The following is a 41,719-nucleotide window of genomic DNA, read 5'->3' on the forward strand; positions in this document are numbered from 1 at the left end:
GGCGGGAGTGGACGGACGCGCTCAAGCACCGGATCGGGCTGATCGAGCTGGAGGACATCGCGGCGGTCCGGGAGTGGGCGGTGGAATCCGGCCTGGCCGATCCCGAGAAGCTCGTCCTGGCGGGCGGCTCGTGGGGCGGGTATCTGACCCTGCTGGGGCTCGGCACCCAGCCGGACGCCTGGGCGGTGGGGCTGGCCGCGGTGCCGGTCGCCGACTATGTGACGGCGTACCACGACGAGATGGAGGCGCTCAAGGCGATGGACCGCACGCTCCTGGGCGGCACCCCGGAGGAGGTCCCGGACCGCTGGACGGCGTCGTCGCCGCTGACCTATGTCGACGCGGTGCGCGCGCCGGTCTATATCTCGGCGGGCGTGAACGACCCGCGCTGCCCGATCCGCCAGGTGGAGAACTATGTGGACCGCCTGGCGGCCCGCGGCGCGGTGCACGAGGTGTACCGGTATGACGCGGGGCATGGCTCGCTGGTGGTGGAGGAGAGGATCAAGCAGGTCAGACTGGAGCTGGACTTCGCGACGAGACATCTGAAGTAGGGGGCGTCGGGGCCGGGGCCCGGGCGGTCGGGCTCCGGAACCCGGACCAGGCGCCGGGGCCCGGACGGTCGGGACTCCATGCCCCCGGGCCCGGCAGCCCGGACCCGGGGGCATGCGCCGCCGCAGGGGTCCGTACCGTGGAGGGGTGTACCGGTTTCTGGTGACTCCGCGCTGGTGGGGAATCAATGCGTTCGTCATGCTGGCGATCCCCTTCTGCATCTTCATGGGGACCTGGCAGCTCGGCCGGTTCGAGGACCGCGTCGCCACCCACGAGGCCGCCCAGGAGCGGCCGGACCCCGGGAAGCAGGAAGCGGTGGCGCTGCGGACGCTGCTGCCCGTCGATCAGGAGACCTCCGGCCGGCTGGCCACGGCGACCGGGCGGTACGGGGAGCAGTTCCTGGTGCCGGACCGGGAGCTGGACGGCAGGAACGGCTCGTACGTCCTGACCATGCTGCGTACGGACGACGGCGAGGCACTGCCCGTGGTACGCGGGTGGCTGGCCGAGGGCGGGAAGGCGCCCGCGCCGCCGGGCGGCGAGGTCCGGGTGACCGGGGCGCTCCAGGCCTCCGAGTCCACCGGGTCCGACGGAGTACGGGCGGGCGGGGGGCTGCCGCCGGGGCAGCTCGCCATGATCAGCGCGGCCTCGCTGGTCAATGTCGTGCCGTACGAGGTGTACGACGCGTGGATCACCGTCAGCCGGGCGTCGGACGGGCTGCTGCCGGTGCCCGCGACCGCGCCGCAGAACACGGGGCTGGATCTCAAGGCGTTCCAGAACCTCGGTTACACCGGTGAGTGGTTCGTCTTCGCGGGCTTTGTGCTGTTCATGTGGTTCCGGCTGTTCCGGCGCGACGCGGAGGCGGTCAAGGACCGGGCGCTGGGTCTGGAGACCGCGGCGTAACGAAGACCGCCGTCGCGAGGACCGCCATTGCGTGGGGTGCCGTCGCGAGCGCTGCCGTCACCAGAGATGCCGTCGCGAGCGCTGCCGGGGCCCGGGGCGGCCCGGCCCCCGCCCGGTCGCCGCGCGCCCGACTGCCGCGCGGCTACTGCGCGTCGAGGACGCCCGTACGGTAGATCGTGCCCGCGCAGGCGTTCGGGATGGTGGTCTGGGCGACCGGGGCGCCGGGTTCGGGGGTGTGCAGGACGGAGACGCTGCCGTCCATGGTGCCGCCTTCGGAGAGGAGCTGGGACTCGGTGTTCGTACCCGTGCCGGTTCCCGCGTCCGTGCCGGTGCCGCCGCCGGTGCCACCGGTCGTGCCCGCGCCCGCCGAGGTGTCGCCGCCCGAGGGTGAGGGGTCGGGAGAGGCGCCGGTGGCGGGACAGGTCTCGGCCGGAACCCAGGCGAACTTCACCTCGTAGGCGCTGTTCGGCGCCAGCAGCATCGTCGATGTCTCCTGGGACGGGTCGGGCAGCCCGCTCGCCGCGTCGCCCGCGGTGTGCGCGACCACGGTGATCTTGCTCGCGTCAGCCGCGCCCCCGGTCTGGAAGGCGACGGTGCCGCGGCCGGTGACCGCGCAGTCGCTGCCGGAGACATTGGTGACGCGGAACGTGCCGTACACCGTGCCCCCGGCGTCGGGCGCGCCGGCTTCGGCGGTGGTGACCCCGAGCTGGTCGGCGGAGCAGGCGGGCGAGGACGAGGAGTGGGTGTCGCCGGGGTTGGCCTTATCGCCGGAGCCGCCCTCGTTCGTACCGCCCGAGGCGGGGTTCTGGGGCTTGTCGACCTTGTCGGGAGCCTCCTTGGCGGGGGACACCTTGTCGGAGGGCTGGTCGGAGTCCTTCCAGCCGCCGCCGGAGTCCTTGCTCGCGTTCGTACCGCCCTGGGCCTGTTCGCCGTGGCCGGCGTTGATGGAGTGCTCGTCGGCGGTGCCGGCGGAGTTCGCGACATGGACGAAGGCCGGGACCGCCGTGCCGAACAGCAGCGCCGCGGCGGCCATGCCGACGACGGCCTGACGCTTCCTGGCCCGCCGGGCCGGTACGGCCTTGCGCAGATGATCGAGGGCGCCTTCGGAGGGCCGCAGGTCGTCGACGGCGGTGTGGAGCAGGCGGCGCAGGGCCAGTTCGTCCGCTTCGGAACCCCCGGACGCGCCGGAACCCTCGGCACCCGCGAGGCCGTCGGAACCCTCGACGCCGTCGAGGCCGCCGAGGCGGTTCAAACCACCGAGACCGCTGAGGCCGCTGAGGCCGCCGCTCCGGACACTGCTCCGGTCGCTGTTCCGTTCCCCACCGAGGCCATCGCTCGGGCCGCCGCTGAGACCATCGCTCGGGTCACCGGTCCGGTCCCCGCCGAGGCCGGCACTCCGCTCGCCCGTCAGGTCACCGGCGTCTCCGCCGGCGTCACCGCCCGGCTCGCGGCTGCCCGTACCCCCCGTGCCCGTACCCGTACCAGCGGCCTCACGGCCGTCGTCCGCACCGCCGCCAGCCTCGACACCGCCAACACCACTCGTAGCACCGCCGCCGTCTTCGCGACCGCGACCGCTGCCGTTCCCGCGGCCGTCGCCGCTTTCACCACTGCTGCCGGCACCCGTATGACCGAGGCCGCTCAGCTCGTTATCCGGCCCGTTGTTCACAATTCCGTTTCCAGTCAGGTCGTTCAACGGCGCGTCCGGCCCGGTCGAGTCATGCTCATGGCCGAAGCCGCGCCGGTCCTTCCGCCCACTCATGCCGTGGCCTCCATGGCGACGCGCAGCGCCTTGATCCCGCGCGAGCCGTACGCCTTCACCGAGCCCAGGGATATGCCCAGGGTCTCGGCGACCTGCGCCTCGGTCATGTCCGCGAAGTACCGCAGAACCAGCACCTCGCGCTGCCGCCGCTGCAACCCGCGCATCGCCTTGATCAGCGCGTCCCGCTCAAGCTGTTCGTACGCCCCCTCCTCCGCGCTCGCCATGTCCGGCATCGGCTTGGAGAGCAGCTTCAGACCGAGGATGCGCCGGCGCAGCGCGGACCGCGAGAGATTCACCACGGTCTGGCGCAGATACGCCAGCGTCTTCTCCGGCTCCCGTACGCGATTGCGCGCCGAGTGCACCCGGATGAAGGCCTCCTGGACGACATCCTCGCAGGATGCGGTGTCGTCCAGCAGCAGGGCGGCGAGTCCGAGCAGCGACCGGTAGTGGGCGCGATAGGTCTCGGTGAGGTGATCGACGGTGGTACCGGCTGCCATCGTGCCGTCAGCGTCCTCGCGCTGGGACGGCAGTCCGGCCGGGCGCGCGGCGGGCATGGGGGCGATCACCGGCATACCGCCGGGCGCGCGGGGCCGCCGGAGCGGCCGTACTGCCGCGCCGCGAACCGGGGCGATCGCCGTGATGTCGAGAACCTCTGCCACGCCTGTTGGACACGCTTCCCCCCGTCAGGGTTGTACGCGCACGTCACCCCATTTGACGCTGTACCAAATGCCGTCATGCGTACCCGATCTCCCCCTATGCCCCAATTTCTCGCAGCACCGCGAAGGGGCGACCGCAGAGACGCTTCCCGGCCGGTCGGCGGTTGCGGCGCACACGCAAAAAACCGGACGGGCATCGTCGGACAAGACAGCGTCCCCGCTCAAGCGGCCCTGGCAGATCCATCTGACCAGGCACTTGACCACAGGACGTTCACAGATCCTACAAAGTTTTAGGGTTCAACGGCTTCTGGTTTTCGTCGACTTTTGAGCCACACCTGAGGTTACGGCCGGTTAAGGCGGTGGGTCACGCCGGGGGCCGTACGGCGCGGGTCACGGGCGCGGCAGCTCCCGCGCGATGCCTTCGGCGATCTGAGCCGTGTTCAGGGCGGCGCCCTTGCGCAGGTTGTCGCCGCAGACGAAGAGTTCCAGCGCCCTGGGGTCGTCCAGCGACCTCCGTACGCGCCCCACCCAGGTCGGGTCGGTCCCCACCACATCAGCCGGGGTCGGGAAGTCGCCGGCGCCCGGGTTGTCGAACAGCACCACGCCCGGCGAGGTCGCCAGGATCTCGTGCGCCCGGCCGACCGTGATCTCCTGCTCGAAGCGGGCGTGCACGGCGAGGGAGTGCGCGGTGATCACCGGGACATGGACACAGGTCGCGGTCACCCGCAGATCCGGCAGGTCCAGGATCTTCCTGGTCTCGTCGCGTATCGCCAGTTCGTCGGAGGACCAGCCGCCCGCCTCGGGCGCGCCGGACCAGGGGACGACATTGAGCGCGAGCGGCGCGGGGAAGGGTCCTGTGGTGTCGCCCACGGCGCGGCGCACATCGCCGGGGTGCGTGCCCAGTTCCGTACCGGCGACGAGGGAGAGCTGGTCGCGCAGGGCGCTGATGCCGTCCTGGCCGAAGGCGCTGACCGCCTGGTACGAGGAGACCACCAGCTCGCGGACCCCGAACTCGGCGTGCAGCGCGCCCACCGCGACGATCATCGACAGCGTCGTACAGGCGGGGCTCGCGACGATGCCGCGGGGGCGGAACCGTACGGCGTGGGGGTTCAGCTCCGGTACGACCAGCGGCACATCGGGGTCGAGCCGGAAGGCGGCCGAACTGTCCACGACGACCGCGCCCTTGGCCGCGGCGACGGGTGCCCAGCGGGCGGACACCTCGTCCGGTACGAGGAACAGCGCGACGTCGACGCCGTCGAGCGCCTCCTCGGAGAGCCCGACGACCTTGGTCGCCTCGCCGCGTACGAAGAGTTCACGGCCCTCCGAGCGCGGCGAGGCGATCAGCCGGATGTCGCCCCAGACGTCGGCGTGCTGCGACAGGATCTGGAGCATGACGGCGCCGACAGCCCCGGTCGCACCCACGACCGCGAGCGCCGGCCGCCCGTTCATCGCGCGGCGCTCCCCTGCGGAACCGGGGTGCCGGCGCCCCCGTACGACCGGCCGCCGCGCGGCGGGTCGCCGTACGACCGGATCCCGTTCGGCCGGAGTGTGTACGGGCGCTCGCCGCGCAGGGGGTTCATCGGCCGGTGCCTCCGTAGACCACGGCCTCGTCGGAGTCGCTGTCGAGGCCGAAGGCGGTGTGCACGGCCCGGACGGCCTCCGTCACATCGTCCGCGCGGGTCACCACGGAGATACGGATCTCGGAGGTCGAGATCAGCTCGATGTTGACGCCCGCGTCCGACAGCGCCTCGAAGAAACCGGCCGTGACGCCCGGGTTGGTCTTCATGCCGGCGCCGACGAGCGAGATCTTGGCGATCTGGTCGTCGTACCGCAGCGACTCGAAGCCGATCGTCGACTTCGTCTTCTCCAGCGCGTCGATCGCCTTGCGGCCCTCGGTCTTCGGGAGCGTGAAGGAGATGTCGGTCAGACCGGTCGCCGCGGCGGAGACGTTCTGGACGACCATGTCGATATTGATCTCGTTGTCCGCGATCGCGCGGAAGATCGTCGCCGCCTCGCCGGGCTTGTCGGGGACGCCGACGACCGTGATCTTCGCCTCGGAGGTGTCATGGGCGACACCGGAGATGATGGCCTGCTCCACCGTGCGGTCCCCTTGTGGCTCGTTGCTGACCCATGTGCCCTGGAGCCCCGAGAACGAGGACCGGACATGGATCGGGATGTTGTAACGGCGTGCGTACTCGACGCACCGGTGCAGCAGCACCTTGGAGCCGGAGCTGGCCAGCTCCAGCATGTCCTCGAAGGAGATCCACTCGATCTTCCGGGCCTTCGTGACGACCCGGGGGTCGGCGGTGAAGACACCGTCCACATCGGTGTAGATCTCGCACACCCCGGCGTCCAGCGCGGCGGCGAGCGCCACGGCGGTGGTGTCGGAACCGCCGCGCCCCAGGGTGGTGATGTCCTTCTTGTCCTGGGACACGCCCTGGAACCCGGCGACGATGGCGATATTGCCCTCGTCCAGCGCCGTACGGATCCGGCCCGGCGTGACATCGATGATGCGCGCTTTGTTGTGGACCGAGTCGGTGATGACTCCGGCCTGGCTGCCGGTGAACGACTGGGCCTCATGGCCCAGGTTTTTGATCGCCATCGCCAGCAGGGCCATGGAGATCCGCTCTCCGGCGGTCAGCAGCATGTCGAACTCACGCCCGGCAGGGATCGGGGACACCTGCCCTGCGAGATCGATCAACTCGTCCGTCGTGTCGCCCATCGCCGATACCACGACGACCACTTGATGGCCGTTCTTCTTGGCATCGACGATGCGCTTGGCGACCCGCTTGATGCCTTCGGCATCGGCTACGGAGGAGCCTCCGTACTTCTGCACGACAAGGCCCACGTGCGCTCCTCGCTCGGTCCGTCGCTACTGTCGGCTCAGTTTAACGAGCAGCCGCGTGACGACTCGGACATATCACATCGTGAGACGTCCAGCTCACTCAGTGATCACCAACCACCACCGGCCATCCGGCCCGGGGCCACTCGCTGAGGATGCATGCCCGGCCTGCCGGAAGGCACGCGGGAACGTGTGCCGCATCACACCGGGAAGACGCACGCACGCCGCGCTCGCATCCGGCCCGCCAGAAGGGCTCGCAGGAAGGTCTGCGTCAAGAAGAACTGAGTAGAGAAGCGGAGTGAACCGTGATCCACTCGGTGACACCCTTAGCAAGTGATGGATTCACGGCAGCAAGAGTTTCACGGCAACTGGGCCACTTCTCAACAATTCCCTGAACTGTCTGAGCAGCGATTTCGGGCAGTCCGGCCCCGGTAGGTCCGAAACGGCGGCTCAATCGGGACTCAAGCAGCGCGAAAGACGAGACCCTGATTTTCTCGAACCGCCGGGTCCCACAAAATTTGAGTCCCAGATCCTCCTGACCGTCTCCGGGTTCACGGTACTGAGCAGTGGAAACAAAGTCATACGCCGGCGAGAGAGTGGGCACGCGTCCGTCCGGGTAGATGAGAGACCAATTCTTCAGATGAGCATCCCCATTGCCAATGACGACGAAAAGTGCCAACCGGCGGGCACACTCCTGGAGGGCGGAGACATCGCGCCCACGATAGGAAATCGCGGCAACAGTCTCGAAGCTTCCCTGGTACTTCTCATGTGGATATTTTTCGCGGACCTGCGCGAAGTCCTCGATATGCACGGAACTGCGTCGGTAATCCTGGACCCGGTCAAATCGACGGACGGCATAGGCCCACTCTTCAGCATTGGGCCACATACGGGACGGCACGTCCGGGATTTCGTCCCGATGCAGCAGGCGCACTTCAGGTACGTTGATTCCGACCTCACGAGCCAGCGACATCATGGCGAACTCATTGTGCGGAACATTCGGAAAGCGGTAGTCAGGGAATTTAACCAACCAGTCACCGTGCTCACCGGCAGCGGGAACCGCGAGTCGGTCGCCCCTCGCCAGCATGGAAAATTTCAGTGCCACACCGGCGAGTGAAAATCGCCAGGGAGAGGAATCCAACTCGTCGCGCACCCCTCCGTTTTCGGAAGGCCTGGAACCGGTTCCTGGCCAGTCCCAGTTCTCGTCCGGCCCATCTGCGGCAACAACCTGCACGGCGCCCGGCAGGTCGTGACCGACTTGCGCGAGAAGTTCCATCTCCCGCTCGGTCGATACATGACGGTCCTCCGCAATCCATGTGCGCAGAGGTCCCTCGGGCAAGAGATTGGAGAACCATTTCGGCAGCCGCAACGCCGCGGTATAGGGGTGACCAAGCGATTCTTCGAAACGAAGCCCGAGAACAGGCCGCCGGGAGTCCTCAAGGTAGCTCTCGTTGAACAGAAACCGAGTGTAGTCACCCCTTTGGCTCAAAGTACCGACCCGGCGACCATGAAGGAGGACAGCGTAGTAATTATCAGGCAGTGCCATCCGATGGTTCCTCCAACTCGTCCAGATCATTGTCCAGATCAAGGGAACTCAGCGCCGGAGTATCCTCGTAGTCCCACTCGGCCATGCGTGCCAGAAATGAGTGAAGTTCTTGGATGACACGTTCCTGCCGCATCGAGAGAAACGCATTCTTGTCGCCTGCGGAAAGACAATCAGCCATGGCTGGCGACATGCAATGCGACTCTATTACCTCCGTCCAGGAACTCTCACTCAACTCTATGGGCTGCTGCGAAAGATGGCCCTGAAGATCATCCAGCGGCTCGTCCGCCTTGGGGACGAAGAGCCGGTTCGCAGCCAAGAGCTGCTGCCTGGACGACAATCCACTTCGGAAGATTCGGCGCACAGAAAGAGCGGCGGTCGGCTGGTCAGCCAGAAAGTCCCCGAGATCCTGGAGTTCGTACGGCTTACCGGTCAGCGGAGATCGAGGCCGAAGAGCCCACCAGGAGCACAGTACAATTTTTCCCGTCGCCTCATTGGTACGGAATCTGTCCGGTGAGGGCACGGCTTTGGCGGCATCGCTCATAGAAGCCATGAGCCGCTTGATCGAGCCATTTTCGTCACCAGGCTGGATCTTGATGGTCAGCGCTTTGCTCATCTGTGTGAAACTTCCCTTGAAGACTGCTGGGCCGGATACCGAAACACGCCAGTAAAGGCGTCGCAGAAGCTGGATATTCCGCTTGTCGGGATCAGGGAAGTGAGCGAAGAAGCGCGTAAATACGATCAGAAGGGCCCGGTACGAGAGCAGTGTGAGGTGGGGCACTCCAGCCGAGTTCTGAAAGAATTCAATTGTGCGAATGAGAGCGGCTTCACTCTCCTTGAACGCGGTCTCCTGGTCTTCTCCAGGGAACTCCGCGTGCGGACGGTGGCTACTGTCGAATTCGTTATGGAACTCTCGGGTGATACTCGGCCCCCGGCGGGCCAGGATGGATCGCAGGACAGTATCGTCATCGAGCGTGCCGAAGCCTGTCCGGGATGCGACTCGTTGGGCAATTCTGTTGATGGACAGACGTCCGTCGGTTTTCTCGGACGACCCCGGAAAGAGCGCCGAGAAAATTTCGGCCCGACTCAAACGTTTGCCAAAATTGTTCACACGGTCAAAAATGTCCCTAAGTACGGCCTCGTCGTCCTGTTTTACGAGATAGGCAGGAATTTTGTACTGCCGAAGCCTCTTTGCCACCCGGCGTGCTTCAGCAAAATAGTCGGACGCACCCTTCCCCGCGCCCGCGAACCATCCGAGCAGCGCCTCAAGATCGAAGAGCAGATGAAGCGGCACCAGATGCGGCTCGGGAATTTTTGGCGCAGTAATAAATTCACTTTTGGCCAGATTGTAATAAATATTGAAGGGCGCATGACGATGCCCCTCCGGATGAAGTGAATTCGCAAGACTCGTGATGCGCTGCTGGCCGTCCACCACCCAGAGTGTTCTGTCGGATTCCTCGGCCGAAATTTCGAGCGAGCCGAGAGTTACAAGTTCCGCCGGAGAATGGCGGACCCACAACAGAAGACTTCCGATGGGATACCCGCGGATAATACTGTCGAACAGGTGGATTACATCCTGCGAGCCCCATCGGAAATCACGCTGAAAATGCGGCACACGGATCTGCCCCGACCAAGCTTCTTCAAGGAGGTCGTCAAGCTCATACGTGGTCCCGCTGGGCTGAGTGTCGAGTCCCGCTTTGGTCATGTGCGCGCCCTCCGATGCGTTTGTCCCAGACTCGCAGACCCCGGCCTCCACCGGCAAACCAGTTCAAGACGCCGAACAGCACTTCTCCCAGAAAGCAGGCCGCCCCAAAGACGCCAGAGCGACGCCGGCCTCCTCGCCCCTGGCCGACACCTCAGCCTTCTGGTGCAGTTCCGCCCTGGCACCCACAATCAGAACTCATAAAGGGCGGGAGGTGCGGCGAGGCGGGCGGGGAAAGCGGGGCCTGTGTGGACAGGTGAGTCAGCGGGAAGTCGGGAGGCCTAGAGGGGCGGCGATTTCCGCTGCCATTACTTTGCCAGCCTCCTCCGCGAGCGCGTCCTCGCTCAGGTCCTGGTCCGTGTCCAGGCCGTCGAGGGCCGGGAGGGGCTGGTCGAGGCGGACGTGGGCGACCAGGGACTGGAGGGCGCGGAGGGTGGCGGAGGCGGTGGAGCCCCAGCTTGAGAAGTACGAGAACTGCCACCACCACAGTGCCTCGGTCGTACGGCCCGCGCGGTAGTGGGCCATGCCGTGGCGCAGGTCGGTGACGACTCCGGCGATGTCGTCGGAGATACGGGCCGCCACGGGCGCCTTGCGCGGCTCGTACGGGTCGAAGACCTCCGAGTACACATCGATCGGCTCAAGGATCACGGCGAAGCGCTCGCGCAGCTCGTCGACGTCCGGTTCCGGGCCGAGATCGGGCTCGTACCGTTCCTCGGGGAGGATGTCCTCGTGTGCCCCGAGCCGGCCGCCGGCCAGCATGAGCTGGGAGAACTCCAGCAGCAGGAACGGTACGGCGCTGTCCGGCTCATCGCCCTTCGCCACTTCCGTGACGGCCACGATGAAGCTCTCGATCTGGTCGGCGATCTGGACCGCGAAGTCGTCCGGATCCTGATGGGCGGCGTGCAGCGTTGCGTCAGACATCGAGAAGTCGTCTCCCCTCGAAGGCACGCCCGAGCGTGACCTCGTCGGCATATTCCAGGTCGCCCCCCACGGGCAGACCACTGGCCAGGCGTGTGACCTTCAGGCCCATGGGCTTGATCATGCGAGCGAGGTACGTGGCCGTGGCCTCGCCCTCCAGGTTGGGGTCGGTCGCCAGGATCAGTTCGGTGACCGCACCGTCGGCGAGACGGGTCAGCAGTTCGCGGATCCGCAGATCGTCGGGGCCGACCCCCTCGATGGGGCTGATCGCGCCGCCGAGCACGTGGTACGTACCGCGGAACTCGCGGGTGCGCTCGATCGCGACGACGTCCTTCGGCTCCTCGACCACACAGATGACCGCCGGATCGCGGCGCGTGTCACGGCAGATCCCGCAGCGCTCCTCCTGCGCGACATTGCCGCACACGGCGCAGAACCGGACCTTGTCCTTGACCTCAAGGAGCGCGTGGGCGAGGCGGCGGACATCGGTCGGCTCGGACTGGAGGATGTGGAAGGCGATCCGCTGCGCGCTCTTGGGACCGACGCCGGGCAGCCTGCCCAGTTCGTCGATGAGGTCCTGAACCACGCCTTCGTACAACGGATTGCCTTTCCTGATGCTGTGATCCTGCTGTGGTGAGTACGTACGTATCCGAGTGCCGCGTGCCGGGACTCGCCCCGTACGTACGCTAGTTGGTGACGGGGGCTCCTTAGAAGGGCAGTCCCGGCATACCTCCGAGGCCCTGCGCCAGCGGGCCCAGCTTCTGCTGCTGAAGCTGCTGCGCGTTCTCGTTCGCCGCGTGTACGGCCGCGATCACGAGGTCCGCGAGCGTCTCGCCCAGCTCCTGCAAGGAGGACGCGGACTCGGGGTCGACGGCCTTGGGGTCGATCACCAGCCCCCGCAGTTCGCCCGAGCCGTTGACGGTCGCCTTGACGAGGCCACCGCCCGCCTGGCCGTCGACCTCGGTCGCCGCCAGCTCCTCCTGTGCCCGTGCGAGGTCCTGCTGCATCTTCTGGGCCTGCTGGAGCAGCTCGTGCATATTGGGCTGACCACCACCGGGAATCACAGTCACTCCTGGCATTCGACGACGTTTTTCTCCGTAAGGCGAGCCTACGTGGTCACCGGGCGGCCCGCTCCACCCCACCGGAACGAACTCTTTCGAGTGAGAGCCTCACAGCTTCTCCACCTGTTCAAGGCCCACACGTGGGAGTAAATGCCGGGATTTCCGGCACGCGGCCCACCATTCGGCGGTAGGAATGCATGCACGAAACCGCCCGACGTGTCGCCCGCCCGCCCGTCGATCCGCCGACCGCCCCGACCACGCACAGCCATGCACCGTCACAGCAGACCGCAGAGGAGTGCCCAGGTGAGCCAGCCGGAGATGCAGCCCGGAGGCCCTGCCCGGGAGGAGGAGACCTCGTCCGACGCAGGTGCCGGAGCCGGTGATGCCGGAGCCGGGGGTGGCGCGGGCGGTGGGAGCGCCGACGGTGGGGGTGCCGGAGGTGGTGCCGTACCGCACGGCGGCGAGGCGGACGGCGATCTGACCGGCGGCCCCTTCCCGCTCGGCGACTGGGGCGAGCCCGCGGAGCGGCTCGACGAGCTGTACCGCTGGGTCGAGACCGGGGCGCTGCGCACCGTCGACTGGTATCTGACCACCCGGCTGCGGAAACGGCGCGCCGCCCGTGTCCTGCGGACCGCGACCGCGCTCGGCGGGACCGCGGGCGCCGCCCTGCCGCTGCTGGATCTGACCGGGGCGCTGGAGGGCGCGGCGGGCTGGGGCTATCTCTCGCTGCTGCTCGGCGCCGCGTCGCTGGCCTGCGACCGGTATTTCGGGCTGACGTCCGGGTGGATGCGGGCGGTCGCGACCGCGCAGGGGGTGCAGCGCCGCTTGCAGACGCTCCAGTTCGACTGGGCGTCGGAGTGTGTACGGGAGGTCCTCGGGCCGACGGAGGGCACGGCGAGCGAGGCGGCGGAACGGTGTCTGACGGTGCTGCGGCGGTTCACCGAGGATGTAACGGAGCTGGTACGGGCGGAGACGGCGGACTGGATGATCGAGTTCCGCGCGGGCCCGGCGCCGCTGGTGATGCAGTCGATGCCGATGGGCGGGGCGCGGGGCGAGGGCTCCGTACCGCCGCACCCGGGGCGGTTCCCGCTTCCCCCGGGCACCCGGCCGAACATGCCGAGGCAACGGCCCCCGGAGCCGCGGTGACGGCGGGGCGGGGGCGGCGGGCGCAGGGCGCGGTGACGGTGGACGCGGGGGGCGGGGCCGGGGCCGGCGTGTGGGTTCCGCCGGCCCCGGCCCTGCCCGGATCAGCTGAAGATGATCATTGAGCCCTGGCCCAGGCTTCTGGTGGCCGCCGCGTGCAGCCCCAGCCAGACATGGCGCTCCCGGGCGAACGGACTGTCGTCGTACGGGATCGAGGTCGCCGGTTCCTCCAAGGACGTGGGGCGCTCCGGCGGGGCGGGGGCGGCCGGGGGGTTGGCCGGGTCGATACCGATCGCCGGGGCGACGATCTCCAGCTCCCGCAGCAGCCCTTGCGTGGAGCCCAACGGGCCGCCGCCCGCGAGGAGTTCGTCGTTCGACAGGGGCGCGTCGTAGTCCACGGGGACATACGCGCCCGCGTGGTCGTAGTGCCAGACGAGATGCGACTGCTGGGCCGTCGACTCGAACATCTCCAGCAACTGCTCGTAGTCCCCGCCCAGTTCGCCGACCGGCGTCACCGCGAGGCCGCAGAGCTGGAGCAGGTAGGCGCGGCGCAGGAAGTGCAGCGCGTCGTAGTCGAAGCCGGCGACCGGGGCGACATCGCCCGACAGGCCCGGCATATAGGCGAAGACGGGGACGGACGGCAGCCCGGCGTCGCCGAGCGCCTTGTCGTATACGGCGATCTCTTCGGCGAAGGGATTGTCGGGGCTGTGGCACAGCACATCGACGAGGGGGACCAACCACAGGTCACAGGCCAAGGGAGGCTCGCTCTCCAACGGGTCGTACGCGTGCGCGCGATGGTCGGGACAGCGTAATGCGGCGGGCACGTTCAGCGAAGGGTCCCCGTCGGGGCGCGGGTGCGCGACCAGGTGGTTGACGCGCCGTCAGGTGGCTTCGGGGAGGCCGGTGCCGGGCGCCCCGGCGCCCTGGTGTCCGGTGCTCGTCATCCCGTACGGACAGCTCCGGCCGCCGCACTCGTGGTCCCGGTCGGTGGCAGGTCCCAGATCCAGACGCCGCCGATCCGCTTTCCCGGGCGTCCGAACAGCTTCTCCAGCATTTCGTACAGCGCCGCGTCATTGGCCTGGGGCGCGAGCACCACCACGCCAGCCCGCCAGAAGGCGAGGTCGAAGCGGGCCTGCGCCCGCCAGTTGGCGCCGATGACCGGGGCCTGGCCGCTGTAGCGGACATCGCGGAAGAGGTTCGAGGTGTAGCGGGCGGGGGCGCCGTAGATGCCGATGCGTTCCTCGCCCCAGGGCCCGTTGAAGTAGCCGCCGGGTACGGAGAATCCGAGGCCGGTCGCGGACTGCCAGTGCAGCGCCTCCGCGCTGCCGGGATCGGGCAGCGGCACGGGTACGACGGTCTCGCCCTTCGTGACGTACGCGCGGTACATCCCGTCGGCGATGAACGGCGGGACGTCCGGGCGGTCGCGTACCGGCAGCGCGGTCGGCAGGATCGGGACCAGCGCGGCGGCCACCGCGGCGAGCCCGATGAGCCGGTGCCTGCGCCAGCGCGCGGCGGCGGCCGCGGACGCGGACGCGGGGCTCGCGGACATGGGGTCCAGGTCCGGGGGCGGGGAGGCGGGGCTTGGCGACGCGGGTGCCGTCAGCCGGGCCGTCGCCAGCGCCAGCAGCGCGCCGAGCGCCGGGGCGCAGATCATCGCGACCCGCGACTCGATGACCGACTCGAAGAGCGGCTGGTGGGCGAGGACCCGCCAGGGGCCCGGCAGTACGACATCCGTGAAAGGGATCCGGACCTTCGGCCCCAGCGAGAGCAGCGCCGCCGCGACCGCCGTGAACGCCAGCGCCCTGACCGCGGCGAGCCGCCACAGCCACACCACGATCCCGAAGGCGAGGGCGATCAACGGCCAGCCGTAGAAGGCGTTCTGCTCGGTACGGTTCATCGCGAGCGCGTCGGCGGTCGTCTCGTCGCCGAGCAGCGCGCGGCCGGAGAACTCCAGGAAGGCGAGCGGGCTGTTGCCCGCGTTGTCGCCGTGCAGAACGCTGTGGTAGCTCTGCGGGCCGAAGAACTGCCAGTACAGCGGGAACGCGAGCAGGGGCAGACAGACCTGTAGGGCGTAGCCGAGCCCGGTGAGCAGGGGGCGCAGGGCCGCGCGCGCGACATCACGCCGTACCACCGCGTACGCCAGCGCGAAGAGCAGCATGCCCATCGCGGCGAGCAGCAGCGGTTCCTCGCCGAGGAAGATCTGGTACGTGACGAAGAGGCCGAGCAGCAGGCCGTCCCGCATGACGCGACGCGCCTCGTCCTCTTCACGCGCGTTGCGGGCTTCGCAGAGCCGGAGCGCCCGGTCGATGATCACCGGGATCATGAAGAGGACAAGGAAGTTGGGGTGCGCGTTGGCGTGCGACATCATCGGGGGCGCGAACGCCGCGAGCCCCGCGCCGAGCGCCGCCGCGCGCCGGTCGCTCACGAGCCGGCGCGCGAACAGCCAGTACCAGGAGTAGGCCGTGCCCGCCAGCCCGAGGGTGAGCACGAGCGCCCAGGTGACGGTCGGGCCGAGCGCGAGCGTGACGGGGGTGAGGGGGACGGAGAGCCCGAGCATGGCGGTGTTCGCCATCAGGTTCACGCCGTCGGGGACGTTCTGGAGCGTGGTGAACAGCGGGTTCCGCAGATGTACGACGTTGTCGGCGGTGACCCGGAAGAACCACTCCCACTGGTTCTGGTCCGACCCGGCGTCGGCGAGATAGGCGTGGTCGAGATCGGCCCACAGCCCCTTGTAGAGGTAGAGGGACGCGAGCAGGAACAGCCCGGCGACGGCGAGATCGGTACGACGGGAGCGGGGGGATCGGGGGGTGCGGGTGGCGGAGGCGGCTGTACGGGCACCCGCGTCGGCGGGGGCGCTCGTACGGGGTGCGGTACGGGCGTACGCGCCGGTGCTGCCCGGTTCGCCCGAGCGCCCGGCCCGGAGCCGTACGAGTTCCAGCAGCACCCTGCCGTAGTCCAGCGGCCGTACCTTCGAGCCCGGCTGGTGCGCCCAGCGGACCGGGACCTCCGTCACCGGCCAGCCGGAACGCCGGAAGAAGCGGAGGATCTCGACGTCGATGCTCCAGCCGTCCAACCGGGAGGCGGCGAAGGCCGTCCGCGCCTGCTCGCCGTCGAAGAGCTTGAAGCCGCACTGGGTGTCGCTGATGCCGTCGACGGCGACGAGCTGTATCAGCCGGTTGCCGACCCGCCCGAGCCATTCGCGCAGGGCGAGCTGCCGTACCTCGATGCTCGCGTCGGGGTGGGCGCGCGACCCGATCGCCGCGCCCCCGCCGTCCGCCGTGAGCTGCTTGTCGAGCCGGTCCAGTTCTTCGATGGGGGTGGCGAGATCGGCGTCGGTGGCAAGGACACGACGACCGTACGAAGCGAGGACGCCCTGGCGGAGGGCATGTCCCTTGCCGTGGTTGCCGTCGCTGGTCAGCACCTGGATCCGCGGCTCACCGGCCGCGGCCTCGGCGGCGATCGCGCCCGTGCCGTCCGTGGAACCGTCGTCGACGACGATCAGCTCCCACACACCCCAGCGGACCGGGTCGGCGGTCAGATACGCGCGAATGGCATCGAGGGTGGGGCGCAAACGGGCCTCTTCGTTGTACGCCGGTACAACAACGCTGAGATCCACGCGCCCGGAGTGCACGCCCCCGGAGTGCACGCCGGGGACGCCGCTCTTGTCGTCCCCGGCCTTGTCGCCCCGGTCCTTGTAGCCCGCGTCCTTGTCGCCTCCGGCCTTGTCGCCTGCGGCTGGTCCCTCCGCCGGCTCCGATGCGTTCACGCCGTCCCCGCCCCCGTTTCCGCTCACCGTGGCGAACTCTCCAGTCTGTCGGCCCACTTGAGCGCGTGGTCGTCGTATTCCGCGATCACGGCGCGTACCCCGGCGGCGTCGCCGAGGGTCAGGGCGTCGACGAGCTGTTCATGCCCGTTCCACAGCCACTTGCCGCCCTCGGTGTCCTCGCGGAGGAACGGGACGGAGAAGACCCACGCCTGCACACGCAGCCGGTGCAGGAAGTCGGCGACATAGCGGTTGGCGACCAGCGCGCCCAGCTCTCGCCAGAAGCGCAGGTCGTAGCCGATGAGGATGTTCAGGTCGCCGCATCTCGCCGCGCGTGCGGCCTCCTCGGCCCGGCGCCGTACGGACACCAGCTCCGTACCGTCCGCCTTGGTCGCCAGGCGTTCGCCGTCCAGCTTGCCGAACACACCGTCGACGATCAGCGCGCGCGCCTCGACCATGCCGCGGAAGTCGTCGATCGAGAACCGGTGGACCCGGAAACCGCGGTGCTGGTCCGAGTCGAGCAGATCCTGCGCGGAGAGATCGACCAGGGCCTCCCTGACCGGGGTCGCCGAGACGCCGTACTGCTCGGCGATCTGCTTGACGGTGAACTCCTGCCCCGGCAGTAAACGCCCTGCCAGCACTTCGTCACGCAGCGCGTCCGCGATCTGCTGCCGCAAAGTGCTGCGGGTCACGGCTCCGCTGGCGGGCATGGTCTTTCGTTCCCCTCATCCGGCTCCGGACACCTTAAGGCAGCGGATGGGGGAGGGCGGGATGGGACGGAAGGTGTGACGGAGCCGACGCGGGGGATGCGGCCGGGCCGGGGCATGTGCCGGGACCACATGTGTCCGAGCCCCATGTCGTGACATGTGTCCGGGCCACATGTCGTGCCCGGCTGTGTGCTCGTGCCCGGCCATGTGCGCGGCACACCTGTGGTCACGCCACACCCTCCGCCTCCCCGGCCCGCCTACCCCGCGTACTCGTCCGCGACCGTCAGCGCCCCGTCCAGGATCGCCAGCCCCTCCTTCGCCTCCGCCTCGGTGATGTTGCAGGCGGGGACCGCGTGCGTACGGTTCATGTTCACGAAGGGCCACAGGCCGTTCCGCTTGCAGGCGGCGGCGAAGGCGGCCATGGGCGCGTTCGCCGCGCCGGTCGCGTTGTACGGGACGAGCGGCTCGCGGGTCTCCTTGTCCCTGACCAGGTCGAGGGCCCAGAACACCCCCGTACCGCGGACCTCGCCCACCGAGGGATGGCGGGCCGCCAGTTCGCGCAGCCCGGGGCCGAGGACCGTCTCCCCGATGTGCGCCGCGTGCTCGACGATCTTCTCGTCCTCCATCACCCGGATCGTGGCGACGGCCGCGGCGCAGGCCAGCGGATGGCCGGAGTAGGTGAGCCCGCCGGGGTACGGACGGGTGGCGAAGGTGTCCGCGATCCCGGCGGAGATCGCGACGCCGCCGAGCGGGACGTACCCCGAGTTGACGCCCTTGGCGAAGGTCAGCAGATCCGGTACGACCCCGTAGTGGTCGGCGGCGAACCACGCGCCCGTACGCCCGAAGCCCGCCATCACCTCGTCCAGTACGAACACGATGCCGTGCCGGTCGCAGATCTCCCGTACACCCGCGAGATAGCCGGGCGGCGGCGGCATGATGCCGGCCGTGCCCGGGACGGTCTCCAGGATGACCGCCGCGATGGTCGCGGGGCCCTCGAAGGCGATGGTCGTTTCGAGGTGCTCCAGCGCGCGGGCGCACTCCTCGGCCTCGGTCGTGGCGTGGAAGGGCGAGCGGTAGAGGAACGGCGAGTGGAAGTGGACGACGCCGGACGTTCCGCTGTCGGACGGCCAGCGGCGCGGGTCGCCGGTCAGACCGATCGCGGTGGAGGTGGCTCCGTGGTACGAGCGGTACGCGGACAGCACCTTCGGGCGGCCGGTGTGCAGCCGGGCCATACGGATCGCGTTCTCGACGGCCTCGGCGCCGCCGTTGGTGAAGAAGATCTTGTCGAGATCGCCGGGGGTGCGCTGCGCGATGAGGCGCGCGGCCTCGGACCGTACGTCGACCGCGAACCCGGGCGCGAAGGTCGTGAGCCGCCCGGCCTGTTCCTGGACCGCGGCGACGACGGCGGGGTGCTGGTAGCCGATGTTGGTGAAGACAAGACCGCTGGTGAAGTCGAGATAGCGGTGCCCGTCGTAGTCCCAGAAGTACGAGCCTTCGGCGCCGGCGACGGCGAGCGGGTCGATCACTTCCTGCGCGGCCCAGGAGTGGAACACATGAGCGCGGTCGGCGGCCTTGACGGCAGCGCCCGCCGCCGGATCGGCCGCCGCAGGATCGGTAAGGGGGATCATGTGGGCCAGGGTAGAGAGTGCCTGGTGGGGCGCGGTACGGCCAGGGTGTATGGCGTGGGCGGCGCGGCTGAGCATGTTGTCGGGTGTCGGGCGTGCGGGCGGGTGAGAGGCGGAGTGGTCGCCGGGGCCGTTACGGGCGGTGGGGAAGCGTGGTGTGATGGGGCTGTGAGTCGTGCCGCTGCCGCTGAGGAGTCCAACCGTCGCATGCTCCGTGCGCGCGACGCGATGGACCGTTCGTACGCGCAGCCGCTGGACGTGCCGGCCCTGGCGCGGATCGCTCATGTGTCGGAGGCGCACTTCACACGTACCTTCCGGGCCACATTCGGCGAGACCCCTCACCGCTACTTGCAGCGCCGACGTGTCGAGCGGGCGATGTTCCTGCTGCGGGAGACCGACCTCAGTGTGACGGAGATCTGCTACCAGGTCGGTTTCGGCAGCCCGGGAACCTTCAGCCGTACGTTCCACGACATCGTCGGCCGGTCACCGAGGACGTACCGCAAGGAAGCGGCGGCCACGGGCGTACCGACGTGCTTCACGATGGCGTGGACGCGGCCGAGCGCCTGACCCACCCTGTGGTGCCGACCGACTGAGCAGTTTCGGATAAGTTTTTGTCCGGCTTGCCCGCTAGCGTGAGTCACATGTTCAACGCCATCACGCATTCACAGATATACGTTCTCGACCAGGACGAGGCTCTCGACTTCTACGTCGGCAAGCTCGGTCTGGAAGTTCACGCCGATGTCGACCTGGGCTTCATGCGCTGGCTGACCGTCGGCGTGCCCGGTCACCCTGAGCGGCAGATCCTGCTGGAGAAGCCGGGCGCTCCGGCGATGCCCGAGGAGACGGCCCAGCAGGTCCGCGAGCTGGTCACAAAGGGGGCCATGGGCAGCGTCATCTTCAGCACGGAGGACTGCCGCAAGACGTACGAGACGCTGCTGGGCCGGGGCGTCGAGTTCACGCAGGAGCCCACCGAGCGCCCGTACGGAATCGACTGCGGCCTCCGCGACCCCTTCGGCAACAACATCCGCTTCACCGAGCCGAAGGCGTAGCCCCGGGCTCGGGCTCAGCCCTTCACGTCACAGCCGTTACCCCCGCGGCGCACCCGTCGTACGGAAGCGGGCCCGGTAGGCGGACGGGGGGACTCCCAGGTGGCGGAGGAAGGTGCGGCGGAGGGACTCGTCCGTGCCCAGTCCGGCGCGCCGGGCCGCGGCCGTCACCGTCTCACCCGCCTCCAGAAGCGCCTTCGCGGCCTCCAGCCGTACCGACTCGACGTACGCCGCCGGGGTCGTGCCCGTCTGGTCGTTGAAGACGCGTGAGAGGTGGCGGGTGCTCAGGCCGGCGCGGCGGGCCAGGGCCTTTCGTTTGGGTCTGGCTGGATCAGGGAGCGGGGTCTGGTGCCGTGGATCGCAAGGCGGAGGAAGGAGCCCACGCGGAGCGTAGGCGACTGACGACAACGCGGCGAGGCGCGGTGCCAGGGCCCGCGAGCCCAGCCAGACCCAAACGAGAGGCCCTAGGTCGGGAGGGAGTGGTCGGCCGCCGGGTCCGCCGCGATCTCGCGCAGCAGTTCGCGCAAGCCGTCGTGCGGCGGGTTCGGCGTACGCGCGGCGACCGAGAACTGCGACTGCCCGCCCGGCCGCCGCAGGAACACCACCAGGTCCTTCGCCACCTCCCGCGCCAGATCCGCGCCCTCGTCCTCCTCGACCAGCGCGAGCGCGAGATCGATGCCGGCGGTGACCCCGGCCGAGGTGTACGTACGGCCGTCCCGTACGAAGATCGCGTCCGGTTCGACGGTCACCGCCGGATAGCGCCTGGCCAGGGCCGCCGCGTGCCGCCAGTGGGTGGTGGCGCGGTGGCCGTCCAGCAGCCCGGCGGCGGCCAGCGCGAACGCGCCGGTACAGACGGACGCGACTCGCGAGGACCGGCCGGCGAGGACGGTGACCGCGTCGAGCAGTCCGGTGGGCGGCGGGCGCAGAGGCAGTTCGTCCGAGCCCGGGACGACGAGGGTGTGGGCGTCGGCGATGCCGGCGACCGCCATGTCTGCGTACAGGCGGGTGCCGGTGGAGGTGGTCACCGGGCCGCCGTCCGCCGAGCAGACCACGGTGTCGTACGGGCCGCCGGGCCCCGCTGGATTGCCCGACCCCGCCGGGTTGTACGCGCCGCCCAGGCCCGTCGCCGTACCGAACACCTCCAGGGGCGCGGCCACGTCCATCAGCCGAACGCCGTCATAGACGAACACCACGATTTCTTTGCGCGCCCCGCGCGTGCTGCCCCGCATGACACCGACCGTAGCCCGGATCGATGGCCGGATGTGTGGGATGTGTGTCCCCGGAGACATGGCGAGAGGGCGCCACCTGGCCTGACATTGGAGGCATGGCCTGGTATCGCACGCCCCACCCGAAAGGAACCTGCCATGACCGAGCGCATCGCCGGCATCGAGATCCCCGACAGCGGCCTCGTCAAGGAGGCCACCGAGCTGGTGCGGGACATCGAGAGCCCCCTGCTGTACGACCACTCCCGCCGGGTCTTCCTGTTCGGCTCGCTCCAGGGCCGACGGCGCGGCCTCTCGTACGATCCCGAGCTGCTCTACATCGGCGCGATGTTCCACGACCTCGGCCTGACCGAGCGCTACCGCACCTCCCACCGGCGCTTCGAGATCGACGGCGCCGACGCGGCCCGCGACTTCCTGCTCGGCCAGGGGCTGCCGGCCGAGAGCGCGCGGATCGTGTGGACCGCGATCGCCCTGCACACGACACCGGAGATCCCGGCGCACATGGAGCCGGAGGTGGCGCTGGTGACGGCGGGGGTGGAGTTCGACGTGCTGGGGATCGGGCTGGACACCGTGCCGGAGAACGTGCGGGACGCGGTGGTCGCGGCGCATCCGCGGCCCGACTTCAAGCACCGGATCCTGCGGGCGTTCACGGACGGCATCGAGCACCGGCCCGAGACGGCCTTCGGCAATGTGAAGGCGGATGTGCTGGCGCGCTTCTCGCCGGGGTTCGTACGGACGGACTTCGTGGACGTGATCGAGAACTCGGCCTGGCCGGAGTGACGGCCGGCGGCGCCGGGTGCCGTGCCGGGCCCGGACGCCGTGACCGTGCCGCGCCGGGTGCGGTGGCCGCACTGGCCGGCCGGGTCTTGGCTCGCCGGGCGTTGGTACGCCGGGTCCGTCCGGCCGCCGTTTCGTCCTCAAACGCCGGACGGACCGAATCACCCCCCGCGCAACTCCCCGCAGTGTCGTTCGAGATAGTCGGGATACCCGGCAAGTCCCTTCGCCTCATGCGAGATGATCCAGGCCGGACACCGGACCGGACGTACGACGTACGGGGAGTACGAGGAGGGGCCGCGCGGCCATGGAGAAGCTGGTAGCAGGAGATCCGCAACGCATCGGCGCCTACCGGCTGCTGGCACGGCTCGGCGCGGGCGGCATGGGCCGGGTCTATCTGGCGCGCTCGGACCGGGGCCGTACGGTCGCGGTCAAGCTCGTACGGCGGGAGCTGGCCGAACAGGAGGAGTTCCGCAACCGGTTCCGGCAGGAGGTCGCGGCGGCGCGGCGGGTCGGCGGCGCGTGGACGGCGCCGGTGCTCGACGCGGACACGGAGGCGCCGGTGCCGTGGCTGGCCACGGGGTATGTGGCGGGGCCGACGCTCCACTCGGTCGTGTCCGGCGGGCACGGTCCGCTGCCGGAGCGTTCCGTACGGATCCTCGCCTCGGGGCTCGCGCACGCGCTCCAGGACATCCACGCGGCCGGGCTCATCCACCGGGACCTCAAGCCGTCGAACGTGCTGGTGACGATCGAGGGGCCGCGCGTCATCGACTTCGGGATCGCCCGCGCGCTGGAGACGGTCACGGCGGAGGGGCTGACACGGACGGGCGCGCTGGTGGGGTCGCCCGGCTTCATGGCGCCGGAGCAGGTACGCGGGGACCGGGTGACGGCGGCGTGCGACGTGTTCTGCCTGGGCTCGGTGCTGGCGTACGCGGCGACGGGGCGGCTGCCGTTCGGCGGGGCGGACAGTGGCGCGCACGCGCTGATGTACCGGATCGCGCAGGAGGCGCCGGACCTGTCCGGGCTGCCGGAGCAGCTCGCGATCCTGGTGCACGCGTGCCTCCAGAAGGAACCGGCCGCGCGGCCGACCACACGGGACATCCTGGCCCGCGTCGGCGAGGCGGCGGACGCGGGCGCGGGCCCCGGCGGCGAACCCTGGCTGCCGGGCGGCCTGCTGGCACAACTGGGCCAGCACGCGGTGCGGTTGCTGGAACACGAGGACCCGACGGGCCAGATACGGACCCCGGAGCGAAGGGAACCGCGGGGGTCGGGTGCGGTGCCGCTGGGGGTGGCGGGCGCGGCGGGCGCGGTGCCGGGGGCAGTGCCGGCGCCGGGCGCGGGAGTTGTGCCGGGGGCGGGTGCGGGGGTCGCGCCAGGAGGGGGTGCGGGTACCTCGCCGGGTGCGGGAGCTGTGGGAGCTGTGCCGGGGCCGGGAGTGGCCGGGGCAGTGCAGCCGGGTGCGAAGGGGGCGCCCGCGGCTGCGGCGACCGCGGCGGCTGCCGGGCAGGGGTCTGCGCAGCAGGCCGTCCCGACTGCGGCCAAGGCGCCGTCGACGCAGGTGCCTGCGGGGACCCCGGCGGCACCCACCGGGCCGCCTGCTGAGCCGCAGGCTCAGGCCGGACCGGGTCTGGAGGCACAGCCTCAGGTACCGCACCAGCCGCAGGGCCAGGCAGCACCGGGGCAGCAGCCCCAGGCACAGACACAGCTACGTCCGGAGCCGGCGGCTCAACGGCAGCCGCAAGCATCGGCATCGGGTCAACCGCAGCCTCAGGGCCCGGGCCACGGGCAGCCGCAGGTCCAGATCCCGGGTCAGCAAGGCCGAGTTCAGGGTCAGACTGGGCCGCAACAGCAGGCCCAGGCGGGCCGACCGCAGGGACAGCCGCAGCCACCGGCACCGGCACCAGCACCGGGTCAGCCGCAGCACCTGAGCCAGGCCCAGGCCCAACCGCAGGGGCAGCCGCAGGCTGAGCAGCAGCCTCAGGCACCGGCACCGGCACCGGGTCAACCACAGCAGCAACACCAGAGCCAGCCCGTACCCCAGGCCCAGGTACCGGGCCAGGTACAGCGCCGGCCACACAGCGAGCCTGCGGCCCACGGCCAGCCGGTGCCGCCGCAACAACCGAACGGCCAGGGCCACGGACAGCCCCAGCCCCAGGGCCAGCCGCCCCTACCCGCACCCGCCACCCACGCCCTGCCCACCGTGCTCAACGCCTCGGTCGCACCGGCCGTACCAGCGGCGCCGCAGCCCGTACCGCAGCAGCCCCATCCGTACCGCGGCTACCAGCCCTACAGCCAGTACAGCCCCGCCGGCGCCACGAACCCCGCCGGCCCCGCCAACCCCTTCGGGCCCACCCCGCCGTACGGTCCGGCCCCCGTGCCCGCGCCGGAGCAGCCTTCCAAGCGCAGTGCCCGCGGGACCGCCGCGCTCATCGTCGTCGCGCTGATCGTCGCGATCGGGGCGGGCGGATCCGTGTACGCGTTCATGAACGGCGGCAGCGCGCAGGACGATGGGCAGGCCGAGGCCGGCGCCTCCCCCGCCCCCAAGGCGCCCGCCGACAGCACGCCCCCGTCCAGCCCGACCGCCTCGCCGACCGACACGGCGGGCGCCGGCGCCGTACCCGAGGAGTACCTCGGGAGCTGGTCCAGCGGGCTGGAGACCGCCGCCGGGTTCAGTACCCGGCGGCTTGTCATCCGGCAGGGCGAGATCGGCGAGACGGTCCTCACCCTCACGGCGGACGGCCCGGCGCAGGACGGCGGGAAGTACCACTGTGTCTTCGAGGCGCCGCTCGCCGCCGCCCCCGAACCCGGCGCCCCGCTCCGTATCGGCCCCTCCGAGGTCACCGAAGGGGAGCCGATGTCGTCCTGCACCCCGGGGAAGCCGACCGAGCTGACCATACGGCCGGACGGCAGCCTCCACCGGGAGTCGAAGGGCGGGGAGTCCCTCACGTACGGCAAGGACACCGAGAGCGGCTGACCCCCGCCCGGCGGTCCGGCCCGAAAACCGGCCCCCGCGCCTAGGGCGTGTCTTCAAAGTCCCGTCTGCCCGGCGACGCCTGGCACGCACGCTCGCCGCGTTGTCGGGATCATCCAAGTACGTCCAGTACGAGGATGACCCTCCGCCTTGCGATCGCACGCACCAGACGCCGCCAGGCCCGCCCTGCGGGCGGACGACGCTACTTTGAAGACACGCCCTAGCCGTCCCCGGGCCCCCGCCCCTCCGCACCAGCCAGAACTACCGGCCAGAACTACAGGAACGAGTTGATCTGGATCGTCTCCGTACGCCCCGGACCCACCCCGATCGCCGACACCGGCGCCCCCGACATCTCCTCCAGCGCCTTCACATACCCCTGCGCGTTCTTCGGCAGGTCGGTGAAGGACTTCGCCGTCGTGATGTCCTCCGACCACCCCGGCAGGTATTCGTACACCGGCTTCGCGTGGTGGAAGTCCGTCTGGCTGTACGGCAGTTCCTCGACGCGCCGGCCGTCGATCTCGTACGCCACACAGACCGGGATCCGCTCCCAGCCGGTCAGGACGTCCAGCTTGGTGAGGAAGAAGTCGGTCAGACCGTTGACCCGGGTCGCGTACCGCGCGATCACCGCGTCGAACCAGCCGCAGCGCCGGTCGCGCCCCGTCGTGACCCCGCGCTCGCCGCCGATCCGGCGCAGCGCCTCGCCGTCGTCGTCGAACAGCTCGGTCGGGAAAGGACCGGCGCCGACCCGGGTCGTGTAGGCCTTGAGGATGCCGATGACCCGGCTGATCTTGGTCGGCCCCACGCCCGTGCCCGTGCAGGCGCCGCCCGCGGTCGGGTTGGACGAGGTGACGAAGGGGTACGTGCCGTGGTCCACGTCGAGGAGCGTCCCCTGGCCGCCCTCGAAGAGGACGACCTTGCCCTCGTCGATGGCGTTGTTGAGCACCAGGGTAGTGTCGGAGACGTAGGGCTTGAGCTGGTCGGCGTAGGTCAGCAGCTCCTCGACGATCTTGCCGGATTCGATGGCGCGCCGGTTGTAGAGCTTGGCGAGGATCTGGTTCTTGAAGTCGAGGGCCGCGTCCACCTTCTGGGTCAGGATCGACTCGTCGTACAGGTCCTGGACCCGGATACCGACGCGGTTGATCTTGTCGGCGTAGGTGGGGCCGATGCCCCGGCCCGTCGTACCGATCTTCCGCGAACCGAGGAACCGTTCCGTCACCTTGTCGATAGTGGTGTGGTACGAGGTGATGAGATGAGCGTTACCGCTGATCAGGAGCTTGGACGTATCGACACCACGCTCGTTGAGCCCGCTCAGCTCGGAGAGCAGGACGGCCGGGTCGACCACCACTCCGTTACCGATCACCGGGACACATCCCGGGGAGAGGATTCCGGAAGGGAGGAGATGCAGTGCGTACTTCTGGTCGCCCACGACGACCGTGTGACCGGCGTTGTTGCCGCCCTGATAGCGCACGACATAGTCCACGGATCCACCGAGCAGATCGGTGGCCTTTCCCTTGCCTTCGTCACCCCACTGAGCACCGAGCAGCACAAGTGCGGGCACAGGCGTACACCCCTTCCGGGCGGGGCATGTCCAAGGTCGGGGGCCGCGCACGCCGTCCATGCGGCTCATGCGGCTCATGCTCATGTACGCCGTACGACATCGCACGCACACACACGCACGACATCGCATCACGCAGTAGCCACTGAAACCGCTGTACCGCTGTACGACTCTGCTGTACTGCTGTACCGCTTGTATGACTGTACGAGCTTGTACGACCGTACGAGTCAGCCCTGACCGTCGAACCGGTGCCCCGGAATAGACGAAGCCCCTGGCGCAATAGCGCAAGGGGCTCTTGCACAAAGATGCTACCCGAGGAAGGACCGAGCTGTTGGCTCCAGAGCCCGCCGAGAACGGCGCGCAGCAGCTTCTGGTGGTCATCGACCCGGTCGCCAGCAGAGCCGACGGCGAATCGGTGCGGATCGCAAAGGACGTGCTCAGCGCGGGTGCCACGGTGAAGTTCTGCTTCCCCGACGGCCCCGAGGAGTTCGCGCGGGCGCTGGCCAGACGCGGGAACAGACGGCCGGTGGTGGTGGGCGACGACCGGGCGCTGCTGCGTACGGTCTCGCTGCTGCACCGCGAGCGGGAGCTGGCCTCCGGGGCGCTCTCGCTGGTGCCGGTGGGGGCAGCCGTGGATCTCGCGCGGTCGCTGGGCGTGCCGACGGGCGCGGTGGCGGCGGCGCGCGCCGTGCTGGACGGGGTGGTGCGCCGGCTCGATCTGCTGGTCGACGACAGCGACGGGGTGGTGCTGGGGGATCTCCGGATCCCGGCGCTGCCCGCACTGCCCGCGCCGTCCGCGCCGGGGGCGGCGCCGGTGGCCGCGTCGGTCTGGCACGCGTGCCGTTCGCTGGTACGGACGCTCGTACGGCCTGTTCCGCAGGCGCTCGCGGCGCATTCGCACCGGCTGCGGGTGGAGGCGGACGGGGTCGTGCTGAACGATCTGGACGAGCCGGTCGAGGGCGTGACGGTGCGGTCGTGCGGGGGGCGCGCGGAGATCGTGATCCGTACGTACGCGTCGCCGGAGCCGGTGCGCGCGAGCGCGCTCTCGGTGACGGTGTCGGGGGCGGACTTCCGCTACCGGGCGGACGCCCGGGTGACAGGGCCGGTACGGACCCGGACCTGGACGCTGCGGCCGGACGCCTGGGAGCTGACCCTGCCGAGCGGTACGGTGCCGGTGCGGCCGTAGGCGCGGGGGCCTCGGGGCGGGCGGGCTTCCCGCGCGGGGCGGGCGTGGCTTCCCGCGCGGGGCGGGCGTGGCTTCCCGCGCGGGGCAGGTGTACGGGACGATCCGGCGTGCGCGGGCATGCGGAGGTCAGGCCTGCGGGAGCGCTCCGTCCGCCTCCGCCGGGCGCAGCCCCTCCTGCTGGATCCGCCACCGCTCCATCAGGGACCCGAGTTCCTTGTGGAGGAACGCGAAGAACTCCACCGTCTCCGCGACCCGCGCTCCCGCCGGGGTGTCTGCGCCGAGCGATTCGACACCGGCCAGCAGGGTGCTCTCCCAGCGGATCAGCACCGAGTCCCGGTTGGCGAAGGTGGCGTACCAGAGCTGATGGTGGAGCCGGTAGCGGTCACGGCGCGAGCCGGGGTCGCGCTCCCTGCTGACCATGCCGACCTGGCTGAGATAACGGATCGCCCCGGACACCGCGGCCGGACTGATGCTGAGGCGCTCGCTCAGCTCCGCGGAGGTCAGGCTCGCGTCGTCCGAGGAGAGCAGGGCGGTGAAGACCCGGGACGCGGTGCGTTGCATTCCGGCCTCGGTCATCTCGGCCGCGAAGCGCTCGACGAAGCGGGAGACGGCCTCCTCGTCCCGCTGCGGGCCGGGCCCGCCCGTACCGCCCGTACCGGCTGCACCGCCGCGCTCACCCGTACCACTCGTACCGCCGCCGCCCGTACGGCCCCCACCGCTCCCGCCGCTCATCGCCCCATCGCCTCCCTGCTCGCCATCCGCCCCGGTCACTTCCCGATCTTAACCCGACCCCTTTTGACGTTTTCTTAACTTCACAAGTTTGTGAAAGTAGCGTACGTTCCGAAGCATGACGAAGGCAATCACGGTCGCCGGACTGCACAAATCGTTCGGCCGGACACACGCGCTGGACGGTCTCGACCTGACCGTCGAGACCGGCGAGGTCCATGGCTTCCTCGGCCCCAACGGAGCGGGCAAGTCCACCACCATCCGGGTCCTGCTCGGACTTCTGCGCGCCGACTCCGGCGCGGCGCAGCTCCTCGGCCGGGACCCGTGGAAGGACGCGGTCGAACTGCACCGGCGCGTGGCCTACGTACCCGGCGATGTGACGCTGTGGCGGAACCTCTCCGGGGGCGAGGTCATCGACCTGTACGGGCGGCTGCGCGGCGGGTTGGACGCGGCACGCCGGGCCGAGCTGGTCGAGCGATTCGAACTCGACCCGACCAAGAAGGGGCGTACGTACTCCAAGGGCAACCGGCAGAAGGTCGCCCTGGTCGCCGCGTTCGCCTCGGACGTCGATCTGCTGATCCTGGACGAGCCGACCTCCGGGCTCGACCCGCTGATGGAGGAGGTCTTCCAGCGGTGTGTCGAGGAGGAGCGCGACCGGGGCAGGACCGTGCTGCTCTCCAGCCATGTGCTGAGCGAGGTGGAGGCGCTCTGCGACCGGGTGAGCATCATCCGGAAGGGCGTGACCGTGGAGTCGGGTTCGCTGTCGGAGCTGCGGCATCTCACCCGTACGAGCGTGAGCGCGGAACTCGTCGGCGCGCCCGACGGACTGGCCCGGCTGCCCGGCGTCCATGACCTGGCCGTTCAGTCGGTCGAGGGGGGCCGGGGCCACCGGGTCAGGCTCCAGGTCGACACCGAGCATCTGGACGCGGTGCTGCGTTCGCTCTCCGAGTCCGGGATCCGCTCGCTGACCAGCACGCCGCCGACTCTCGAAGAACTGTTCCTGCGCCACTACGCGGCCGATGGCACCGACCCGGCCGACGCCCCGACCACGGGCCCGGGCACGGCCGTCAGCGGAGCGAGCGGCACCGACGCGGCGGTGTCCCGATGACCGCCACCGCCACCACCGCCTCCGTACCGGCCTCGCGCGCCGGAGGCTCCCGCCATCTCGCCGGGACCGGGCCGCTGCTGCGGCTCGCGCTGCGTCGCGACCGGGTCATGATGCCGGTGTGGGTGCTGGTCATCGGCGCTTCCTACATGTCCGTCGCGCAGTCCTTCGCCGCGCTGTACGACACGGCCGCCAAGCGGGCCGACGTCGTACAGACCACGGCGAGCAACAGTTCGCTGCGCGCGCTCTACGGCCCCATCTTCAGCGACTCCCTCGGCGGGCTGGCGACGTGGCGCATGATCGGCTTCGGAGGCGCCTTCGCGGCCGTGATGAGCCTCATCATCGTCATCCGGCACACCCGGGAGGAAGAGGAGACCGGCCGTCAGGAGATGCTCTCCTCGGCGATGGTCGGGCGGCGGGCGCCGCTGACCGGCGCGCTGCTGGCGGCGCTGACGGCGAACGGGGCGCTGGCGGTGCTGGTCACCGTGGTGATGGCCGCCTATGCGCGGGGTGAGGGCGAGAGCGGCGACGGGCAGTTCGCCGGTTCGCTGGCGGTGGGGCTCGCCACGGCGGGTGTCGGCATGCTCTTCGCCTGCACCGCCGCCATCGCCGCGCAGATCACCGAGAACGCACGGCTGGCGAAGGGGCTGACGGCCGCCGTCACCGGCGCCGCGTTCGTCCTCAAGGCCGCGGGCGACGCGGCGTCCGCCGACGGCTCGTCCGTACTGACCTGGCTGTCCCCGCTCGGCTGGGCCGAGAACGTCCGGGCGTTCGCCGGCGAGCGGTGGTGGGTGCTGCTGATCCTGCTCGCCGCGATCGGTGTCCAGGCCGTCATCGCGTACACCCTGGCGGGGCGGCGCGACATCGGGATGAGCTTCCTGCCCGCGCGGCCGGGCCCGGCGCACGGCCGGCTCGGCACGGCGGGCGCGCTCGCCTGGCGGCTCCAGCGGGGCAGTGTCCTCGGCTGGGGATCGGGTTTCCTGGTGGCCGGGCTGATCTTCGGCGGTCTCACCGAGGGCGCGGCCGACCTGGTCGGCGACAACGAGCAGACCAGGGAGATCTTCGAGCGCATGGGCGGGCAGCAGGGGCTGACCGACTCGTTCCTGGCCGCGATGACCGGCATGCTGGGCATGATCGCGGCGCTGTACGTGGTCGCCTCGGTGCTCCGGCTGCACGGCGAGGAGACCGGCCAGCGCGCGGAACCGGTACTGGCGGGCGCGGTCGGCCGGCTCCGCTGGGCGGCGGGCCACCTCCTGATCGCGTTCGGCGGCGCGGCCCTGATCATGCTGCTGGGCGGCCTGGGCCTGTACCTGGGCTACGGCCACCGCCTCCCCGGCATCCTCGGCGCCTCACTCGTCCAGCTCCCCGCGATCTGGGTGGTGGGCGGACTGGCTGTCCTGCTGTACGGCCTGTTCCCCAGGGCGGCCGCGGCGGCCTGGGCGGTCGCGGGCCTCACCCTGGCCCTGGGCTGGATCGGCCCGGCGGTGAACCTCCCCCAGCCGGCCATGAACCTCTCCCCCTTCACCCACCTCCCCAAGCTCCCGGGCGCGGACATGACCTGGCCCCCGGCCCTGATCCTGACGGCGGTGGCAACAGCGCTGGTAGCGGCGGGCCTGACAGGCCTGCGCCGCCGGGACATGCTGACGTAGGGCCATGCCGTACGACACCGGCCCGCTTTGTCCACAGCCTGTGGATGAAGCGGGCCGCAGCGTACGGGCACGTGACCGGGGGGCGGATCAGCCCGGCGTCACCAGGCGTGCCTCGTACGCGAAGACCGCCGCCTGGGTGCGGTCGCGGAGGCCCAGTTTTACCAGGATGCGGCTCACGTGCGTCTTGATCGTGGACTCCGCCACGACGAGGTGTTCGGCGATCTCCGCGTTCGACAGGCCCTGGGCGATCAGGACCAGGACCTCCGTCTCGCGTTCGGTGAGGTCGCCGATGCGGGCCATGGCCGGGGCGCGTGGGGTTTCGGAGAGTTTGGAGAACTCCGTGATCAGGCGGCGGGTGACGGTGGGGGCCAGGAGGGCTTCGCCGGAGGCGACCACTCGTACGCCGTCCGCGAGCTGGCGCGCCGAGGCGTCCTTCAGGAGGAAGCCGGAGGCGCCCGCGCGGAGTGCCTGGTAGACGTATTCGTCGAGGTCGAAGGTGGTCAGCACCAGCACCTTCGCGTCGGCGTCCGCCGCGACGATCTCGCGGGTCGCTTCGATGCCGTTCAGCTCCGGCATGCGGATGTCCATCAGGACAACATCGGGGCGCAGGGCCGTGACCTGGGCGATCGCCTCGCGGCCGTTCACCGCCTCCCCGACGACCTCGATGTCCGGCATCGCGTTCAGCAGGACGGAGAAACCCTCGCGGACCATCACCTGGTCGTCGACGATCAGCACGCGGATCGTCATGCCGCGTCCCCTTCCGGCTGCTGGGCCCCGCCCTCGGCATCCCGCCCGTCCCGCTCCGCCGCCGCGACCGGTATGAAGGCCACCACCTCGTACCCGCCGTCCTCCGTGGGCTCCGCGGTCATCTCGCCGCTCAGCATGGCCACCCGCTCCCGCATCCCGGTGATGCCGTGCCCGGCCCCGGGCGACGGCTTGACCAGGCCCTGCGGCGCCGTGTTGACGATGCGCAGGCCCAGCCCGCCCAGTACGTACGCGATCTCGACCCGCGCGGTCGACCCGGGCGCGTGCCGCAGCGCGTTGCTCAGCGCCTCCTGCACGATGCGGTACGCCGACAGCTCGACGCCCGGCGGCAGCTCCCGTACCGCCCCGGTGACCGTCTTCTCCACGGTCAGACCGGCCTCCCCGACATTCGCGAGCAGCCCGTCGAGTTCGGCGAGGGTGGGCTGCGGGGCGTCGGGGGCCTGGTAGTCCGCCGCCCGTACGACCCCGAGCACCCGGCGCAGCTCGGTCAGCGCCGCGACCGCGTTCTCCCGGATCGTGACAAAGGCCTGCTCCAGCTCGGGCGGCGGGTTCTCCACCCGGTACGGGGCGGCCTCGGCCTGGATCGCGACCACCGACATATGGTGCGCGACCACATCGTGCAGCTCACGGGCGATGGTGGTGCGCTCCTCCAGGAGCGTGCGCCGGTCGCGTTCGACCGCGGTCACGCTCTGCTGCGCCGCGACCTCCTGCTCCGCCTTCCTGCGCACCTGGAGCAGGCTCACGGTCAGCAGGACGAGCGCGGAGACGAAGAGCATGGGGACACCCGAGGAGCTGTACCCGTACGGGGTGAGGAACACCTCGGAGAACACCACGTACGCCGCCGTCATCACCCACAGCCAGGCGGCGGTGCGGGGGCGGGTACGGGCCGCCACCACCGTGATCACGATCAGATAGGCGGCGAAGGCGCTTGGCTCCCAGGGCCAGTCGCGGTATCCCACAGCACTCAGCACGGCGGACAGCGCCAGCGCCAGCCACCAGGCGCCGACCGGCCTGGTCAGGGTCAGCAGCACCGGCGCGACGGGCAGCACGCGGAACAACGAGCCACCGTCGGCGAAGCCGATGAACAGCACCAGCAGCGCCCCGGCCACGATGACCGCGTGCGGGGTCCGGGCCGCGTACTCGCGTGTCCGGCCCGGCAGCCGGCGGGTGAGCGGGCCGTCCGTCCGCATGGGGGCCAGCGGGCGGTAGGCGAAGGCATCGTGGAAGAGGTCCTGGCGCAGGCTCCTGAACGCCCCCGCGGCCAGGCGGAACTCTGGGCTCCGGGCCTTCCCGGTATCTGTCTGGGTCACGCTGCCACGGTAGGGGCAGGGCGGGGACGGGGTCGTCACCACGGAAGCGGATCCTCAGCCGTCCGTCCCAGGTACTACGCGGGTCCGGGCGCGGTACGAGGACTCCCCGCGGGGAGAGCCGCGGGCCGGGTGCGGATCGGGGCCTGGTCGGGGCCGGATCGGGGCCTGGTCGGGCCGGGGCCGCTCGCGCTGTGCGAGGCGTCACGCCCGTACGCCAGGCCGTGTCCCGTACGTACCGGACCCCGCTCACCAGGCGAGTTGCGCGATCTCCTCCGCCACCACCGCGCACGCGTCCGCCTTCGGGTCGATCAGCGGGAAGTGGCCGACGTCCTCCAGCAGCGTCAGGCCGACCGTTTCGCCTGCCCTCGCCGCCGCGGCCACGTACTCCTCCGCGACCGTGTACGGCACGGTCAGATCCGTACGGCCCTGCACCACCGCCGTCGCGATCCCCGTCGGCAGCAGCGCCGCCGGGTCCGCGCTCTCCCTGCGGCGCTTGAACTCGTCCCCGCCGCCCAGCAGTTGCTGAATCGCTCCGCCGCACACATCCAGCTCCACGGCCCGCAGCAGATCCGCGATCGGCGCCAGCGCGACGACCCCGCGCAGCGGCGGCGGCTCCGGCAGCCGCCAGGGCGAGCCCTCCGGCAGCACGTGCCGGGCCGACGCCCACAGCGCGAGATGGCCGCCCGCCGAGTGCCCGGTCACCACGGTCCGCCGGGCGTCCGCGCGCGGCAGCGCGTCCGCGACCAGCGCGGGCAGCGCGTCCATCGCCGCCGCCACGTCGTCGAACGTCTCCGGCCACCGCCCCGCCAGCGGAGCGGCGCCGCCCTGCTGCGGAATCGCGGGCCCCCGCCGGTACTCGACGTTCGCGACGGCGAACCCGCGGCGGGCCAGGAAGTCCGCGAACGGCGTGAGGTGCCCGCGGTCGTACGGCGCCCGCCAGGCACCGCCGTGCAGGACGACAACGAGCGGCACCCGCTCCTGGTCGCCCCGGGGCGCGTAGAAGTCGATCACCTGATCAGGGTGGTCGCCGTACGCGGCGGTGGTATCGGGCCGGACGACCGGATGGGCCAGGACCGACTCGGTCTCTGCGACGTCACGCGCGAGGGCATCGGGCGCGGCGGGGTCCGGCATCTTGCGCCAACCTTTCGGTACGGGGGCCGAATTGACCTGATCAGCGGGGACGGTATCAGCCCCGAAGGGGGTCGATCACACCCCGCGTCCCGGTCCGGCCACCGCCCCGGCGCCCGCACCGTCGGGAAGGCCTGCCTAGCGGCCCGAAGGGGTCCCGGCCGGCACCCCGGTCGACACCCCAGGCGAGGTCCCCGGCGCCATCTCCCGCAGGACCTCCCCGAGCACCCGCGCGGCCCGTTCCGCATCGGCGAATCCGATGTACAACGGCGTGAAACCGAAGCGCAGCAGGTCCGGCCTGCGCAGATCGCCGACGATCCCGCGCGCGATGAGCGTCTCCATCACCGCGGGCGCCTCGGCGCAGCGGAGGGCGACCTGACTGGCGCGTTCCGCGTGCGCCGCCGGGGTCAGCGAGGTGACCCGGCCCGGCGGCGCGTACGCCTCGACGCACTCCAGGAAGAAGTCGGTGAGCGCCAGGCTCTTCGCGCGCACCGCCTCCATCCGTACCCCGGCCCACACATCGAGGGCCGCCTCCAGCGCCAGCATGGAGAGGATGTCGGGGGTGCCGACCCGGCCCCGTACCGCGCCCTCCGCCGCCGTGAAGTCCGCGGCCATCGCGAACGGATCGGCGTGCGCGTTCCAGCCGGGCAGCGGGGAGTCGAAGCGGGCCTGATGGCGCTCGGCGACATAGAGGAACGCGGGCGAACCGGGCCCGCCGTTCAGATACTTGTACGTACAGCCCACCGCCAGATCCACGCCGTGCTCGTCCAGACCGACCGGCAGCGCGCCCGCGCTGTGGCACAGGTCCCAGACGGCGAGCGCCCCGGCCTCGTGCACGGCGGCGGTGATCCCGGGCAGGTCGTGGAGCCGTCCCGTACGGAAGTCGGCATGGTTGACCAGCGCCACCGCCGTACGCGGCCCGAGCGCGCCGACCAGCTCCGCCGGGGCGACGGGCACGATCCGGCTGCCGGTCATCCGGGCCGCGGACCGGGCGATATAGCCGTCCGTGGGGAAGGTCGTGGCGTCGACGAGGATCTCGTCCCGGCCGGGGTCGGCGAGGCGGGCGCCCGCCACCACGGCCTTGAAGACATTGACGCTGGTGGAGTCGCCGACGACGATCCGGCCCGGCGCGGCGCCGACGAGCGGCGCGATACGGTCACCGATCCGCTCGGGCGCCTCCCACCAGCCGCTCTCGGTCCAGGAGCGGATACGCAGCTCGCCCCACTGGCGGGCGATGACGTCCTGGAGGCGCTCGGGGACATGGCGGGGGAGGGCGCCGAGCGAATTGCCGTCGAGGTACACGACGCCGTCCGTGAGGGCGAACAGCTCGCGGCGGGCGGCGAGTTCGTCGGCGGCGTCGAGCGCGGCGGCGCGCAGGGCGAGGGGGCGGGAGCCGGCCCCGGGCACGGACTCCCCGAAGGGCCGCGGCCCGGATTCGTTCAGCGCTTCGAGCGACTCGGGCAAGTCTTCCAGCGGCTCGGATTCTTCCAACGGCTCAGACATGGCTGCGCGCCGTCCACAGCTCGGGGAACACGTTCTTCGACGCCCGCTTCTCCAGCCAGGCGACGCCCGCCGACCCGCCCGTCCCGGTCTTGGAGCCCATCGCCCGCCGGGTCGCCACGAGATGGTCGTTGCGCCAGCGCCACACCAGCTCGCCGACGTCCGTCAGCGCCTCGCCGAGCCGGATCAGTTCGCTGTGCTGGTCCGGGTCAGCGTAGATCCCGGCCCAGATCTCCTCGACCGCGGGCGACGGCTCGTACCGCCCCGACAGATCGCGCCCGAGCACCTCGGGCGGCACCGGCAGCCCGCGCCGGGCGAGCAGCCGCAGGACCTCGTCGTACAGACTCGGCTCCTGGAGCGCCTTCTCCAGCTCGGCGTGGACGCGCGGGGCGCCGCGGTGCGGTACGAGCATCGACGCCGACTTCTCGCCGAGCAGGAACTCCATCCGCCGGTACATCGCGGACTGGAAGCCGGAGCCCTCGCCGAGGGCGCCGCGGTACGAGTTGAACTGCGCGGGGGTGAGCTGGGCGAGCGGCCGCCAGGAGGCGTTGAGCGCCTCCAGCTCCCGTACGGAACGCTTGAGGGCGTCGACGGCCGGCCGCGTAAGGTCCTCGCGCAGCGCGCGGGCCGCGGTCTCCCACTCGTGGACGATGACGGTGAACCACAGCTCCATGACCTGCGTGGTGACGAGGAACACCATCTCGCCGGGGTCGTCGGAGCGGGGCTGCTGGAGGTGGGTGAGGACCTCGGCCTGGACGTAGTCCTCGTACGGGGTGGTCCCGGCGAAGTCGAGGTTCGGGGCTTCCGAACCGGCTTCGGGGGTATCGGGGGCGTGCGACATCTCCGTCTCCTCGGCATGTGCTCCGGGTAGCGGTCCGCCCCTTCCGTGTTGGTTACGGAGCCCCGGTCCCCTGCGGGCATCATAAGCCGGGACACGGGTCGGTGGCGGGGGTGAGGTGCGCCCCGAATGGCCCCGGACGGTGGCTCAGGCGCTGTGTCCTGGGGGCTCAGAGCCTCAGCCCTGGGGGCTCAGACCCGCGGCCCCGTGATGTACGTCCCGCGCTCGTCGTACGGCCACGCGTTGGACACACAGCCGTCCAGACCCTTGATCTGCTGCATCATGACCGGCGCGGGACGGCCGGGGCCCGAGCAGCCCAGATGGTGGTGGAGGCCGATCTCGTGGCCGACCTCGTGGTTGATGACGAGGTGCCGGTATTCGGCGGGCGGTCCGTCGAAGGTGGGCGAGCCGAGGACCCAGCGGCGCAGATTGACCACAACGCCGTCGCCGGTCTCGCAGTTCAGCTCGCCGTGAGTGTTGAGGCCCTCGGCGAGGCAGAGGCGGTCGGCGGTGGCGGGGGTGGCGATACGGATGACGAAGTCGGCGTCGGCCTTCGAGGAGACGAGCTGGAAGGAGCCGCGGCCGTGGGCGGCCCAGCCGCGCGGGTGGGCGAGTATCGCCTCTATCTCGGCGGCGGCGCCCTCCGCGGATATGTCGATGCCCTTCTCGACCTGGACCCGGTAACGGCGCAACGGACCGGAACCGACACGGCTGCCGTGCGCCTGCGCGGTGGTGAAGGTCCCGGGCCCGGAGGCAAGGACGCGGGGCGGGGAGCTGCTGGAGGACGGCGACGGGGACGAGGACGGCGACGGGGAGCGCTCCGGGGGCGTCGGCGCGCTGGAACTCTCCGGGGGTTTGCTGGAACTCTCCGAGGGTTTCGGGGGGCGCAGTTCGCGTACGTCGGCGGTCTCAGCGGTCTCAGCGGCCGCGCCGGTACCGGCTTCGCCCCCGCCGCCCTGCCGGAACGCGAACGCGGCACCGCCGAGGACGACCACGAGGACCAGACCGAGCCCACCGAGAGCGAGCGGACTGAGCGAACGCCGACGGCTGCTTCGACTCGTGCGTCCACTGGTGCCTCGACGACTGGTGACGCGCTTGCCCAAGACGGGACTTCTCCCTGGTGAGACCCGGTGTACCGGATACGAACGGCGATGGCGGCGGGACCAGGCCGTACAGGGTCGTCGTAACAGACCGAACAGACCGAAGGCGACCGAAGGCCCGCGCCCTGGCAGACGGGCGGGGCCTTCGAAAGGTTGCGTGCTGCACCGAATTACTTGACCTGGAGCGGCCGGCCCCGGGGGTACGGTCCGGCGCGAGCGCCCCAGCCTCAGGCTCGCTCGGCGCTCGGCGTTCAGCGTTCAGCGTTCAGCGCTCAGCGCTCAGCGCTCAGCCCAGCGTGTCGGCCGCCAGCGGCGAGGAGTCCCGCAGGAACGTCGAGCAGCGCTCGTACTCGTCCTGCTCCCCGATCGCCTGCGCGGCCCGCCCGAGCGCGTGCAGCGCCCGCAGGAACCCGCGGTTCGGCTCATGCTCCCAGGGCACAGGGCCGTGCCCCTTCCACCCGCTCCGCCGCAGGGCGTCGAGCCCGCGGTGGTAACCGGTCCTGGCGTACGCGTACGACTCGACGACCCGCCCGCCCTCGAACGCCCCGTCGGCAAGCTGCGCCCAAGCCAGCGACGACGCCGGATACTTGGCGGCGACCTCGTCGGCCGGCGCCCCCTGAGCCAGCAGCTCCCGCGGCTCGGGATCATCGGGCAGGTGGGTGGGGGGCGGTCCCCCCAGAAGGTTTCCATGGATGGCCATACGTACAGTCTGCCTTGCCCCGCCCCACCCCCCGCTCACGGGACATCCGGCTTTCCGTCTGCTGCCGGACGATCTCCAGGTCCGCGGTCCCCGGGCACCTGGTCCGGGGCCGGTTGTGCCGCTTCCGGTTCCAGGGGCGGGGCCGCGAGGCCGCAGTGGATCTTGCACTCCGGCTGTTCGCCGGTGGCTTTCGGGGTGCGGATCGTCACTGCCGCGATGAGGGCGCCGACGATCAGGATGCCCGCGCACAGCGGCATCGCGCGGTCGAAGCTGGCGCCGAACTGGGTGGCCGAGCGGTACGCCTCCGGGCCGAGGCCGGTCAGCAGGGGGAGGGCCGCGACGGCGAGGAGGCCGGCCGCGCGGGCCGCCGCGTTGTTGATACCGCTGGCCAGGCCCGCCCGCGCGGTGTCCACGGACCCCAGGACCGTCGCGGTCAGCGGCGCGACCAGCGTCACCATGCCCAGCCCCATCACCAGCAGCGCGGGCAGCACATCCGCCAGATACGACGAGCCCTGGCCCACCCGCAGCATCAGCAGCATGCCCCCGGCGCACAGCAGCGGCCCCACCGTCAGCGGGAGCCGCGGTCCCGTCTTCTCCCCCAGCGCGCCCGACCGCGCCGAGAGCAGCAGCATCAGGATCGTCGTCGGCAGCAGCGCCGCCCCCGCGCCCAGCGCCGAGTACCCCACCACGACCTGGAGCTGGAGCGCGGCAAGGAAGAAGAAGCCGCCGAACGCCGCGTACACGCACAGCGTCACCAGATTCACCGCGGTGAACAGCCGGGACCGGAAGATCGACGGCGGCAGCATCGGTTCCTCGCGGCGCCGCTCCACCAGGACGAAGGCCACCGCGACCACCACCCCGGCCAGCCCCGCCGAGACCGCCTCGCCGATCAGCGCGTAGGTGATCAGCGCCAGCGCCACCGCCCCGAGCACCGCGCCCAGCACATCGAACCGCCCGTGCGCCGCCGGGGCCCTGGTCTCCGGTACGTGCCGCAGCGCCACCGGCGTACAGATCGCGGCCAGCGGCACATTCAGCAGGAACACCCAGCGCCAGCCGGGACCGTCCACCAGCCAGCCGCCCACGAACGGCCCGATCGCCGCCCCCACCCCGCCGAGCCCGGACCACAGCCCCACCGCCCGCGCCCGGTCGTCCGGATGAAAGCTGGCCTGGATGATCGCCAGTGATCCGGGTACGAGCAGCGCCCCGCCGATACCCTGCAACGCCCGCGCGGTGATCAGCACCCCCGCGTTCGGCGCGATCCCGCAGAGCAGCGAGCCCAGCGCGAACCAGACCACCCCGATCACAAAGATCTTCCGCCGCCCGTACCGGTCACCGAGCGACCCGCCCAGCAGGATCAGCCCGGCGAGCGTGACGAGATAGGCGTTCACGGTCCACTGGAGCGATGCCAGATCCGCGTTGAGGGACCTTCCGATGTGCGGCAGCGCGACATTGACGACGGTCGAGTCGAGCAGCGCCATGCTCGAACCAAGCACCGTCGTCAGAATGATCCAGCGGCCCTGGGCCGAGGACAGCCTGATTTCCATACGGGGATCATCCTCGCCCCGCGGCCCCCGGGCGACCCGGCCGACAGCACTGGACCTGGCCGCCGGCATGACTCGGGCCCGGCGTCTCGTACCGTACGTACGAGATGCCGGGCCCGGTGTGCGTAACGCAGCCGGCGCCTGTGGCGGGCCTGCCGGAACTACTTGAGCTTCGTGCCCGTCGACCGCAGCGCCCCGCACGCCTCCGTGACGCGCTTCGCCATGCCCGCCTCGGCCAGCTTGCCCCAGGTCCGCGGGTCATAGGTCTTCTTCGAACCGACCTCGCCGTCGACCTTCAGCACACCGTCGTAGTTGGTGAACATGTGCGCCGCGACCGGACGCGTAAAGGCGTACTGCGTGTCCGTGTCCAGGTTCATCTTCACAACACCGTTCTCCAGCGCCGTGGCGATCTCCTCGGCCGAGGAGCCCGAGCCGCCGTGGAAGACGAAGTCGAAGGGCTGGCTGCCCGCGGCCCTGCCGTACTTGGAGGCCACGCCCTCCTGGAGGTCCTTGAGCAGCTCGGGACGGAGCACCACGTTGCCCGGCTTGTAGACACCGTGGACATTGCCGAAGGACGCGGCCAGCAGATAGCGCCCCTTCTCGCCCAGTCCGAGCGCCTCAGCCGTACGCAGCGCGTCCTCGACGGTCGTGTACAGCTCGTCATTGATCTCGTGGCTGATGCCGTCCTCCTCACCGCCGGTCGGAGTGATCTCAACCTCAAGGATGATCTTGGCGGCGGCGGCCTTGGCGAGCAGCTCCTCACCGATGGCCAGGTTGTCGGCCAGCGTCTCCGCGGAGCCGTCCCACATATGCGACTGGAAGAGGGGGTCGCGGCCGGCCCGTACCCGCTCGGCGGAGATGTCGAGCAGCGGACGGACATAGCCGTCGAGCTTGTCCTTGGGACAGTGGTCGGTGTGCAGCGCGACCGTGATGTCGTACTTCGCCGCGACCACATGCGCGAACTCGGCGAGGGCGACCGCGCCGGTCACCATGTCCTTGTTGTACTGACCGCCCAGGAACTCCGCACCACCAGTGGACATCTGGATGATGCCGTCGCTCTCGGCCTCCGCGAAGCCGCGCAGCGCAGCGTGCAGGGTCTGGGACGAGGTCACATTGATGGCCGGGTAGGCAAACTTGCCTGCCTTCGCCCGGTCGAGCATCTCGGCGTAGACCTCGGGGGTTGCGATGGGCATCGGGCCGCTCCTTGTGATGTGCGGGTGTGAGGTGCTTGTCCCTGACTGGGGTCCCTGACCTGGGGGCGACGTCATCGTCGACTCCATCCTTCCAGACTCCCGCACGGGCTCCACTCGGAGCACCACCCTGGCGGCTCCGATCTGGGGTCCCGGACAACGGCAGCGGGCCTGGGTGGGTTCGCGTCCAAGGGAACGGACCATCCCACCGCCCGACCTACGGGCACCTTTCCCAGCTCTCTTCTGATTTGGT

The 41,719-nt window shown here is 70.6% G+C and carries 36 protein-coding genes (1 of these 36 running past the window's edge); 10 read left to right on the plus strand and 26 right to left on the minus strand.

What is annotated here, in order from left to right:
* Both ACFU9P_RS13010 and ACFU9P_RS13015 read left to right on the plus strand, forming a co-directional pair.
* On the plus strand, positions 1-548 hold the 3' portion of the coding sequence (locus ACFU9P_RS13010) for a prolyl oligopeptidase family serine peptidase (protein ID WP_384080046.1). 1,294 nt of this gene lie to the left of the window's left edge; the window shows 548 of its 1,842 coding nt (coding positions 1,295-1,842); its start codon lies off the left edge, out of view; its stop codon occupies positions 546-548.
* A gap of 145 nt (positions 549-693) precedes the next feature.
* On the plus strand, positions 694-1,446 hold the full coding sequence (locus ACFU9P_RS13015; RefSeq protein WP_384079589.1) for an SURF1 family protein: 753 nt from the start codon (positions 694-696) through the stop codon (positions 1,444-1,446).
* 142 nt (positions 1,447-1,588) lie between these two features.
* Here the strand turns inward: ACFU9P_RS13015 and ACFU9P_RS13020 are convergent, their stop codons facing one another.
* The 9 genes from ACFU9P_RS13020 to ACFU9P_RS13060 all read right to left on the minus strand — a co-directional run bounded on the left by ACFU9P_RS13020 (position 1,589) and on the right by ACFU9P_RS13060 (position 11,924).
* Entirely contained in the window at positions 1,589-3,205 is a 1,617-nt protein-coding gene (locus tag ACFU9P_RS13020) for a hypothetical protein (protein WP_384079593.1), read from the minus strand.
* Positions 3,202-3,864 carry a SigE family RNA polymerase sigma factor gene (locus tag ACFU9P_RS13025; RefSeq protein WP_376373576.1) on the minus strand — a complete coding sequence of 221 codons (663 nt, stop codon included), beginning with the start codon at positions 3,862-3,864 and terminating at the stop codon, positions 3,202-3,204. Before ACFU9P_RS13025 ends, ACFU9P_RS13020 begins: the two co-directional genes overlap by 4 nt.
* 387 nt (positions 3,865-4,251) lie before the next feature.
* Positions 4,252-5,310: an aspartate-semialdehyde dehydrogenase gene (locus ACFU9P_RS13030; RefSeq protein ID WP_384079596.1), complete on the minus strand. Its 1,059-nt coding sequence runs from the start codon at positions 5,308-5,310 to the stop codon at positions 4,252-4,254.
* Between the two features lie 127 nt (positions 5,311-5,437).
* Positions 5,438-6,709 (minus strand): aspartate kinase, encoded by a 1,272-nt coding sequence (locus ACFU9P_RS13035; protein ID WP_376373582.1) that lies wholly within the window; start codon positions 6,707-6,709, stop codon positions 5,438-5,440.
* A gap of 265 nt (positions 6,710-6,974) precedes the next feature.
* On the minus strand, positions 6,975-8,246 hold the full coding sequence (locus ACFU9P_RS13040) for a type II toxin-antitoxin system HipA family toxin (protein WP_384079600.1): 1,272 nt from the start codon (positions 8,244-8,246) through the stop codon (positions 6,975-6,977).
* Positions 8,233-9,948: a DUF262 domain-containing protein gene (locus tag ACFU9P_RS13045; protein ID WP_384079603.1), complete on the minus strand. Its 1,716-nt coding sequence runs from the start codon at positions 9,946-9,948 to the stop codon at positions 8,233-8,235. Before ACFU9P_RS13045 ends, ACFU9P_RS13040 begins: the two co-directional genes overlap by 14 nt.
* Positions 9,949-10,206: 258 nt before the next feature.
* A complete protein-coding gene (locus ACFU9P_RS13050) occupies positions 10,207-10,866 on the minus strand; it encodes a DUF5063 domain-containing protein (protein WP_376373585.1) in 660 nt (219 codons plus the stop codon).
* Entirely contained in the window at positions 10,859-11,458 is a 600-nt protein-coding gene (gene recR / locus ACFU9P_RS13055; protein WP_376373588.1) for a recombination mediator RecR, read from the minus strand. Before recR ends, ACFU9P_RS13050 begins: the two co-directional genes overlap by 8 nt.
* 109 nt (positions 11,459-11,567) lie before the next feature.
* Positions 11,568-11,924: a YbaB/EbfC family nucleoid-associated protein gene (locus ACFU9P_RS13060; RefSeq protein WP_217311092.1), complete on the minus strand. Its 357-nt coding sequence runs from the start codon at positions 11,922-11,924 to the stop codon at positions 11,568-11,570.
* Positions 11,925-12,224: 300 nt separating this feature from the next.
* On the opposite strand from ACFU9P_RS13060, the gene ACFU9P_RS13065 reads away from it, so the two are divergent.
* Positions 12,225-13,067, plus strand: a complete 843-nt coding sequence (locus ACFU9P_RS13065; RefSeq protein WP_376373591.1) for an SLATT domain-containing protein — start codon at positions 12,225-12,227, stop codon at positions 13,065-13,067.
* A gap of 101 nt (positions 13,068-13,168) precedes the next feature.
* Here ACFU9P_RS13065 and ACFU9P_RS13070 read toward each other — a convergent pair whose 3' ends face one another.
* The 4 genes from ACFU9P_RS13070 to ACFU9P_RS13085 form a co-directional block, all read right to left on the minus strand.
* Positions 13,169-13,819 (minus strand): hypothetical protein, encoded by a 651-nt coding sequence (locus ACFU9P_RS13070; RefSeq protein ID WP_217311093.1) that lies wholly within the window; start codon positions 13,817-13,819, stop codon positions 13,169-13,171.
* 185 nt (positions 13,820-14,004) lie between these two features.
* Positions 14,005-16,710, minus strand: a complete 2,706-nt coding sequence (locus ACFU9P_RS13075; RefSeq protein ID WP_384080051.1) for a dolichyl-phosphate beta-glucosyltransferase — start codon at positions 16,708-16,710, stop codon at positions 14,005-14,007.
* A gap of 143 nt (positions 16,711-16,853) precedes the next feature.
* On the minus strand, positions 16,854-17,537 hold the full coding sequence (locus ACFU9P_RS13080; protein ID WP_384079609.1) for a GntR family transcriptional regulator: 684 nt from the start codon (positions 17,535-17,537) through the stop codon (positions 16,854-16,856).
* Between the two features lie 254 nt (positions 17,538-17,791).
* On the minus strand, positions 17,792-19,162 hold the full coding sequence (locus tag ACFU9P_RS13085) for an aspartate aminotransferase family protein (protein ID WP_384079612.1): 1,371 nt from the start codon (positions 19,160-19,162) through the stop codon (positions 17,792-17,794).
* 204 nt (positions 19,163-19,366) lie between these two features.
* Between ACFU9P_RS13085 and ACFU9P_RS13090 the strand changes: the two genes are divergently transcribed.
* Together ACFU9P_RS13090 and ACFU9P_RS13095 are read left to right on the plus strand one after the other, a co-directional pair.
* The gene (locus tag ACFU9P_RS13090) at positions 19,367-19,726 is read left to right on the plus strand and encodes a helix-turn-helix domain-containing protein (RefSeq protein ID WP_376373860.1); all 360 of its coding nucleotides are present in this window, start codon (positions 19,367-19,369) and stop codon (positions 19,724-19,726) included.
* A 74-nt stretch (positions 19,727-19,800) separates the two neighbouring features.
* On the plus strand, positions 19,801-20,208 hold the full coding sequence (locus tag ACFU9P_RS13095) for a VOC family protein (RefSeq protein ID WP_376373599.1): 408 nt from the start codon (positions 19,801-19,803) through the stop codon (positions 20,206-20,208).
* Positions 20,209-20,244: 36 nt separating this feature from the next.
* On the opposite strand, the gene ACFU9P_RS13100 is transcribed toward ACFU9P_RS13095, so the two are convergent.
* Both ACFU9P_RS13100 and ACFU9P_RS13105 read right to left on the minus strand, forming a co-directional pair.
* On the minus strand, positions 20,245-20,613 hold the full coding sequence (locus ACFU9P_RS13100) for a helix-turn-helix domain-containing protein (protein ID WP_384079617.1): 369 nt from the start codon (positions 20,611-20,613) through the stop codon (positions 20,245-20,247).
* Positions 20,614-20,669: 56 nt separating this feature from the next.
* Positions 20,670-21,434, minus strand: coding sequence for a GlxA family transcriptional regulator (locus ACFU9P_RS13105; RefSeq protein ID WP_384079620.1), 765 nt, complete (start codon positions 21,432-21,434; stop codon positions 20,670-20,672).
* Positions 21,435-21,569: 135 nt separating this feature from the next.
* Here ACFU9P_RS13105 and ACFU9P_RS13110 point away from each other — a divergent pair, with 135 nt between their 5' ends.
* Both ACFU9P_RS13110 and ACFU9P_RS13115 read left to right on the plus strand, forming a co-directional pair.
* Positions 21,570-22,208, plus strand: a complete 639-nt coding sequence (locus tag ACFU9P_RS13110; RefSeq protein WP_376373605.1) for an HD domain-containing protein — start codon at positions 21,570-21,572, stop codon at positions 22,206-22,208.
* A gap of 301 nt (positions 22,209-22,509) precedes the next feature.
* On the plus strand, positions 22,510-25,176 hold the full coding sequence (locus ACFU9P_RS13115; RefSeq protein ID WP_384079624.1) for a protein kinase: 2,667 nt from the start codon (positions 22,510-22,512) through the stop codon (positions 25,174-25,176).
* A 271-nt stretch (positions 25,177-25,447) separates the two neighbouring features.
* Here the strand turns inward: ACFU9P_RS13115 and ACFU9P_RS13120 are convergent, their stop codons facing one another.
* On the minus strand, positions 25,448-26,731 hold the full coding sequence (locus tag ACFU9P_RS13120) for an adenylosuccinate synthase (RefSeq protein ID WP_384079627.1): 1,284 nt from the start codon (positions 26,729-26,731) through the stop codon (positions 25,448-25,450).
* Between the two features lie 325 nt (positions 26,732-27,056).
* Between ACFU9P_RS13120 and ACFU9P_RS13125 the strand changes: the two genes are divergently transcribed.
* The gene (locus ACFU9P_RS13125) at positions 27,057-27,914 is read left to right on the plus strand and encodes a diacylglycerol kinase family protein (RefSeq protein WP_384080054.1); all 858 of its coding nucleotides are present in this window, start codon (positions 27,057-27,059) and stop codon (positions 27,912-27,914) included.
* A gap of 126 nt (positions 27,915-28,040) precedes the next feature.
* Here ACFU9P_RS13125 and ACFU9P_RS13130 read toward each other — a convergent pair whose 3' ends face one another.
* Positions 28,041-28,646: a GbsR/MarR family transcriptional regulator gene (locus ACFU9P_RS13130; RefSeq protein WP_384080056.1), complete on the minus strand. Its 606-nt coding sequence runs from the start codon at positions 28,644-28,646 to the stop codon at positions 28,041-28,043.
* A 115-nt stretch (positions 28,647-28,761) separates the two neighbouring features.
* Between ACFU9P_RS13130 and ACFU9P_RS13135 the strand changes: the two genes are divergently transcribed.
* A complete protein-coding gene (locus tag ACFU9P_RS13135) occupies positions 28,762-29,748 on the plus strand; it encodes an ATP-binding cassette domain-containing protein (RefSeq protein WP_384079630.1) in 987 nt (328 codons plus the stop codon).
* Complete coding sequence (locus tag ACFU9P_RS13140; protein ID WP_384079633.1) at positions 29,745-31,394, plus strand: ABC transporter permease; 1,650 nt, start codon at positions 29,745-29,747, stop codon at positions 31,392-31,394. Before ACFU9P_RS13135 ends, ACFU9P_RS13140 begins: the two co-directional genes overlap by 4 nt.
* Positions 31,395-31,481: 87 nt before the next feature.
* On the opposite strand, the gene ACFU9P_RS13145 is transcribed toward ACFU9P_RS13140, so the two are convergent.
* From ACFU9P_RS13145 to fbaA, 9 genes are all read right to left on the minus strand, one after another.
* Complete coding sequence (locus tag ACFU9P_RS13145) at positions 31,482-32,141, minus strand: response regulator (RefSeq protein WP_376373619.1); 660 nt, start codon at positions 32,139-32,141, stop codon at positions 31,482-31,484.
* Positions 32,138-33,469 carry a sensor histidine kinase gene (locus tag ACFU9P_RS13150; RefSeq protein WP_384079637.1) on the minus strand — a complete coding sequence of 444 codons (1,332 nt, stop codon included), beginning with the start codon at positions 33,467-33,469 and terminating at the stop codon, positions 32,138-32,140. Before ACFU9P_RS13150 ends, ACFU9P_RS13145 begins: the two co-directional genes overlap by 4 nt.
* A 246-nt stretch (positions 33,470-33,715) precedes the next feature.
* Positions 33,716-34,600: an alpha/beta hydrolase gene (locus tag ACFU9P_RS13155; RefSeq protein WP_384079641.1), complete on the minus strand. Its 885-nt coding sequence runs from the start codon at positions 34,598-34,600 to the stop codon at positions 33,716-33,718.
* Between the two features lie 135 nt (positions 34,601-34,735).
* The gene (kynU, locus tag ACFU9P_RS13160) at positions 34,736-36,100 is read right to left on the minus strand and encodes a kynureninase (RefSeq protein ID WP_384079644.1); all 1,365 of its coding nucleotides are present in this window, start codon (positions 36,098-36,100) and stop codon (positions 34,736-34,738) included.
* Positions 36,093-36,938 carry a tryptophan 2,3-dioxygenase family protein gene (locus ACFU9P_RS13165; protein WP_384079647.1) on the minus strand — a complete coding sequence of 282 codons (846 nt, stop codon included), beginning with the start codon at positions 36,936-36,938 and terminating at the stop codon, positions 36,093-36,095. The genes kynU and ACFU9P_RS13165 overlap by 8 nt, the downstream gene beginning before the upstream one ends.
* Positions 36,939-37,126: 188 nt before the next feature.
* Entirely contained in the window at positions 37,127-38,038 is a 912-nt protein-coding gene (locus tag ACFU9P_RS13170) for a DUF3152 domain-containing protein (RefSeq protein ID WP_384079650.1), read from the minus strand.
* 283 nt (positions 38,039-38,321) lie between these two features.
* Positions 38,322-38,735 (minus strand): DUF3151 domain-containing protein, encoded by a 414-nt coding sequence (locus ACFU9P_RS13175; RefSeq protein ID WP_384079653.1) that lies wholly within the window; start codon positions 38,733-38,735, stop codon positions 38,322-38,324.
* A 35-nt stretch (positions 38,736-38,770) separates the two neighbouring features.
* Positions 38,771-40,279, minus strand: a complete 1,509-nt coding sequence (locus ACFU9P_RS13180) for an MFS transporter (RefSeq protein WP_376373638.1) — start codon at positions 40,277-40,279, stop codon at positions 38,771-38,773.
* Positions 40,280-40,437: 158 nt separating this feature from the next.
* Entirely contained in the window at positions 40,438-41,469 is a 1,032-nt protein-coding gene (fbaA, locus tag ACFU9P_RS13185; RefSeq protein WP_384079657.1) for a class II fructose-bisphosphate aldolase, read from the minus strand.
* Positions 41,470-41,719: the final 250 nt, after the last annotated feature.

The sequence above is a fragment of the Streptomyces sp. NPDC057617 genome, assembly GCF_042800555.1.
Lineage (GTDB): Bacteria > Actinomycetota > Actinomycetes > Streptomycetales > Streptomycetaceae > Streptomyces.

What these genes read in the sequence shown, in the direction of transcription:
- ACFU9P_RS13105 (WP_384079620.1), bottom strand. Translation starts at nt 21,434, where the DNA reads ATGCGGGGCAGCACGCGCGGGGCGCGCAAAGAAATCGTGGTGTTCGTC.
- ACFU9P_RS13140 (WP_384079633.1), top strand. Translation starts at nt 29,745, where the DNA reads ATGACCGCCACCGCCACCACCGCCTCCGTACCGGCCTCGCGCGCCGGA.
- ACFU9P_RS13095 (WP_376373599.1), top strand. Translation starts at nt 19,801, where the DNA reads ATGTTCAACGCCATCACGCATTCACAGATATACGTTCTCGACCAGGAC.
- ACFU9P_RS13045 (WP_384079603.1), bottom strand. Translation starts at nt 9,948, where the DNA reads ATGACCAAAGCGGGACTCGACACTCAGCCCAGCGGGACCACGTATGAG.
- ACFU9P_RS13090 (WP_376373860.1), top strand. Translation starts at nt 19,367, where the DNA reads ATGCTCCGTGCGCGCGACGCGATGGACCGTTCGTACGCGCAGCCGCTG.
- fbaA (WP_384079657.1), bottom strand. Translation starts at nt 41,469, where the DNA reads ATGCCCATCGCAACCCCCGAGGTCTACGCCGAGATGCTCGACCGGGCG.
- ACFU9P_RS13115 (WP_384079624.1), top strand. Translation starts at nt 22,510, where the DNA reads ATGGAGAAGCTGGTAGCAGGAGATCCGCAACGCATCGGCGCCTACCGG.
- ACFU9P_RS13040 (WP_384079600.1), bottom strand. Translation starts at nt 8,246, where the DNA reads ATGGCACTGCCTGATAATTACTACGCTGTCCTCCTTCATGGTCGCCGG.
- ACFU9P_RS13020 (WP_384079593.1), bottom strand. Translation starts at nt 3,205, where the DNA reads ATGAGTGGGCGGAAGGACCGGCGCGGCTTCGGCCATGAGCATGACTCG.
- ACFU9P_RS13085 (WP_384079612.1), bottom strand. Translation starts at nt 19,162, where the DNA reads ATGATCCCCCTTACCGATCCTGCGGCGGCCGATCCGGCGGCGGGCGCT.
- ACFU9P_RS13145 (WP_376373619.1), bottom strand. Translation starts at nt 32,141, where the DNA reads ATGACGATCCGCGTGCTGATCGTCGACGACCAGGTGATGGTCCGCGAG.
- ACFU9P_RS13180 (WP_376373638.1), bottom strand. Translation starts at nt 40,279, where the DNA reads ATGGAAATCAGGCTGTCCTCGGCCCAGGGCCGCTGGATCATTCTGACG.
- ACFU9P_RS13130 (WP_384080056.1), bottom strand. Translation starts at nt 28,646, where the DNA reads ATGAGCGGCGGGAGCGGTGGGGGCCGTACGGGCGGCGGCGGTACGAGT.
- ACFU9P_RS13175 (WP_384079653.1), bottom strand. Translation starts at nt 38,735, where the DNA reads ATGGCCATCCATGGAAACCTTCTGGGGGGACCGCCCCCCACCCACCTG.
- ACFU9P_RS13165 (WP_384079647.1), bottom strand. Translation starts at nt 36,938, where the DNA reads ATGTCGCACGCCCCCGATACCCCCGAAGCCGGTTCGGAAGCCCCGAAC.
- ACFU9P_RS13155 (WP_384079641.1), bottom strand. Translation starts at nt 34,600, where the DNA reads ATGCCGGACCCCGCCGCGCCCGATGCCCTCGCGCGTGACGTCGCAGAG.
- ACFU9P_RS13030 (WP_384079596.1), bottom strand. Translation starts at nt 5,310, where the DNA reads ATGAACGGGCGGCCGGCGCTCGCGGTCGTGGGTGCGACCGGGGCTGTC.
- ACFU9P_RS13050 (WP_376373585.1), bottom strand. Translation starts at nt 10,866, where the DNA reads ATGTCTGACGCAACGCTGCACGCCGCCCATCAGGATCCGGACGACTTC.
- ACFU9P_RS13080 (WP_384079609.1), bottom strand. Translation starts at nt 17,537, where the DNA reads ATGCCCGCCAGCGGAGCCGTGACCCGCAGCACTTTGCGGCAGCAGATC.
- ACFU9P_RS13110 (WP_376373605.1), top strand. Translation starts at nt 21,570, where the DNA reads ATGACCGAGCGCATCGCCGGCATCGAGATCCCCGACAGCGGCCTCGTC.
- kynU (WP_384079644.1), bottom strand. Translation starts at nt 36,100, where the DNA reads ATGTCTGAGCCGTTGGAAGAATCCGAGCCGCTGGAAGACTTGCCCGAG.
- ACFU9P_RS13135 (WP_384079630.1), top strand. Translation starts at nt 28,762, where the DNA reads ATGACGAAGGCAATCACGGTCGCCGGACTGCACAAATCGTTCGGCCGG.